The organism is Streptomyces sp. NPDC102467 (assembly GCF_044765445.1).
Lineage (GTDB): Bacteria > Actinomycetota > Actinomycetes > Streptomycetales > Streptomycetaceae > Streptomyces.
The window spans coordinates 276,971-323,966 of sequence record NZ_JBIWKA010000012.1 but is presented as its reverse complement, the minus strand read 5'-3'; the positions used below and the strand labels follow the sequence as shown (position 1 = coordinate 323,966).

The 46,996-nt window shown below is 70.3% G+C and carries 41 protein-coding genes and 2 pseudogenes (1 of these 43 only partly in view); 21 read left to right on the top strand and 22 right to left on the bottom strand.

The window, feature by feature from the left end; translation table 11 throughout:
• Together ACIREE_RS26410 and ACIREE_RS26405 are read left to right on the top strand one after the other, a co-directional pair.
• A partial coding sequence (locus ACIREE_RS26410) for a DNA-directed RNA polymerase subunit alpha C-terminal domain-containing protein (protein WP_404156912.1) occupies nt 1-579 on the top strand: 579 nt, incomplete at its 5' end.
• A gap of 678 nt (nt 580-1,257) precedes the next feature.
• Nucleotides 1,258-3,762 (top strand): GH92 family glycosyl hydrolase, encoded by a 2,505-nt coding sequence (locus ACIREE_RS26405; protein ID WP_404156909.1) that lies wholly within the window; start codon nt 1,258-1,260, stop codon nt 3,760-3,762.
• Nucleotides 3,763-3,917: 155 nt separating this feature from the next.
• On the opposite strand, the gene ACIREE_RS26400 is transcribed toward ACIREE_RS26405, so the two are convergent.
• Complete coding sequence (locus ACIREE_RS26400; protein ID WP_404156906.1) at nt 3,918-4,127, bottom strand: hypothetical protein; 210 nt, start codon at nt 4,125-4,127, stop codon at nt 3,918-3,920.
• Here ACIREE_RS26400 and ACIREE_RS26395 point away from each other — a divergent pair.
• Nucleotides 4,117-6,144, top strand: coding sequence for an MGH1-like glycoside hydrolase domain-containing protein (locus ACIREE_RS26395; protein ID WP_404156903.1), 2,028 nt, complete (start codon nt 4,117-4,119; stop codon nt 6,142-6,144). The genes ACIREE_RS26400 and ACIREE_RS26395 overlap by 11 nt on opposite strands.
• 169 nt (nt 6,145-6,313) lie before the next feature.
• On the top strand, nt 6,314-9,025 hold the full coding sequence (locus ACIREE_RS26390; RefSeq protein ID WP_404156900.1) for a family 78 glycoside hydrolase catalytic domain: 2,712 nt from the start codon (nt 6,314-6,316) through the stop codon (nt 9,023-9,025).
• 26 nt (nt 9,026-9,051) lie between these two features.
• On the opposite strand, the gene ACIREE_RS26385 is transcribed toward ACIREE_RS26390, so the two are convergent.
• Nucleotides 9,052-9,324, bottom strand: a complete 273-nt coding sequence (locus ACIREE_RS26385; RefSeq protein WP_404156897.1) for a hypothetical protein — start codon at nt 9,322-9,324, stop codon at nt 9,052-9,054.
• A gap of 149 nt (nt 9,325-9,473) precedes the next feature.
• Here ACIREE_RS26385 and ACIREE_RS26380 point away from each other — a divergent pair, with 149 nt between their 5' ends.
• Nucleotides 9,474-10,049, top strand: a complete 576-nt coding sequence (locus ACIREE_RS26380; protein ID WP_404156894.1) for a hypothetical protein — start codon at nt 9,474-9,476, stop codon at nt 10,047-10,049.
• A gap of 33 nt (nt 10,050-10,082) precedes the next feature.
• On the opposite strand, the gene ACIREE_RS26375 is transcribed toward ACIREE_RS26380, so the two are convergent.
• Nucleotides 10,083-11,996: a GAF domain-containing SpoIIE family protein phosphatase gene (locus ACIREE_RS26375; RefSeq protein ID WP_404156891.1), complete on the bottom strand. Its 1,914-nt coding sequence runs from the start codon at nt 11,994-11,996 to the stop codon at nt 10,083-10,085.
• Between the two features lie 113 nt (nt 11,997-12,109).
• The gene (locus ACIREE_RS26370) at nt 12,110-13,408 is read right to left on the bottom strand and encodes an MFS transporter (protein ID WP_404156888.1); all 1,299 of its coding nucleotides are present in this window, start codon (nt 13,406-13,408) and stop codon (nt 12,110-12,112) included.
• 118 nt (nt 13,409-13,526) lie between these two features.
• Here ACIREE_RS26370 and ACIREE_RS26365 point away from each other — a divergent pair, with 118 nt between their 5' ends.
• The gene (locus ACIREE_RS26365; RefSeq protein ID WP_404156884.1) at nt 13,527-13,982 is read left to right on the top strand and encodes a winged helix-turn-helix transcriptional regulator; all 456 of its coding nucleotides are present in this window, start codon (nt 13,527-13,529) and stop codon (nt 13,980-13,982) included.
• A gap of 86 nt (nt 13,983-14,068) precedes the next feature.
• Here the strand turns inward: ACIREE_RS26365 and ACIREE_RS26360 are convergent, their stop codons facing one another.
• The 3 genes from ACIREE_RS26360 to ACIREE_RS26350 form a co-directional block, all read right to left on the bottom strand.
• On the bottom strand, nt 14,069-14,263 hold the full coding sequence (locus tag ACIREE_RS26360) for a hypothetical protein (protein WP_404156881.1): 195 nt from the start codon (nt 14,261-14,263) through the stop codon (nt 14,069-14,071).
• Nucleotides 14,264-14,435: 172 nt separating this feature from the next.
• Nucleotides 14,436-15,482 (bottom strand): alpha/beta fold hydrolase, encoded by a 1,047-nt coding sequence (locus ACIREE_RS26355; RefSeq protein WP_404156877.1) that lies wholly within the window; start codon nt 15,480-15,482, stop codon nt 14,436-14,438.
• A 230-nt stretch (nt 15,483-15,712) separates the two neighbouring features.
• Nucleotides 15,713-17,155 carry an aldehyde dehydrogenase gene (locus tag ACIREE_RS26350; RefSeq protein WP_404156874.1) on the bottom strand — a complete coding sequence of 481 codons (1,443 nt, stop codon included), beginning with the start codon at nt 17,153-17,155 and terminating at the stop codon, nt 15,713-15,715.
• A gap of 324 nt (nt 17,156-17,479) precedes the next feature.
• Between ACIREE_RS26350 and ACIREE_RS26345 the strand changes: the two genes are divergently transcribed.
• A complete protein-coding gene (locus tag ACIREE_RS26345) occupies nt 17,480-18,550 on the top strand; it encodes an alpha/beta fold hydrolase (RefSeq protein WP_404156871.1) in 1,071 nt (356 codons plus the stop codon).
• Nucleotides 18,551-18,799: 249 nt separating this feature from the next.
• Nucleotides 18,800-19,288 (top strand): TetR/AcrR family transcriptional regulator, encoded by a 489-nt coding sequence (locus ACIREE_RS26340; protein ID WP_404156956.1) that lies wholly within the window; start codon nt 18,800-18,802, stop codon nt 19,286-19,288.
• Nucleotides 19,289-19,421: 133 nt separating this feature from the next.
• On the opposite strand, the gene ACIREE_RS26335 is transcribed toward ACIREE_RS26340, so the two are convergent.
• A complete protein-coding gene (locus ACIREE_RS26335; RefSeq protein WP_404156869.1) occupies nt 19,422-20,720 on the bottom strand; it encodes a CynX/NimT family MFS transporter in 1,299 nt (432 codons plus the stop codon).
• Between the two features lie 140 nt (nt 20,721-20,860).
• On the opposite strand from ACIREE_RS26335, the gene ACIREE_RS26330 reads away from it, so the two are divergent.
• A complete protein-coding gene (locus ACIREE_RS26330; protein ID WP_404156866.1) occupies nt 20,861-21,700 on the top strand; it encodes an AraC family transcriptional regulator in 840 nt (279 codons plus the stop codon).
• Nucleotides 21,701-21,714: 14 nt separating this feature from the next.
• Here the strand turns inward: ACIREE_RS26330 and ACIREE_RS26325 are convergent, their stop codons facing one another.
• Nucleotides 21,715-22,581 carry a helix-turn-helix transcriptional regulator gene (locus tag ACIREE_RS26325; RefSeq protein WP_404156863.1) on the bottom strand — a complete coding sequence of 289 codons (867 nt, stop codon included), beginning with the start codon at nt 22,579-22,581 and terminating at the stop codon, nt 21,715-21,717.
• 203 nt (nt 22,582-22,784) lie between these two features.
• Between ACIREE_RS26325 and ACIREE_RS26320 the strand changes: the two genes are divergently transcribed.
• From ACIREE_RS26320 to ACIREE_RS26310, 3 genes are all read left to right on the top strand, one after another.
• The gene (locus tag ACIREE_RS26320; protein ID WP_404156861.1) at nt 22,785-23,708 is read left to right on the top strand and encodes an SDR family NAD(P)-dependent oxidoreductase; all 924 of its coding nucleotides are present in this window, start codon (nt 22,785-22,787) and stop codon (nt 23,706-23,708) included.
• 82 nt (nt 23,709-23,790) lie between these two features.
• Nucleotides 23,791-24,324, top strand: a complete 534-nt coding sequence (locus tag ACIREE_RS26315) for an RNA polymerase sigma factor (RefSeq protein WP_404156859.1) — start codon at nt 23,791-23,793, stop codon at nt 24,322-24,324.
• Entirely contained in the window at nt 24,321-24,776 is a 456-nt protein-coding gene (locus ACIREE_RS26310; protein ID WP_404156857.1) for a hypothetical protein, read from the top strand. The genes ACIREE_RS26315 and ACIREE_RS26310 overlap by 4 nt, the downstream gene beginning before the upstream one ends.
• Nucleotides 24,777-24,779: 3 nt before the next feature.
• Here ACIREE_RS26310 and ACIREE_RS26305 read toward each other — a convergent pair whose 3' ends face one another.
• Together ACIREE_RS26305 and ACIREE_RS26300 are read right to left on the bottom strand one after the other, a co-directional pair.
• Complete coding sequence (locus ACIREE_RS26305; protein WP_404156856.1) at nt 24,780-25,670, bottom strand: alpha/beta fold hydrolase; 891 nt, start codon at nt 25,668-25,670, stop codon at nt 24,780-24,782.
• Nucleotides 25,671-25,790: 120 nt separating this feature from the next.
• On the bottom strand, nt 25,791-27,410 hold the full coding sequence (locus ACIREE_RS26300; RefSeq protein ID WP_404156854.1) for a tannase/feruloyl esterase family alpha/beta hydrolase: 1,620 nt from the start codon (nt 27,408-27,410) through the stop codon (nt 25,791-25,793).
• Nucleotides 27,411-27,864: 454 nt separating this feature from the next.
• Here ACIREE_RS26300 and ACIREE_RS26295 point away from each other — a divergent pair, with 454 nt between their 5' ends.
• The 3 genes from ACIREE_RS26295 to ACIREE_RS26285 all read left to right on the top strand — a co-directional run bounded on the left by ACIREE_RS26295 (nt 27,865) and on the right by ACIREE_RS26285 (nt 31,947).
• Complete coding sequence (locus ACIREE_RS26295; RefSeq protein ID WP_404156851.1) at nt 27,865-29,499, top strand: ABC-F family ATP-binding cassette domain-containing protein; 1,635 nt, start codon at nt 27,865-27,867, stop codon at nt 29,497-29,499.
• A gap of 220 nt (nt 29,500-29,719) precedes the next feature.
• The gene (locus ACIREE_RS26290; RefSeq protein WP_404156848.1) at nt 29,720-31,294 is read left to right on the top strand and encodes an MFS transporter; all 1,575 of its coding nucleotides are present in this window, start codon (nt 29,720-29,722) and stop codon (nt 31,292-31,294) included.
• Between the two features lie 89 nt (nt 31,295-31,383).
• Nucleotides 31,384-31,947, top strand: a complete 564-nt coding sequence (locus tag ACIREE_RS26285; RefSeq protein ID WP_404156845.1) for a CGNR zinc finger domain-containing protein — start codon at nt 31,384-31,386, stop codon at nt 31,945-31,947.
• Between the two features lie 217 nt (nt 31,948-32,164).
• Here the strand turns inward: ACIREE_RS26285 and ACIREE_RS26280 are convergent, their stop codons facing one another.
• The 8 genes from ACIREE_RS26280 to ACIREE_RS26245 all read right to left on the bottom strand — a co-directional run bounded on the left by ACIREE_RS26280 (nt 32,165) and on the right by ACIREE_RS26245 (nt 38,527).
• Nucleotides 32,165-32,773 carry a GPP34 family phosphoprotein gene (locus tag ACIREE_RS26280; protein WP_404156842.1) on the bottom strand — a complete coding sequence of 203 codons (609 nt, stop codon included), beginning with the start codon at nt 32,771-32,773 and terminating at the stop codon, nt 32,165-32,167.
• Nucleotides 32,774-32,960: 187 nt separating this feature from the next.
• Nucleotides 32,961-34,199, bottom strand: a complete 1,239-nt coding sequence (locus tag ACIREE_RS26275; RefSeq protein ID WP_404156839.1) for a cytochrome P450 — start codon at nt 34,197-34,199, stop codon at nt 32,961-32,963.
• 37 nt (nt 34,200-34,236) lie between these two features.
• Nucleotides 34,237-35,436 (bottom strand): NAD(P)/FAD-dependent oxidoreductase, encoded by a 1,200-nt coding sequence (locus tag ACIREE_RS26270; RefSeq protein ID WP_404156836.1) that lies wholly within the window; start codon nt 35,434-35,436, stop codon nt 34,237-34,239.
• Entirely contained in the window at nt 35,433-35,633 is a 201-nt protein-coding gene (locus tag ACIREE_RS26265; protein ID WP_404156833.1) for a ferredoxin, read from the bottom strand. Before ACIREE_RS26265 ends, ACIREE_RS26270 begins: the two co-directional genes overlap by 4 nt.
• Entirely contained in the window at nt 35,630-36,322 is a 693-nt protein-coding gene (locus ACIREE_RS26260; protein ID WP_404156830.1) for a TetR/AcrR family transcriptional regulator, read from the bottom strand. The genes ACIREE_RS26265 and ACIREE_RS26260 overlap by 4 nt, the downstream gene beginning before the upstream one ends.
• Nucleotides 36,316-37,533: a cytochrome P450 gene (locus ACIREE_RS26255; protein ID WP_404156827.1), complete on the bottom strand. Its 1,218-nt coding sequence runs from the start codon at nt 37,531-37,533 to the stop codon at nt 36,316-36,318. Before ACIREE_RS26255 ends, ACIREE_RS26260 begins: the two co-directional genes overlap by 7 nt.
• A gap of 165 nt (nt 37,534-37,698) precedes the next feature.
• A complete protein-coding gene (locus ACIREE_RS26250; protein ID WP_404156824.1) occupies nt 37,699-37,965 on the bottom strand; it encodes a hypothetical protein in 267 nt (88 codons plus the stop codon).
• A gap of 268 nt (nt 37,966-38,233) precedes the next feature.
• A complete protein-coding gene (locus ACIREE_RS26245) occupies nt 38,234-38,527 on the bottom strand; it encodes a chorismate-binding protein (protein WP_404156953.1) in 294 nt (97 codons plus the stop codon).
• Between the two features lie 8 nt (nt 38,528-38,535).
• Here ACIREE_RS26245 and ACIREE_RS26240 point away from each other — a divergent pair, with 8 nt between their 5' ends.
• Both ACIREE_RS26240 and ACIREE_RS26235 read left to right on the top strand, forming a co-directional pair.
• Entirely contained in the window at nt 38,536-38,661 is a 126-nt protein-coding gene (locus tag ACIREE_RS26240) for a hypothetical protein (protein WP_404156821.1), read from the top strand.
• Nucleotides 38,662-38,757: 96 nt separating this feature from the next.
• A pseudogene (locus ACIREE_RS26235) lies at nt 38,758-38,892 on the top strand (chorismate-binding protein); the annotation flags it as partial.
• Between the two features lie 602 nt (nt 38,893-39,494).
• Here ACIREE_RS26235 and ACIREE_RS26230 read toward each other — a convergent pair.
• Nucleotides 39,495-40,049 (bottom strand): EF-hand domain-containing protein, encoded by a 555-nt coding sequence (locus ACIREE_RS26230; RefSeq protein WP_404156818.1) that lies wholly within the window; start codon nt 40,047-40,049, stop codon nt 39,495-39,497.
• Between the two features lie 270 nt (nt 40,050-40,319).
• On the opposite strand from ACIREE_RS26230, the gene ACIREE_RS26225 reads away from it, so the two are divergent.
• The 4 genes and pseudogenes from ACIREE_RS26225 to ACIREE_RS26210 all read left to right on the top strand — a co-directional run bounded on the left by ACIREE_RS26225 (nt 40,320) and on the right by ACIREE_RS26210 (nt 44,975).
• On the top strand, nt 40,320-41,045 hold the full coding sequence (locus tag ACIREE_RS26225; protein WP_404156815.1) for a GntR family transcriptional regulator: 726 nt from the start codon (nt 40,320-40,322) through the stop codon (nt 41,043-41,045).
• A 28-nt stretch (nt 41,046-41,073) separates the two neighbouring features.
• Nucleotides 41,074-42,216, top strand: coding sequence for an N-methyl-L-tryptophan oxidase (gene solA / locus ACIREE_RS26220; RefSeq protein ID WP_404156812.1), 1,143 nt, complete (start codon nt 41,074-41,076; stop codon nt 42,214-42,216).
• 180 nt (nt 42,217-42,396) lie between these two features.
• A pseudogene (locus ACIREE_RS26215) lies at nt 42,397-43,776 on the top strand (sodium:solute symporter family protein).
• On the top strand, nt 43,773-44,975 hold the full coding sequence (locus ACIREE_RS26210) for an NAD(P)/FAD-dependent oxidoreductase (RefSeq protein ID WP_404156809.1): 1,203 nt from the start codon (nt 43,773-43,775) through the stop codon (nt 44,973-44,975). Before ACIREE_RS26215 ends, ACIREE_RS26210 begins: the two are co-directional and overlap by 4 nt.
• 37 nt (nt 44,976-45,012) lie before the next feature.
• On the opposite strand, the gene ACIREE_RS26205 is transcribed toward ACIREE_RS26210, so the two are convergent.
• Nucleotides 45,013-46,518: an arabinofuranosidase catalytic domain-containing protein gene (locus ACIREE_RS26205; protein ID WP_404156807.1), complete on the bottom strand. Its 1,506-nt coding sequence runs from the start codon at nt 46,516-46,518 to the stop codon at nt 45,013-45,015.
• Nucleotides 46,519-46,711: 193 nt separating this feature from the next.
• A protein-coding gene (gene cynR, locus ACIREE_RS26200) for a transcriptional regulator CynR (RefSeq protein WP_404156804.1) crosses the window boundary here: on the bottom strand, nt 46,712-46,996 show its end. It continues 633 nt past the right edge of the window; only the last 285 of its 918 coding nucleotides appear in the window; its start codon lies beyond the right edge, outside the window; it ends in the stop codon at nt 46,712-46,714.

The following is a 46,996-nucleotide window of genomic DNA, read 5'->3' as shown; positions in this document are numbered from 1 at the left end:
GCGGTGCAGAACAAGCAGGTCGGTCAGGAGATCGGGCGCATCCCGGTCGACTCGATCTACTCGCCGGTTCTCAAGGTCACGTACAAGGTCGAGGCCACGCGTGTCGAGCAGCGCACCGACTTCGACAAGCTGATCGTCGACGTCGAGACCAAGCAGGCCATGCGTCCCCGCGACGCCATGGCGTCTGCCGGTAAGACGCTGGTCGAGCTGTTCGGTCTCGCCCGCGAGCTGAACATCGACGCCGAAGGCATCGACATGGGCCCGTCCCCCACGGACGCCGCCCTGGCCGCCGATCTGGTACTGCCGATCGAGGACCTCGACCTCACCGTTCGGTCGTACAACTGCCTCAAGCGCGAGGGCATCCACTCCGTGGGTGAGCTCGTCGCCCGCTCCGAGGCCGACCTGCTCGACATCCGCAACTTCGGTGCGAAGTCGATCGACGAGATCAAGGTCAAGCTCGCCGGTATGGGTCTCGCGCTCAGGGACAGCCCGCCCGGATTCGACCCGACCACCGCCGCCGACACCTTCACGGCTGCCGACGACGCGGACGCCGGGTTCATCGAGACCGAGCAGTACTGAGCGCCGCAGCCGGGTCGCATGTAAGCCGGCCGCCCCATCCGGGGCGGGTGCGGTGCGACGCGGCTGCCACAGCCGTGATCGAGACGGACGCATGCATGGCGGGCGCCATTCTGGCGCGTGGCGCACCGTCATGTAGGGCGCTCTGTGCGCTCCACCTCCGTCTTCGACGGTGAACGGCAACCCGTGGGCCAGGCCTCGATCGGCCCACGGAGGCGAGTCCGAGTGACCGCCCCTGTCGCCGGCTGCAAGCTCCTTCGCCCTTCGCGGCTTCCCGGAGCTTGCAGCCCGCGACGACCTTCACGCGGTAACCAGCCGGAATGGTCCTCGGCCCGCCCCAGACGCGCTCGCGGCCCTCGCGGGTGAGCTTTCTGACGCGGCCCCGGCGCAGTCGGCGCACAGTCCTCGCCACCATCCGGCCCGGACCGGACAGAACCGGCGACGACCGTATTCGCGCCCTTCCGCGCACCCGGTCGATCTACCGCAGCAGCTGTCGTCATTGCGGTGTTTCATGACTCTGGCACTCCACAGATCCGGAAGCTGTCATCAACGGCCAATAATCTCCGCCCTCTTGACACCCCGAATCTTGATCGGAAACATCGCCCGCGTTCTTTGACATCGTTATCAAGCCCTCCCCCCAAGGCCTGTACAGCGCGTGCGACAGGCGTAAGAAGGCACCGCATGACGACGACAGCTCTCTCCAGCCTCACCGGGGCCCCACGCTCCCGGTGTCCGCGCCCCACCCGCCGCAGAGGCCTGCTGGCGGGCACCGTGGCGACCGTGCTCGCCGGCGGCCTGCTCACCACCATGGCGGCACCGGCGGGCGCCGCCCCCGCGCTCCGGGACGCGGCGGCCCCCGCCCTGGTGACCGACCCCGTGCGCGAGGTCGATCCCCTGGTGGGCACCAGCAACGCGGGCAACACCTTCCCCGGCGCGGTCCGCCCCTACGGCATGCTCTCGTGGAGCCCGCAGACCACCACCGGCACCCAGGCGAAGAACCCCGCGCCGGGCGGCTACCGCTACGACGCGACGCGGATCCGCGGCTTCTCGCTCACCCACCTCAGCGGCGTCGGCTGCTCCGGCGCGGCGGGCGACATCCCCGTCATGCCGCACGTGGGCGAGGTGACCGGCTCCCCGTCCGCGGACACGGGTGACGCCACGTACGCCTCCGACTTCAGCCACGCACAGGAGAAGGCCACCGCCGGGCGCTACCAGGTCGCCCTGGACAGCGGCGCGACCGCCGACCTGACCGCCACCACCCGCACGGGCACCGGCCGCTTCGGGTTCCCCGCGGACAAGACGGCCTCGATGCTCTTCCGCACATCGAACTCCGAGAGCGGCAGCACGGACGCGCACGTAAAGGTCGACGCCGCCCACCGCACCGTCACCGGCTCCGTCGAAGCGGGCAACTTCTGCGGCCCGCAGAGCGAGAACAACCGGCACCAGCTCTACACCCTGCACTTCACCGCGCACTTCGACACCTCCTTCGCCGCAACCGGTACCTGGCACGACAGCGACCTGAGCCCGGGCGGCACCGAGACCTCCGGCGGCACCGGCTACGACAAGAACGGCAACCCGCAGCCGGGCAAGGGGTCCGGCGCGTACGTGACGTTCGGCAAGGATGTGCGCCAGGTCCAGATGAAGGTCGGCATCTCCTACGTGAGCGCCGCGGGGGCCGAGGCGAACCTGCGCAAGGAGAACCCGGCGTCCGCCTCCTTCGACGACACCGCCTCGGAAGCGGCCGCCCAGTGGCGCACGGAGCTGCGCAAGGTCGGCATCGGCGGCGGCAGCGAGGCCCAGCGGCGCACCTTCTACACCGCGCTGTACCACTCCATGCTGGAGCCGACCGTCGCCAACGACGTGGACGGCCGGTACGCCGGCGCCGACGGACGCGCCCACCGGCTGGCCAAGGGCCAGAGCGCGCAGTACGGGACCTTCTCGGGCTGGGACCAGTACCGGGCCCAGGTCCAGCTGATGGCGTGGCTGTCGCCGAAGGCAGCGAGCGACTACGCGCAATCCCTCTACGCGTACGCCGGACAGCGCGGCGGCGAGTGGGACCGCTGGCTACTTCAACAGGGCAAGACCAGCGTGATGTCGGGCGACCCGTCGGCCGTGGCGCTCGCCGGGATGTACGCCTTCGGAGCCAGGGACTACGACGTGCACGGCGCGGTGGACTCCCTGGTCCGTGCGGCCACCGTGCCCACGGCGAACGACTCGTCCGACGCGGGCTGCCAGGTCGAGTGCGTGGGGCAGCGTCCTTCCCTCGACTTCTACCTCACTCACGGCTACGTCCCGTCCGACGACTGCCACTGCTGGGGTGGCGCCGCGGAGACGCTGGAGGACGCGGCCGCGGACTACGGTCTCTCGGAGCTGACCGGCGCGCTGGGCAAGCGTGACCAGCAGGCCGACTTCCTGCGCCGTTCCGGTGCCTGGAGCAAGGTGTTCGACCCGGACGCCACGCCGGAGGCCGGCTGGATGCGCGACCGCAACCGCGACGGCAGTTGGGCCGGGGACTCCTTCGACCCCGGCACGGGCGACGGGTTCGTCGAGGGCAGCAGCGCCCGGTACACGTGGATGGTCTACTCCGACGTGGCCGGGCTCGCTCAGGCGATGGGCGGCAAGGACAAGGCCGTGCAGCGCCTGGACTCCTTCTTCCGTACGTCCGACGGCGCGTTCGACTTCTCGGCGAAGGACGACACACGCTACGACCCGACGAACGAGCCGGACATCAACTCGCCCTATCTGTACAACTACTTGGGTCGGCCCGCCCGCACCCAGGAGACCGTCCGCGCCGAGCTGGACCAGCTGTGGACCGACACGCCCGGCGGCATCCCGGGCAACGACGACGCGGGGACCATGTCGGCCTGGTACGTCTTCTCCGCGCTCGGCGTGTACCCGCAGGTGCCGGCCCGGGCGGACCTGGTGCTCACGTCGCCGCTGTTCCCGCGGGCAGAGGTGCACGGAGGCCTCGGCCGCACGCTGCGCATCGAGGCTCCCGGAGCGGGCGCGTCCGCCCCGTACATCCAGGGCGTCCGCGTCGACGGTGCCGCCTCCGACCGCACGTGGATGCCCGGCTCGACGGTGCTGCGCGGCGGGACCCTGCGGTTCTCTCTCGGCGCGACGCCCGGCAAGGACTGGGGCACGGCCCCGCAGGACGCGCCGCCCTCGTTCCCGGCCGGCGGCTGACGGTCCGCCGGGTGAGGGGGGGCGCTGAACCCGCCCCCTCACCCGGCGGCGGGCGACGACCCGCGCACGCGCGATGGCAACAACCAGCACGTCCAGTTCGCTCGGCCCATGCCAAGACCTCACAGCCAGGGAGCGCGCATGTCCCAGCACACACCTCACGGCCCGAACCGCCGCACCGTCCTTGCCGCGGGCGCCGGCGCGGCCGCCGTCACCGCCATCGCGTCCACTCCGGCCTCTGCTGCGGCTTCCGCTTCGGCTTCGGTTGTCGCTTCGGCTTCGGCTTCGGCTTCCGCTTCCGCTTCGGCTTCCGCTTCCGCTTCGGCTTCCGCTTCAGCTTCGGCTTCGGCCGATCCAGTGGCGCACATATCCGCCGCGCCGGCAGGGCGCTGGGACCGGTTCAACCTGTCGCCCCGCAGCCGCACCGTCCACGCCGTCGCCGTCCACGCCACCACCGGCACCGTGGACTCCCCCGAGGCGCTCGTCCACGACCGCCGCCCCCGGGAGAGAGCTGCCCGCACCCGGCTCACCAGTCCCGGCGCCTCCGTCACCCTGGACTTCGGCCGCGAGGTCGGCGGATTCGTGACCCTCGGCCTCGCGTCGACGACCTCCGCGGACCAGATGGTCGGCCTCACCTACTCCGAGTTGTCCACCTACGTCAGCGCGACGGGCAGCGACGGCTCGAACGGCGGGTCCGACGACGAACCGCCCGTGCTCTACAGCGCGCCCCCTGGCGGCACCGTGAGCACGGAACAGAACACGCCCACCGGCGGCACCGACACCACGACTCCGCCACGCTCTCAACTGCGGGGCGGATTCCGCTACTTGACTCTCAGCAACGGGACGTCCGGCACGATCGACCTCACTGAGGTCACGGTGCACATCACGTTCGCACCTAATGTCACCGACCTGGCGGCCTACCCCAACTACTTCCATTGCGACGACGACCTGCTCAACCGCATCTGGTACGCCGGGGCCTACACGGTCCAGACCAACATCATCGCCAACGACCAGGGCCGCGTGTGGGGACCGCCCGCAGTGGGCTGGAACAACGCCGCCACCGTAGGTGAGGCCGGGGCCACCGTGCTGGTCGACGGAGCCAAGCGCGACCGCACCATCTGGCCCGGCGATCTCGGCATCTCCGTACTGACCGACTACGTGTCGCTCGGCGACCTCGAGACCGTGCGCAACTCCCTGCGCACCCTCTACAACCACCAGGCCGACTCCGGCGCGTTGCCCTACGCGGGCCCAGCCGTCAATTTCGTCGGCAACTCCGACACGTATCACCTGTGGACCCTCATCGGCACGGCCATCTACGCGCAGATCAGCGCCGACACCTCGTGGGTGGCCACCGTGTACGACGCCTATCGCAAGGCGCTCACGTACAGCGTCGCCAAGCTCGACGGCGGGCTGCTCGATGTGACGAGCAGCGCCGACTGGGCACGCGGCGATTCCGACGGCAAGAACATCCAGGCCAACGCGATCATGTATCGCGCCCTGGTGACCGGCAGCGCGCTGGCCCGGTCGCAGGGCGACACCGCCTCCGCGCAGGAGTGGTCGGCACATGCCGCGGCTCTCAAGTCGGCGGTCGAGTCCGGTGGTTACTGGGACGAGAACGCCGGGCTCTACCGCGACAAGCCCTCCGGCGCCGGTGCGTCCCTGTACCCGCAGGACGGCAACGCGCTGGCCGTCTGGTTCGGGCTTGTCGACTCCCCCGACCGCGCGGCCACCATCAGCGAACGCCTCGCCGCGCGCTGGACGCCGGTCGGCGCGCCCAGCCCGGAGAAGAGCGCCGGATCGGTGCATCCCTTCCCCGGGGGCATGGAGGTGCACGCGCATTTCGCGGCCGGCCGTGCCACCACCGCGCTCGACCTCATCCGCCGGGAGTGGGGCTACATGCTCGACAGCCCCGCGGGTACGGCCAGTACGTTCTGGGAGGGCTACCGCAGCGACGGCACGTCGGACTACACCGGCTCGTACATGAGCGCGGCCCACGGCTGGTCCACCGGCCCGACGTCCGCGCTGACCTATCGACTCCTGGGCATCTCACCGGCCGCGGACGGGGGTCCCGGTCACACCGTCGTCCCCCACCCCGCCGACCTCCGGTTCGCCGAAGGCCGTCTGGTGACGGCGGCCGGTGTCATCGCCGTGTCCTGGCAGCGCGGCCACCACGACGCGTTCGATCTGACGGTCAGCGCTCCGGAGGGTGCCGTGACCGGGATCGGCGTCCCCGTGCCCGACTCGGGTGACTGGACCGTGCGGGTCGACGGGCAGACGGTCTGGCGCCGGGGAGAGCGTGCGCGGGGAGTCCGCTTCGCCGACGGCCACGTCCGGCTCACGCCCTCCTCGCCCGGAACGCACCGGGTCACGGTCCGCCGCGACTGACGCTTCCGCCACGCTTCCGCGACGAAGACACGGTGCGCCGCCCCACCGCCTCGGGGGCGTCGCGCCCGTTCGCCGCCGACGCCCTCGCCACGAACGCAAGGCCCGCGCCCCCATACGCCACACGCCACGGGAACGCGCCCCCGCCCGTCACACCGCGAAAGGCCTCACCGTGCACCGACGCAGCAAGCCCTCCTCCCGTCTGCGCTCCCTCACCCTGGTGTGCGCCACCGCTCTGCTGACGACGACCCTTCTCACCGGCGCCCCTTCCGCCGCCGCCCAAGGCACCCTCACAATTCGCGGCACCACCGCCGACGGACGTACGGAACCGCTCTCCGTCGAGGCCGCGCACCCCTTGCTCAGCTGGAAGCTGGACGCCCACGAGCGCGACGCCCTGCAATCCGCGTATCAGATCCGCGTCGCCACGTCCCCGAGCGCGTTGGCCCACGGCCGCGCCGACGTCTGGGACAGCGGAAGACACCATTCGGCCGAGTCCGTCAGCGTGCCCTACCAGGGGCGACACCTCACGCCGGGCACGCGCTACTACTGGCAGGTCCGCGTCTGGGACGCGCACGGCCTGCCGTCCGCCTGGAGCTCCCCGTCGTACTGGGAGACCGCTCTGCAGAACAGCGATGACTGGAAGGGGGCACAGTGGATAGCCCCGTCCGACCCCAAGACCGGATCTCCGCTCCTGCGCAAGGACTTCACCTTGGGCAAGAAGGTGACGCGGGCCCGGGCCTACGTCGCGGGGCTCGGCTTCCACGAGCTCCGGCTCAACGGCGCCAAGGTCGGCGACCACGTACTCGCCCCCGCGAACACGCCCTACGACCGGCGCGTGCTGTTCGACACGTATGACGTGACACGAGCACTGCGGGAGGGCGACAACACGGTCGGCCTGTGGCTCGGCCATGGGTACGGTGACAACTTCAGCCCGTACGGCTTCCGATGGGAGGGCGGGCGACAGGCGGTGATGCTGCTCGACGTCACCTTCGCCGACGGCACCCGGCGCACGCTCACCACGGACTCCTCCTGGAAGTGGTCCGACAGCCCCATCACCGCGGACGACCTGTACGACGGCGAGTCCTATGACGCACGCGAGGAACAACAGGGCTGGGACCGGCCCTCGTTCGACGACGCGGGCTGGAAAACTGTGGCGCCGGCCGATCCGCCCCAAGGCGAACTGCACGCCAACACCATGCCGCCGGTCCGCGTGACCGACACGCTCGCACTGGTACGGATGACCGAACCCCGTCCGGGCACACGTGTCTACGACTTCGGACAGAACATCGCCGGCTGGCCGCGCCTGCGGGCCAAGGGCGCCGCGGGCACCCGGATCACCCTGCGCACGGCGGAGGAACTCGCCGCCGACGGCACCTTGGACACCGCCACCAACCGGGATGCCGCGGCGACCGACACCATCACCCTCGCGGGGACGGGCCACGACGAGACGTACGAGCCGCGCTTCACCTACCACGGCTTCCGCTATCTGGAAGTCACCGGCTTGCCGCGAGCGCCGGGCTCGGGGGACGTGGAGGCCCGCGTCGTCCACGCGGACGTGCCCTCGACCGGGTCGTTCGACTCCTCGAGCGACCTGCTCGACAGCATCTGGCGCAACAATCGCCGGAGCATCCTCAACAACTCCATGAGCACCCCCACCGACACCCCGGTTCGTGACGAACGCACCCCGCCCGCCATGGATGTCCAGGCCTACCGGGACGCCGCGACACGCGAGTTCGGCATGGACGGCTTCTACGCGAAGTACCTCCAGGACATGCCGCCGGGCACGGCGCTGCCCTCCGACGACGTGAAGGCGCAGTACCCGGACATGGCAGGGGGCCAGGTCTCCCTCGCCTGGACCTTGTACGAGCAGTACCAGGACCGCGACGCGCTCGCGGCCGCCTACCCGGACATGAAACGGTTCGTGGACCGCAACGCCACCGATGTGCCCGGGCTGATCTGGCCGGACGACAAGGGCTTCGGCGACTGGTGCCCGCCCGACCACGGACCGGAGGCCAACGACGGCATGGGCAGCCCCTCCGCCGGGGACTGCTTCAGCGAGGTGTCCCTGGTCAACACCGCTCTGTCGTACCAGCAGGCGCAAGCGGTGGCGAAGGCCGCGGCCGCTCTCGGACACCACGACGACGCCAAGCGATTCGACGCTCTTGCCGACCGCGTCAAGAACGCCTTCAACACCCGCTTCCTCAACGAAGCCGGTGACACGTACGGCAGCGGACGCCAGGTGACCAGCATCCTCCCGCTGGCCCTGGGGCTGGTTCCCGCCGACCGGGTCGACGCGGTCGGGGACCAACTCGTGCGCACCATCGTCGGACCCGACGACAGTCACCTGGACACCGGCATCTTCGGAACCCGCTACCTGGTCGACGCGCTGGCCCGCGTCGGCCGGACCGACCTGGCCATGACCATGCTCCAGCAGCGCACCTACCCCGGATTCGGGTTCCAGGTCGCTCACGGGGCCACGAGCACATGGGAGCAGTGGCTCTACAGCTCCTCGATGGAGACGCACGACCACGCCATGTTCGCCGGCGTCAACACGTCCTTGTACACCGTCCTCGCGGGTATCCGCCCCACTTCCCCCGGCTACCGGACCCTCTCCGTCGCCCCCGCGGTGCCCGCTTCGCTCGACCACGTGTCGGCGTCACAGGAGACAGTGCGCGGACGCGTCAGCAGCAGCTGGCACAAGAGCCACGGCACGCTCCGCCTCACGGTCACCATCCCGGCGAACAGCCGTGCCGTGGTCACCGTGCCGCGCCAGGACGAAGGGGAACGGGTACAGCCCCCGAGCCGGGCCCGGCAGTCGCACAGCGGCGCACACTCGGTCTCGTACCGCGTCGGCTCCGGGACGTGGACCTTCATCGTCGGCTGAACCCGCGATCGGTCAACGTATCGCCCTCACAGGTGGCGCGGCGGGGCATTGCGAATGGCGGAGCGCCGGGCCCACACCGCGCAGCCCAACAGGATCAGGCCGGCCAAGCCGTAGGCCCACGCATTCGCAGTTCCGGTCGCCCACCCGACGCCCCAGACCAGCGACCATACGGCGAGCAGGACACACAGCGCGGTCCACGCTTGGACCCACATACCTTGACGCGCCGCGAGCCGCTGCGACGTGCCACGCTCCATCTGACCCATCTCCGGCGCGGAGTTGTGCTCCTCATGAATGCTCATGCCACTCCGAATGCCCGCTACTTGGCGATAGAAGCCCGGGATACCGCTCTACGCTGTCCGCCATGGAGTGGCGAGGTGACCGCGCAAGCCTGGCGGCCGGGGTGCGGGCTGTTCTCGGGCGGGGCTGTCCTGGTTCAAGGACGACGCTGGTGGGGTCTCTTGCGGCGGGTGGCGAGGATGCCTACAGCGACATCGACGTCGAGTGGATCGTCCCCGACGCCCGGTTCACGGTGTGCCTGGCGCAGGTCGGAACGCTCCTGCACCAGGTGCAGCCGGTGGCAGAGGTACGCGTCGATCCGGACTTCCTTCATTCCGACCGCCGCCGCCTGTTGTTCGTCCGCTTCGAACAGGTATCGCTGTTCTGGCGACTGGACCTGTCGGTGCGCGCGCGGTCTGTCGCCGACGAGGTGGACTACGACCAGGGGAACCCTGCGGCACGAGCCCGCGAGGAAGAGTGGTCGCGGCCCGCCAGTGCCCTGGCCAACGCGGTCGGCGCCGTCAAAGCTGCGGCGAGACACCGCACCGGTGACGCCCAGGGGCTCGTGGACCGCGGTTTCGCCCGTATCGGCGAAGCCGATTCGGCCACCGGCGCATGGCCCGACGACATCGAGCGCCTGGTCCGGGCGGCAGCCCGTCGCGATCCGCAACTGGCCTCACTGGCCCGGCGAGTTGCCGCACTCGCCCACGAGCACCTCGACCATGACGGGCGGGGCGACCGGCGTTGACCGCGGCGATGTCCGACCCGTGGGCGCTGACGGTCAGTCGGCATCCGGGCGGTGAGCGAGGAGCGGCGGGATGCGCAGGGCCAGCAGGGCGATGTCGTCGTCCGGGGTGTGGCCCGCGATGGTGTCCGCCACCTGTTCCAGCACCGTCGGCAGGTCGCGCTCGCGCAAGCTCTGCAGCAGATGTGCGGTCTGCCGCATCGTGACGTCGATGTCGAGGCCAGGTCGTTCGACCAGGCCGTCCGTGAAAAGGAGCAGCATCGTCCCCGGCTCGAGGAGTCGGCGGTAACTTTCGCGTGGGAGCAGCGGCAACGCCGGGTGGATCATCGTCTGGTGGTCGGTGAGGTGCTCGACCCCACCGTCGGGGGTGACCAGAATCGGCGGCATGTGACCGGCGTTCGTCCAGGTCATCTCCCATGCCCCTGCTGTGCCGGACGGCCGCAGATGGGCGTGGACGAGTGTGCCGCTCGCGTCGACATTCAGCGCGAGGTTGGCTCGCTCGAGGGCGCTCAGTACCGTGGCGGGGCCGGTGTCGGCATGGTCGACGTCGGCCTGGCGCAGCATGCTGCGGGCCTGCCCCATCAAGGTCGCCGCGTGCATGTCGTGGCCGGTGATGTCGCCGATGCTGGCCACCACGGTCCCTAGCGGCGAGGTCGGCACGCTGCCGGTCGGAGTCACCGTGTGCGGGGCGGTGTTGTCGGGGAGTTGGTAGAGGTCGTACCAGTCGCCGCCGACCATGTCGTCGTCCGCCGCCGCCCGATACAGGGCCGCGCTCTCCAGTCCGGGGACGACGGGCAGGTCGGTGAGCATGGCCGTCTGCAACTGCCGTGCCGCGTCCGCCCGGTTGTCCACGAACGTCGCGCGTTCCACCGCGCGGGCGGTGTATCCGGCCAGCGACGCCAGGACCGCCTGGTCGATGATGTCGATCTCGTAGTCGATGTCCCAGCCCACCACCAGTACGCCCAGCGGGACGACCGTTCCGGGCAAGGGGACGCACACCACGGTCTCAAGACCCAGCTGCGTGAATGCCGCCACGGCTTCGGAACCGTACTGTGCGGCCAGTGCGTCCAGGCCGTGGACGGTGATGGTGCGGTTCTCGCGTGCGGCGCGGGCCGTCGGCCAGTTCGAGTCCAGTCGGTAGTACTCGTTGGCACGCTCCATGGCGGCGCCGTCCCCGTCGTCCGTCAGGCGCCGCATCCACTCGCCCTCGACCAGGATGAGTCCGACGTAGACCGGTTGCAGGTCATTGATCATGAGGTCGCTCACCCGGCGGCGTACCTCGTCGATCCCGGTGGTGTCCGCCAGCGCGTCCGCGGCACGCAGCAGCACCTGCGAACGGGCCAGAGTGCTTTCCGTCCGCTTGGCGAGGGCGTCGGCCTCCTGCCGCGCCTGCGCCTCGCCCCGCCGCGCCTGCTCTCGCTGACGTGACACGACGCGCAGCCTCAGTTCCGTGCTGCAGGCCGCCGCGAGATCCTCCAGGTCCCGCAACTCGTCCGCGCTCCAAGCACGGACGTCCGTGTCGATCGCGCACAGGGAGCCCAGCACGTGCCCGTCCGAGTCCGTCAGCGGCATGCCCGCGTACGCGACCACCCCCAGCTCTGTCAGCGCCGCGTTGGCGCAGGTCAGGTCGGACTCCCGCGCGTCGCTGAGTACGAGGGGCCGGGCCGAGGCCACCACGTGTCGACACAGGGCGTGGCTGAGCGGCGTCTGGCGTGCCGACGCCCACGGCTCGGCCAGCCCGAGCATGCCGGGGAAGATCTGCCGGTCGCTCTCGAGGAGCGACACCAGCGCGACCGGCACCCCCACCACCCTCGTCACCAGGCGCGCGAACCGGTCCATCCCCGCATCCGCCAGGGCCGTCAGCCCCGTGTCCCGCAACGCGGCCGCCCGCACCGCGTCCGCGTGCACAGACGTCGCCGGCTCCTCACCGGCAGCATCGGCACGGCCCATTCCGTCATCCCCTCAACACGCGCGCACAAGAGTCAGGAACCCTGACGCACCCACATTAAAGGTCTCGCACCCGCCGTACACGATCACAACTGGTGAGGAAGTCGGCGCGGGCCCTACCGGTCTGACGTGGCTGATTTCCGGGTGAGCGCCCACAGTACGAGTCCGAGGCAGCTGAACGTGGCACCCAGTGCGCATACGGCGCCCCAGCCGGCCGCCGTGTAGAGGGTGGTTGCGGCGATGGCGCCGGTGGCGCTGCCGATCGAGTAGAAGATCATGTACCCGCCGATCAGCCGGCTTCCCGCAGCCGGGTGCAGCGTGTAGATCAGGGTCTGGTTGGTGACATGGACCGCCTGCACGGCGAGGTCGAGAAGGATCACGCCCGCGGCCAGAGCCCACAGTGAGCTGCGGGTGAAGGCCAGGGGCAGCCAGGAGGCGGCGAGCAGGGCCAGGGCGATGCCGGTGGTCCGCCGGGAGTGTCCGCGGTCGTTGAGACGGCCCGCCACGGTCGCGGCCAGCGCGCCGGCGACGCCGACCAGTCCCAGCGCCCCGATCGCGGTGTGGGACAGGAAGTACGGGGCCTCGCTGAGGGGCAGCGCGACGCTGCTCCACAGGGTGCTGAACGCGGCGAAGACCAGCAGACCGAACAGGGCCCTGACCCGCAGCTGTGGCTCCCGTGCGAACAGGGAGATCGTGGAGCGCAGGAGCTGCCCGTAGCGCAGGGCTGTCGGCGCAGCGGCACCGTGGCGCGGCAGCACTCGGTACAAGATCAGGGCGAGTACGGCGGTGAGCGACGCCGACGCGACGTAGACGGAGCGCCAGCCCGCGAGGTCGGCCAGAAGGCCGGATGCTGTGCGGGCGAGCAGGATTCCGATGACCACGCCACTGGTGACCAGGCCGACGACCCGACCGCGTCCGGCGGCGGGGGCCAGCGACGCCGCGAAGGCCACCAACGTCTGCGTGACGACCGCGAGAAGCCCGGTCGCGGCCACACCCACGAGCAGGACCGCTGCCGTGGGGGCGATGGCGACCACGGTCAACGCGGCTACCAGAAGCAGGAGTTGGGCCACGATGAGTCGTCTGCGGTCCGCCACGTCGCCGAGTGGCACGAGGAAGAAGAGACCGAGGCCGTACCCGATATGCGTGAAGGTGACGACGCTGCCGACGAGTGCCGGGCTCATCGCGAGGTCGCGCCCCATGGTCACCAGGAGCGGCTGGGAGAAGTAGACGTTGGCCACCGAGGCCGCGCAGGCGACGGCGAACAGGATGACGACGCCCCGGGACAGGACGACCGTCGAACCTTCCCCGCTTCGGGCCTCCGTCTGTCCTGTCTCGACCTGCGGTGTCACAACGTGTGGTGTCACAGCCTGTCGTGGCACAGCCTGTCGTGGCACAGCCTCATCGTTGCCGGGCATCCGCACCCCTCCACGCTTCTGGTTTCATCTTGCTACCACTTGCGACGGCGACGGTAGCCGCCTTGGTAGCATGTTGCAACCATTTGCCAGAGCAGTTGTGAGAGCAGTGAGGGACGCCATGGTGACCAGGACCCGCTTCGACACCAGCGAATGCCCTGTCGCCCGGTCGGTGGACGCGATCGGCGACTGGTGGTCCCTGCTGATCGTGCGCGACGCCTTCGACGGCAGCCGGCGCTTCGGGGAGTTCCAGCGCAGCCTCGGCGTGGCGAAGAACATCCTGACCGCCCGACTGCGCACCCTCGTCGACGGCGGCGTCCTCGAATCCGCCCCGGCCTCGGACGGCAGCGCCTACCGCGAGTACGTACTGACCCCGAAAGGCGAGGCGCTGTTCCCCGTCATCGTGGCACTGCGGCAGTGGGGCGAACAGAACTCCTTCGCGCCCGGCGAACCCCATTCACAGCTGGTCGACCGGCGGCAGGGACACCCCCTCCGCGCACTGGAAGTACTGTCCGAGGACGGGCGGCGACTGAACCCCGCCGACACCGCCGTCCACAAGGTCTCCAGCCGGCGGTGAACTGAGCCGAGCTGCAGTTTCGGCGGCGCGCACCCGAGGGCGTCCAGTATCCGGGCGAGGAGTGGCGCCCACGTGGCGGACGGGAGCTAGAGCCCCAGGTCGAGCGCCAGGCAGGAGTAGTACTTCCACGACCCTTCGGGGTTGTACGCGCCCGCCTCCCCGCCGCCCCCTCCGGCATCCACCTCTTCGGTCATGTCCTCGAAGGGGATGCGCCCGGGAAGGCTGCCATAGCGCGCGTGCCGCGCTGCCGCGGTGGCATCGCCGGTGAGTTGGTCGTTCATGACTGTTCTCCACTTCGCCGAACGCGGTTGGTGCCCTCATCGCTTTCGAGCCGTCGAGCCGTCGAGCCGTCGAGCCGTCGACCACGACTATCAGCGTGCACCTGCTCGCGTCACCAGTCAAGGCGGTGATGCGACAGTGTCCAGACGGTGACCGGAGGCGTTCCGGGCGAAGTCATCGCATGGCGTCGACTTCGAGGATCGCGGCCGTGAACGCCCCGGGTTGCTCCTGAGGGAGGTTATGGCCGGCGCCCGAAACGACATGGTGCGTCCAGGGGCCGGAGAAGTGAGCGGCATACCCGCTGCCGTCGGTCGGCGGGGTGACACCGTCGGCCCGGCCGTCCAGGGTGACCGCGGGAACAGTGATCGTCGGCTGGGCCGACAGCCGCTGCTCCAGTTCGGCGTACCGGGGGTCGCCGGGGGCGGCGGCCAGGCGGTGCCGGTAGCTGTGGATCACCACGTCGACATAGTCGGGGTTGGTCCAGAGCGCCGCGGCCTGGGCGAACTCGGCCTCGGCGAACCGCCACTCGGGCGAGTTGCGGTGCCAGACGACGCGGGCCAGACCTTCCCTGTCACGCTGGAGCCCCTTCCGCCCGCGCTCGGTGAGGAAGTAGAAGAAGTACCAGGAACCCTCCTCGATCGCGGGAGCCATCGGTTCCTGGGCGGCGGCCAGATTCTGGATGAGGTAGCCGTTCACGGAGACCAGGCCAGTACAACGCTCGGGCCACAGCGCCGCGGCGACGTCGCCGGCCCTCCCACCCCAGTCGTAGCCGGCGAACAGGGCCCGGGGGACGCGCAAGGCGTCCATGAAGGCGATCAAATCCGAGCCGAGCGCCGCCTGTTGGCCGGAGCGGAAGACGTCCTCCCGCAAGAAGCGGGTCTGCCCGTGGCCACGCAAGTAGGGGATGTAGCAGCGGTATCCGCGCCGGGCGAGGGCGGGCGCGACCTCCGCGTAGGAGCCGACGGGACTGAAGGGCCATCCGTGCAGGAGGATCACCGGCTTGCCGTGCCCCGGGCCGACATCGTGATAGGCGAGGTCCAACACATCGGTACGGATCTGGCGCACCGGCCCCAGGCCGTTCTCGGTCGGCCCGGTCGTGGCCGCGGCCGTGGCGGCTGTCGTACCCGGTCGCGCCGACGCCTGGCCGACCCCGGCGGACCCGGCGACTTCCGTCACCGCTGCCGCCGTCATGACCTGAACCGGTCCCCGCCTGCTGATCATGCCAGTACCTCGCGTTCGATTCGAGGCGTACCTGATCTACACGCACGCCCATCGGTCATCGGTCATCACCGCTCTAACTGGTTATGAGCATCTAGACGCCAGACATCCAAGTCAAGGTTCAGCATCAGGATCAGCCGCAACATGCAAGACGAAGCAACCACGGCTCCGCTCCGCCCTCACACGTATGTGGACGGTTGCACGTTCACCGGCACCTGACCACGAAGGCGTACTCATACGGTGATGGTCTTGTACTCGGTGTAAGTGCCGAGGCCGACCGCGCCGTACTCGCGCCCGATGCCGCTGGCCTTGAAGCCGCCGAACGGTCCGTCGAAGGCGACGGAGGCGCCGTTGATCGTGACGGTACCGGTGCGCACACGGCGGGCGACCGCGAAGGCGTGGTCCTCGTCGGAGGACCAGATGCCGCCGGAGAGCCCGTACTCGGAGTCGTTGGCGATCCGGACGGCGTCGTCCTCGTCGTCGTAGGCGATGACGACCAGGACCGGGCCGAAGATCTCCTCCTGTGCGATGCGCATGGAGTTGTCGACGTCGGCGAACACGGTCGGCGTGACGTAGTTGCCCTTTTCCAGCCCCTCGGGGATCTGCGGGCCGCCGGTCACCAGACGAGCCCCCTCCTCGATGCCGAGCCGGATGTAGTCGCGCACGCGCTCCTGCTGCTCGGGGCGGATCATCGGGCCGATGAACGTGTCGGGGTCGCCCGGGTCACCGACTTTCAACGACTCCACCAGCTCCTTCAGTCCGGCCACGACCTCCTCGTATCGGCTGCGCGGAGCCAGGATCCTGGTCTGGGCGATGCACGACTCGCCATTGTTGAGCAGGGAGCCGAACTTCACGCCCGCGACGGCCTGCGCGATGTCGGCGTCGGGAAGGATGATGGCGGCGGATTTGCCGCCCAGTTCGAGGCTGACCCGCTTGAGCTGCTCGCCGGCGATCGAGGCGATGCGGCGGCCGGCCCCCGTCGAGCCGGTGAAGGCGATCTTGTCGACCTCCTTGTGCGACACCAGGTACTCACTGGTCTCTCGGTCCGCGGGCAGGACGCTGATCACGCCCTCGGGCAGACCCACCCGCTCCAGCAGTTCGGCCAGGAACCCCATGCTCAGCGAGTTCTCCGGAGACACCTTGAGAATCACGGAATTGCCGGCGACCAGGGCCGGGATGATCTTTGAAGTGGCCGAGGAGAACGGCGAGTTCCACGGAATCACCGCGGCCACGACGCCGACCGCCTCGCGGCGCACGACACTGCGCGCCGGGGACGCCGGGTCGGAGGGAGCAAGGGTCTCCTCCCAGCCGAATTCCTCCGCCGCCTTCAGGTAGGCGTTCGCCTGGCGGGTCAGACCGGGCTGTCCGGCGCGGGTGAACCATCCGGCCGAACCGTTCTCCAGGGAGATGAGGTGCGCGATGTTCTCCGCGTTCTCCTCGCGCAACGCGTTGAACCGCCGCAGGACCGCGATCCGCTCGGCCGGCGGGGTCAGACGCCATGTCCCCACCTCGAAAGATGCCCGTGCCGCGGCGACAGCGCGGTCCACGTCCGCCGACTTCGCCTGCGCGGCGCGGCCGACCACCGTCCGGTCGTGCGGCGAGGCGATGTCGAGCAACTCCGGACTGCTCGAATCGACCCAGGAGCCCCCGATGAAGAGACGGTCGTACGTCCTCATGTTCGTTCTCATTTCCTATGAATGCGGTTCAGCGGATTCGGTCCAGCTCGTTGAGGCACATCATCTAACCGCCTCACTACTGTAGCATTTACCTGCTTCAGCGCCCCACGTGTGAGCTGGACGGCGCGGCACACACCACGCACACCCGACACACCCTCGACCGACCCTCCCGTCCCATTGCGGCGAACCATCATTCGTCACCGCCTTGACGGGTGACGTGCCACATGCAAGGGTCATCGCACCGAGGCCGCGGTCCCCTTCGTGGTCGCTCGGCGAGCTTCGGGTACGGACAGGTCACCGGACACGCACGACGGAGGGTCTCAAATGATCAACAGGCGCACCTTCAGCAAGGCCGCGGGCCTCGGCACCGGAGCGGCGGCCGTCTCACTGTCCGGCCTGCACACGCAGGCGTCCGCCGCGACCGCCTCCGGCTGGTCGAGCGCCACCCCCGCCGTCCCCGCCATGCCCACCATCGCACCCGGTACGCACACCGGTTTCCCCGAGCTGAAGCACGTCAAGGCGGGCCTCCTCGACGTCGGTTACGCCGAACTCGGACCGGCCCACGGACCGGTCGTCATATGCCTGCACGGCTGGCCCTACGACATCCACAGCTACGTCGACGTCGCCCCGCTCCTCGCCGACCTGGGCTACCGCGTCATCGTTCCCTACCTGCGCGGGCACGGCAGCACCCGCTTCCTCTCGCGCCACACACCCCGCAACGCCGAGCAGTCCGCCATCGCCCTCGACATCGTCGCCCTGATGGACGAACTCAAGATCCACGAGGCGGTCTTCGCCGGTTTCGACTGGGGCTCACGCACCGCCGACATCATCGCCGCCCTGTGGCCCGAGCGCGTCAAGGCTCTCGTCTCCACCAGCGGCTACGTCATCACCGACGTCGCATCGCAGTTGGAGCCCGCCGCCCCGGCCGTCGAACACACCTGGTGGTACCAGTGGTACTTCGCCACCGAACGCGGCAAGAAGACCATGGAGAACCCCGACAAGCGCATCGAGCTGTGCCGCTACGTGTGGACGCTCGTCTCCCCCAACTGGGACTTCGACGACGCCACTTTCCAGCGCACCGCGGAGGCGTTCAAGAACCCTGACTACGCCGCCATCGTGCTGTACAACTACCGCTGGCGCATCGGCCTCATCGAGGGCGAACCCCGTTACGACCGCTACGAGAAGCAGCTCGCCGCCCAGCCTTCCATCGGCGTCCCCACCATCACCCTCGACGCGGCCCTCGACCCCTTCACCCCGCCCGGCGACGGCGCCGGCTACCGCGATCACTTCACCGGTCCGTACGAGCACCGCACCATCGCGGACGTCGGACACAACCTGCCGCAGGAAGCGCCCGCCACCTTCGCCCAAGCGGTCGTCGACGTCGACCACCTTTGAGCCTCACACCTATGTGAACGGTTACCGGCCCGAGCGGTGACGAAGGCAGCTTGGTCGGGCCCGAGGTCGCGCCCCGAAGTCGGCCCAGCCGCCTCACTTACATGTCACTCCAATGTGCCACGTAGCTTATTGAGATCTACTCCGCAATGACTCTAGGTGGCTCAGCCTCCACATCTCCGGATTAGACTCGACGGGGTGAGAGCCGACGCAGCACGCAACCTGGAAGCCGTTCTGACCACCGGAGCCCGCATGCTCGCCACCGACCCCGGCACCAGCATCGCGAGCATCGCCACCGAAGCGGGCGTCGACCGACGCACCGTCTACCGACGCTTCGCCTCCCGCGAGGACCTCCTCGCCGCCATCTACGAAGCCCGCCTCACCGCCATCGAACACGCCATCCACGACGCCCGGCTGACCGAAGCGCCCGTTGCCGTCGCCCTGCACCGGTACGCCGAGAACATCATCACGGTCAACCGCACCTGGCCCGTCGACCTCACCCACATGCTCACCGACGACGCGATCCGCCGGCGCCGGGACGCCTCCGTCCGGGAAGTCGACGTCTTCCTGCAACGGGCCACCGACGAAGGGCTCCTGCGCGGCGGGCGGCCGCCGGGGTGGGCGAGCGCGCTGCTCCCCCAGCTCATGCACCTGGTGTCCCGGCAACTGCCCGAGCTGAGTCCCGGGCAGGCCGCGGACATCGTCGTCGACACGTTCCTGCACGGGCTCGGCGCGTCCTGACGCCGCGGCGCCCTCGCACAACGACGTCCCGAGCGTAGGTGGTTGAGGCCTCGGCCGTTCAAGCGTCGGTAGTGCAGGCTTCGGGGGTTCAGGCTTCTGCGGTTCAGGCGTCGGTGGTTCAGGCGTCGGTGGTTCAGGCGTCGCGTCGGCGCGCAGATCGTTCCGAAGCGCGGTCGTGGCCATCCAGAACGTGCCGTTCACGGCTCGCCAGCGCGCCGGCCCACATCTGCAGGACGAGCAAGCCGATGAGCGCCATGAGCGGGACGGTCCAGCCGTGCGTCGCGGTGTGGAGCGCGCCCAGGCCGATGGGGCCGAGTCCGGCCAGGAGGTAGCCGAGCCCCTGCGCCATCATCGAGACGTGGCCGGTGTGCTGGGCATCGGGGGAACGCCAGACGATGTAGGTGAGGGACAGACTGAGGGAGGCCCCTTGGCCGAGTCCGAGCATCGTCATCCACACATACGCCGCCGACGCGGGGGCCGCGGCCAGACCGACGAAGGCGGCACCGGTCAACAGGACGGCGACCGCGACGGGAAGCCACGTCGGACGCGTCCGTTTGGCGATCGTGGGTGTCACGAGTGAGGCGGCGATGCCGAGGAAGGCCGAGTACGACAGCATCCAGCCGGCCGTGTGCGCGCCCATACCCGCGTCCTGGAAAAGGGTCGGAACCCAGGTCAGGGCCGCGTAGAAGCTCATGCTCTGCAGACCCATGAGGGCGGTCACGGCGATGGCGACCGGATCGCGCGTCAGGGCGCGGACGGAGGGCTCGCCGGCCTCGGACGGGACGTCGGCGACATCGTGGGTCCGGGGGTCACGGACGAGGGTGTGCCGCAACTGCGGGACGAGGAGCAGGAAGGCGATGAGGGCGGGGATCGCCCATATCGCCAGCGTGGGGCGCCAGCCGCCACCGACCACGGAGAGCAGCGGCACCGTGGCGCCCGCGGCGAGGGCGGCGCCGACGGAGAGCGCGGTCGCGTACAGGCCCATCATCAGGCCGACTTGGTGAGAGAAGTCCCGCTTGATCGCGGTAGGCATGATGACGTTGGCGATCGCGATCGACGCACCGATGACGACGGTGCCGATGAAGAGGCCGACCAGGCCGGGCGTCAGACGCAGGGCGATGCCGGCGGCGAGCGCGATCATCGTCGCTCCGAGGAGCCGATGCAGGCCCAGGCGGCGGCTCAGTGCCGGGGTGACGAAGGCGAAGGCGCCGAACGCCACGACAGGAATGGTGGTGAGGAGGCTGACGACGACCTCGGAGAGGCCGAGGTCCGCCCGGATGTCCGACAGCACCGGGCCGACCGAGGCGACACCGATGCGCAGGTTGAACGCGGCTGCGAGGAGGCCGACTGCCAACACGGCAATGCCGAGTCTGCCGCGGGTCGCTCTACCGGGCCGCTTGCGCAGCGTCGGTTCTTGGAGGAGGTCGGTCACGTCGGTCGTCCTTTCGATCCCCGATCACCCGGGGAGGTGTGTGGTGCGTAGAGCGAGGTCGTCGCCGACATGTGGCGCCGAACCACGGCCACAGTTCATCCGAGGGCCACCGAGGCGGCCAACTGATAATCTGCCGGAAGATGCCCAAAACCCGCCACGAGCCGATGCCGCTCGAACATGTCCTCCGCGAACACGTATTTCTGCTCGGGCACGACGAGCGCACTCCCGAGCACGAGCACACCCGCGGACATCTGGTGTACCCGGCCACTGGTGTGCTCTCGCTCGTGACGTCGACGGGGTCGTGGATCGCCCCGTCGAACCGGATCGTCTGGATTCCCGCAGGCTTCGAGCATCAGCATCGCGCTCACGGCCGGACCGACATGCGCATCGTCTTCATGGCGCCGAGCCTGGCCGCACTGTTGCCCGCCCATCCCGCGGTGCTCGTCATGACGCCGCTCGCGCGTGAGGCCACGTTGACCTTGACCGGCTCCGAGCGCCGTTCCGCGGGAGCACGCTCACGTCTGCGCCGGGTGATCATCGACGACATCACCACCGCGCCCGAACAACCGCTGCATCTTCCCGAGCCGCAGGACGACCGGCTCCGCGCCGTGGTCGCCCTTGTGGAGGAGGAGATGTCGAACCCCCTCACGCTCGGCCGACTCGGACATCAAGTCGGCGCCAGTGAACGCACTCTGAGCAGGCTCTTCCAGCAGGAGACCGGGATGAGCTTCCCTCAGTGGCGCACCCAGCTCCGGGTTCATCACGCACTTCTGCTGCTTGCGGGCGAGGTCTCGGTGATCAACACGGCGACCGCCTGCGGATGGGCGAATCCGAGCGCCTTCATCGACGCCTTCACCACACTTGTCGGGCAGACACCAGGCCAGTACCAGCGCTCCCTTCGGGACGACACCAGGACGACGGCGCGGCACGGAGAGGACCACCACGACGGTCGAGTGCGCTCGGGCCCTTCTGACGGATGAGGCCGGGGCCTGTGTCAGGGACGTGCGGTGGCGGTACGGCCGCCCGTGACGCGCAGCAGGTCGAGCTTTCCCTCGTCGCTGCTGCCGGACGCGGTCGTATAGGTGACCATGCGCAGGTCCACGCCCGGAACGATCAGGACGTCGCAGTCGAGCAGGATGTCGCCGATCTCCGGATGCCGGATCGTCTTGCGGTCAGAGGTGTGCTGAGCGCCGGCTGTCTGCGTGGCCCAGTGATGGGCGAAGGCGTCGGATCCTGCCCGCAGTTCCTGCACGAGACGGTCGAGCTGGGCGTCCGCGGGGTAGCGGGATGCGGCGTCCTTGAGGTCGGCGACGATCGACGCCTCGAAGGCGTCCTGTCCGCGCTCGGACTGAACGGGCAACAGCGAGGCATGAGCGGCGCCGTCGCCGAAGAGAGCCCGCGCCAGGTTGCGCTCGGCGGCCGGGAGTACGGAGGGGTCGCCGTGCAGTGCACTCCACATGGGGTTCCACCACACCAGGGCCCAGGCAGCGGTGAACACCCCGATCGGGACGTCGCCCAGGCGCGCGGCCAACCGCTGGATGCCCGGGGGCACATGGGTGCTGACCGTGCCGTCCTGCGGCGGCAGGAGCCCGGCGCTCCGGTACAGCTGGTCGCGCTCGTTCCGGGAGAGCTGAAGTGCCCGGGAGAGGGCGCCGACGACCTGGGCCGAGGGATGTTTCGCGCGTGACTGCTCCAGGCGCAGGACGTAGTCGACCGAGAGCCCGGCCAGGTGCGCGAGTTCCTCGCGGCGCAGCCCCGGGGCGCGTCGGCCGGCCGACGCGGTGAGGCCGGCGTCGGCCGGGTCGAGGCGGTCGCGCCAGGCGCGCACGAGTGCGCCGAAGGTGGAACGGGAGGCAGCCATGGGTCCATTCTCGCCGCTCGGCTCCCGGCGAGCCTGGGTACTGCCAGTCCTGGTGACGGGGACGGCACTGGTTGGCGGTGGCGCGCGCGGCGAACGTGGTCCTGCGCCCAGCCCGGGCGCACATCGGCTGACCAGTAGAGCGCACCGGTAGAGCTCACCGGTAGAGCCGACCAGCAGAGCTGACCTGGAAAGAGGGGCCTCCCATGCAGCACACCATCGTGATGACGGGCGCGAGCCGTGGCATCGGTCGCATCGCGGCAGAGCAGATCCTGCGCCGCTCGCCCGACGTGCACCTCCTTGTCGTCGCCCGCGGATCGTCCGGCGCACACCTGGCCGCAGAACTGGGCGCGGGCGGGTACGCGGTCTCGCATGTCCCGGCGGACCTCGGTTCGCTGGACAGCGTCCGGTCGGCTGCCGCCGAGATCCGCGAGCGGCGGGAGCGTGGTGATCTGCCGCCGCTGCGCGGTTTCGTGGGCAACGCGGGCATGCAGTACACGAACGCGCTGACCGAGGGGCCCGACGGGTTCGAGTCGACCTTCGCGATCAACGTGCTCGCCAACCACCTGTTCGTCCGCCTGCTCCAGGACCTGTTCGTGGCTCCCGCCCGGATCGTGATCACCGCAAGCGACACCCACTTCGGCGACTTCAAGCACAACATGGGCATGGTGCCGGGTCCGGCCTGGACGTCCCCGGACGTCCTGGCCCGTACGGGCGCCTTCCCCAGGCCGGGCACCGCGGCGGGCGGGCGTACCGCGTACTCCACGAGCAAGCTGGCCGCGATCTATCTGGTGCACGAGTACGCGCGCCGGCTGCCGGCCGGGATCGACGCCGTCGCCTACAACCCGGGGTTCGTCCCCGGCACCGGCCTCGCCCGGAACGCGGGGCCGGTCTCCCGGTTCGCGATGCGCCGCATCCTGCCGGTCATGACCCTCACCCCGTTCGCGACCGGCCGCGATGCCGCCGGGCGCTACCTGGCCGACATCGTCATCGGCACGACCGAGGCGCCGACCGGGTCCTACGTGGACCGCACCCGTGCGGCCCGGTCGTCCGAGGAGTCCTACGACGCCCAGCGCGAAGGCGAACTCTGGGACGCCGCCGAACGGTTCACCGCGGCGTTCGCCGCCTGAGTCGGGGGTCAGGCCTCCTTGCGCATACGTGCGCCGAGACCCCGGCCTGATCGCACACCGTCAACGGATATGGTGTGCGGCGATGGATGACGACGTGCGGCCCTGGGACGCGGCGGCGCCGCTCGTACGGGCCGCGCGGGGTGGCGACGCCCTCGCCATGGACGATCTGCTGAAGCTGGTGACCCCGTATGTCACCCGTCTTTGCACCCCGCTCGCCCCGGCCGACACCGCGGATGCCGTGCAGGAATCCCTCCTCGCGGTGTTCCGGGGGCTGCGTGGGCTGCGGGATCCGCAGGCGTTCTACGGCTGGGTGCGTACGGTCACCGTGCGGGAGGCTGTCCGGGTGGCGCGGCGCACCTCGGGCGAGACGCCCGCCGACCCTCAGGAGATCACCCGGCTGCGGGACCTGCTGCCCGGCGCCGGTACCGAACTGAGCACAGAAGTAAGGGACTTGCTTGCCCGGCTGCCCGTCCGGCACCGCACCGTACTGGTACTGCGGGAACTGGAAGGCCTGGACGAGCAGACGACGGCCGAGCTGCTCGGTGTACCCGAGGGCACGGTGAAGTCCCGGCTGAACAGGGCCCGTTCCTCCTTCCGGAAGGCGTGGACACGGTGAACGGATCCGATACGGTCGCCCGGCTGCGCGTACTGGCCGCCGGGCTGCGCGCCCCCCTGTACGCCGAGGCATGGATCGCCCTGCCCTTCGACCGGGTGTGGGCCGTCATCGCCGACCTGGAAGGCGAACTGCCCCATCTGATCTCCTTCGTCCGGGAGTTCGAGGTCCCGCCCGGCGACAGCGAGCGCAAGGCGGCGCGGGCCGTGGACGTACTCGGCCTGCGCGGGCCGTTCGATGTGCGGCTGAGCCCCGGGTGGTGCCTGATGCAGTCCCGGCTGGTGACGATGGGAATGGCCGCCGTGCCGGACGGCACCGGGACGCGGCTCGCCGTCTGCGGCGCGGCGCGCCCCGCCGCCCTCGGCCCCGTGCAGCGTGTGTACCGCCGCCTGCTCGGGAAGCGCCGCACCCGGGACTTCTTCCGCGAGGTGGAGCGGCGCGCCGCCCTGCGGTGACCCTCAGCCGGCCTCGGCGATGAGCCTCCGCAGTGCCTCGGCGACCAACTCCGGCCGCTCCTCGTGGAGATGGTGCCCCGCGCCCGGCACCACCCGTACGGTCAGATCGTCCGCGTCGGGAGCGCCGCCGCGCAGCAGGGCGGGTGGGATCACCGGGTCGTGTTCGCCGCCCATGACCAGCGTCGGGACGGTCAGCCGCCGTCGGCGGTGGGTCCCCCGGAAGCTCGCGGGGATGTCCCGCACGACGTACTGCCAGAACATCGCCTGCCCGGCATGGGCCGAGTGCTGTGCCGCCTCGGTGAACTCGGCGAGATCCGCGTCCCGCCACATCGCCGGATCGGCGACCACGCGTCGCAGCAGACTTCGGGTGAAGGCCGGCCAGTGGCGCAGGACCAGCCGTCCGAGCACCGGGTACTCGATGAAGGCGGTGAACCACATCCGCCACAGGTTCGGCAGGACGTCGCGGTGGCGCGTCCACGGGTGCGTCATGTTCAGAGCCAGGAAGGCGCGGAACCGCTCGGGGGCCCGCTGGCACAGCCGGAAACCCACTCCTGCACCCCAGTTGTGCGCGACCAGGGTCACCCGGTCGAGGCCGAGCGCGTCGAGGAGCGCGAGTACGTCGTCGCCGAGCCCGTCCGTGTCGTAACCGCGCTCGGTCTGCTGCGACCAGCCGAAGCCGCGCAGATCGACGCAGATCAGCCGGTGGCCGTCGGTGAGAAACGGGACGAGCGCGCGCCACGCGTACCAGTGCTGCGGGAAACCGTGCAGCAGGAGGACGGGCTCGCCGCTGCCGGACTCGGCGATGTGCAACCGGGCCCCGCGGACCGTCACCCACCGGTGCTCGACCCCTTCCAGTGGGGGCATCGGACGGTCGCTGTCGATCATTTTGAACATGAGGAATCCCTTCGCCGGGCACGCAAGGTCGCGTTCACCCCGCCAGGAGGCACACGATCCGGCGAAGGTTCCCTCGTGTTTATCCGGGTGTGCGTAGGCGTCCGCCGCGCGGCGGACCGGTCAGCGTCGGGGCGGGGAGACGCAACGGAAGCCGACGGCGTCGGCCGGGGCACCGTGGCCCGTGTGGCGGGAGACCCGCGGGTAGCTGCACAGGTCACGGGCGACGCTCTGCCCGGAGGAGTTGATCAGAGTGGCGGACAGCGTCTCGGGGGCCTTGCCGTGCTCGACCCAGGTCCTCAGCGCACCGAGGTCGTCGGTCGTGCCATCGCCCTTGTTGAGACCGCAGTGGACCGTGCCCGGGGCGAGGAAGAGACGGTAGAAGTCGTCGACCCGCTCGGCGCCGCCCATCGTCCGCTGGACCTGCTCGCGGTAGTCGACGGTGCCCTGGCCGGGGATGTACTGGTCTGCCAGACCGTGCCAGCTCAGGAGCTTGCCGCCGGAGTCACGGTAGGCGGACAGATCGGGGTCGTCGGTGCCGATGATCCTGTCGTACTCGGCTTCGGACTGCCTGAACAACTGGGTGAACCGGCGGTAGGTGAGGGTCGAGACGTCGAACGACGGCTGCTTCTTCAGCCACGTCGCGACCCAGTACTGGGGCACGGCGAACGGATCGCCCTTGACGTCGCCGTTCTCGTCGGGGTCGGTGATGTGGGCCAGACCCGACAGATCGGCTCCGACCGGGACGCCGGACCACAGCTTCTTTCCCGACGTGGCGTGCGGGCCGTCCCAGATCTTGCGGACCACGCCCGCGTCGGCCGCCGAGAGGGTCAGCTCCCTGCCTTCGCACACCACCTTGGTGCCGATCAGCCGGCGCGGGTCGAAGTCGCACCGGGACGGATCGTCGACCAGCCCGTCGGTGGCACCGTCGAGCGAGTCGCAGGCCTTGACGGCTGCGTCGGTGAAGGCCTTGAACTCGCAGGAGGACGGGAACGTCCGCTCGTTGTTCATGACCACCTGTGGCCACAGAGTGGCGACCTCGAACTCGTCCCAGTTGATGGCGGGCGCGTTGGCGAGGATGCCGTCGTAGTCGTCGGGGTAGCGCTGGGCCTCCATGTAGCCCTGACGCCCGCCGGTGGAGCAGCCGTTGAAGTAGGAGTAGGCGGCACTCCTGCCGTAGACGTCGTCGACGACCTGCTTGCCGACGACCGACGCCTCGTGCTGGGAGCGGGAGGCGAAGTTCTTCAGCAGGGCGGTGTTGACCCGGCCCTTGCTGTTCAGCGCCCAGCCGACGTCGACGACATCGCCGACCCCGGCGTCGGTGGTGGTCGCGGCGTAGCCGTTCTTGACCGCGGCGGCGAGACCGGTGCCGTTGTCCCCGGCCGCGTAGGCGCTGCCACCGAGCGCCTGTAAGCGGCCGTTCCAGCCGTGCACGGGCAGCCAGGTCCGCACTTCGGCGTGATCGTCGGCGCCCGGGTGGGTGACGGTGACTGTCACCTCGCAGTAGGCGGGGACATCGGTGACCGTACCGCCGAGGCCTCCGCTCCCGTGGACGGTGCCGCCCCCCTGGCTGACCGCCGTCACGGATTCCACCTCGGTACCGGCAGGGGCCTGCACGGACGCCGTGGCGCACGAGAACGTCGGGTGGCCGGAGCTTCTCTGTGGCGCCGCTGACGCGGTCGGCAGATACACCGCCGCGGCCAGTGGCGCACCGGCCGCGAGGACAGTCAGAAGTCGGTTCATGGGATACCCGTTTCAGGTGGAAGGTGTGTGCCCAGGTGTGATGACACATGTGTGTCGAAAGCGCGGCGCATGGCACAACGCGGTACATGGCAAGGCGGGGCCAGGCAGCGGCATGGGTGTGCTCTCCGCAGTTCGATCCAGACTCTATCACCTGTTAAGGCGGTGACGATGAGAGTTCTCGGCCTGGCTTCACTCAGGCCGCGCGGCGCTCGGACCAAACCCAGAAAGGCAGCGCACGACACCTGTTACGCTGCGGGCGACCTGAAGTACGTGTACGCAGTCGAGGAGTGGCAGACGTGGCGGGTGACGACGACATCTCCGGGTGAAACCCGGATCTGATCGGCCACCGGGCGGCGCGCAGAGGCGCAGCCGACGGGGCCAGTTCGTCGCACCCCTTTTCCCACACTGCCCAGGGCAGAGGTCTGTCTGCCCTCAACCCTTCGAGGTCGCCCCCATGTCCGATGCCGCTGTCATCTGCTCGAACCTCTCCTTCACCTGGCCCGACGACACCCCCGTCTTCCAGGACCTGTCCTTCACCATGGCCGCCGGACGCACGGGCCTGGTCGCCCCCAACGGCTCCGGCAAGAGCACGCTGCTCAAACTGATCGCCGGGGAACTCAGGCCCGCCACCGGCTCGGTCTCGGTCGACGGGACGCTGGGCTACCTCCCGCAGAGCCTCCCCTTGACCAGCGATCTCACGGTCGCCGAGGTGCTCGGCGTCGCCGCGGTGATCCGCGCGCTGGACGCCGTCGAGTCCGGGGATGTGAGCGAGGAGCACTTCACCACCATCGGCGACGACTGGGACATCGAGGAGCGCACCCGCGCCCAGCTCGACCGTCTCGGCCTGGCCGGCCTCGCCCTCGACCGGAGCCTGAACACGCTCAGTGGCGGCCAGGTCGTCTCCCTCGGGCTCGCCGCTCAGTTGCTCAAGCGCCCCGACGTGCTCCTGCTCGACGAGCCGACCAACAACCTCGACCTGGAGGCCCGGCACAAGCTCTACGACGTACTGACGGACTTCAACGGCTGCCTGCTCCTGGTCAGCCACGACCGCGCACTGCTCGACCGCATGGAACGTATCGCCGAACTCGGCAGCGACGAACTGCGCCTCTACGGCGGCGACTTCAGCGAATACGAGGAGGCCGTGCGCGGCGAGCAGGAGGTCGCGGAGAAGAACATCCGCAACGCCGAGCAGGAACTCAAGCGGGAGAAGCGCGAGCTGCAGCAGGCCCGCGAGCGTGCCGAGCGCCGCCAGAGCAACGCCGCCCGCAACCTCAAGAGCGCAGGTCTGCCGCGCATCTTCGCCGGCAACATGAAGCGCGGCGCGCAGGAGTCCGCGGGCCGGTCCGGCCAGATGCACGCGGCCCGGGTCGGCGAGGCCAAGAGCCGCCTCGACGAAGCGGGACGCGCCCTGCGCGAGGAGCAGCGCCTCACGCTCGAACTGCCCGACACCCAGGTGCCCGCCGGACGCAACCTCTTCCTGGGCGAGGGGATGCAGGTCCACCACGCCGGCCGGCCCGTGTTCGCCGACGGCGGCGTCGACCTGTCCGTACGCGGCCCCGAGCGGATCGCGCTGACCGGGCCCAACGGCGGCGGAAAGACCACCCTGATGCGGCTGATCACCGGCGATCTCGCGCCGGACAGCGGGTTGATCAAACGTAACGACGGCCGGATCGCCTACCTCTCGCAGCGCCTGGACCTGCTCGACCTCGACCGCACCGTGGCGGAGAACTTCGCCGCGTTCGCCCCCGCCCGGCCCGAAGCGGAGCGCATGAACCTGCTCGCCCGCTTCCTCTTCCGGGGCCCCCGGGCACACCTGCCGGCCGGGGTGCTCTCCGGCGGCGAACGGCTGCGCGCGACCCTGGCCTGCGTACTGTGCGCCGAACCGGCCCCCCATCTGCTCCTGCTCGACGAGCCGACCAACAACCTCGACCTGGTCAGTGCGGGCCAGCTCGAGAGTGCGCTCGACTCCTACCAGGGCGCTTTCATGGTCGTCAGCCACGACGAGCGGTTCCTCGCCGCCATCGGGGTGAACCGCTGGCTGCGTCTCGCCGACGGAAGCCTCCAGGAGACCGGAGCGCCAACGGCGTGACCGCAAACGTGACCTTCGTCACCGCTTCTAGTCACGTCTCCCCTGCGTGCAAGTAACGATCACCGGGCAAGCGGGGCTGGCTGAAGGTGTTGACCTTCCCGTTCGGGCGATGATGCGCCTCCGCCCAAGGAGGCACATCATCGATCGTGAGATCGATGGTGCATACCGGGAACACCGGGTGCGGCCCGTCCGGCGGGAGCCAGAGGAAGGAAGACCGTCCGTGAGCGCGGAGACGACGCAGGCGGCAAGTGAGAGTGAGCCGGAATGGAACCCGGAGGCGGTGCGCCGCCACCGAGGCCTGTTCCGGGTGATCGAGCGACGGCGCAACCCCAAGCTGCGGCGCAGTGACATCACGGTGACGGCGGAGCCGACGGTGCGGCGGGCGGTGAAAGCCGCGATGCTCGGCAACGCCATGGAGTGGTTCGACTTCGGCATCTACTCCTACATGGCCGTCACCCTGGGCAAGGTGTTCTTCCCGTCGGGCAACCCGACGGCGCAGACCCTCGCCTCGTTCGGTGCCTTCGCCGCGGCCTTCCTGCTGCGGCCGATCGGCGGATTCGTCTTCGGACCGCTCGGCGACCGCATCGGCCGTAAGAAGGTCCTGTCCCTCACCATGATCATGATGGCGTTCGGCACCTTCGGCATCGGCCTGGTGCCCTCGTACGCGGCCATCGGCATCTGGGCGCCGGTTCTGCTGCTGCTCTTCCGCGTCATCCAGGGCTTCTCGACCGGCGGTGAGTACGGCGGCGCCGCCACTTTCATCGCCGAGTACGCACCCGACAAGAAGCGCGGCTTCTTCGGCAGTTACCTGGAGTTCGGCACGCTCGCCGGATACGTGGGCGCGGCCGGCCTCGTCACCATCCTCACGACCGTCCTGGACGACGGCGCCATGACCTCCTGGGGCTGGCGCGTGCCGTTCCTCGTCGCCGGTCCGCTCGGCCTGATCGGCCTGTACATGCGGCTCAAGCTGGAGGACACCCCGGCCTATCAGGAGCTGGAGCGCGAGCACAGCGGCACCGAGCGCCCGAAGTTCCGCTTCGGCCCGTTCTTCCGCGACCACTGGCGTGCCCTGCTGCTGTGCATGATCCTCGTCGCCGCCTACGACATCGCCGACTACGGCCTGCTGTCGTACATGCCGACGTACCTCACCGACGAGCTGAAGTACGGCTCCACCGCCGGGCTCGTCGCTCTCGTCATCGTCATGATCGTGCTGATGTGCCTGGTTCACCCGCTCGGCAGCCTCTCCGACCGGATCGGCCGCAAGCCCGTGCTGCTCACCGGCATGGCCGGCTTCGTCGTACTGACCGTGCCTGCGTTCCTGCTGCTGCGCACGGGCGGACACGTGGCGATCTACGCCGGTCTGCTGCTGCTCGGCCTGTGCCTGCTGACGTTCCTCGCGACGATGTCCGCCGTGCTGCCGTCGCTCTTCCCGACGGAGGTGCGCTACTCGGCTCTCGCGATCTCCTTCAACGTCGCCGGCTCCCTCTTCGGCGGCACCACGCCACTGGTGATGCAGGGCCTGACCAGCGCAACCGGCAACAACCTGATGCCGGCGTTCTACATCATGCTGGCGGCCGTGGTCGGGGCGGTCGCGGTCCTGCTCATCAAGGAGACCGCGCAGCAGCCGCTGGAGGGCTCCCCGCCCGCCGTCGCCACCGCGGAGGAGGCCGCGGCCCTGGTCGCCGCGCAGTACACCCGTGGACCGCTCTCCCAGTTCCCGGCCGATGTCCCCGACGCCCTGGCCTCCGAGGACCGCACCGCCCCGGAACCGGCCGCCGGAGCCACGGCCGCCTGAGCGGGAGGGGAAGCGACCGGGGTGAGCGGCACCGCTCGAAGCGGTGACGATCCTTGCATCGCCCGACAGTCACCTGTCAAGATGGTGATGTGAACCTCGACCATGTATTCGTATGCGGACACCCGGCCCTCGACTTCGCGGCCACCCTCCGTGCGCGGCGCTCGACCCGGTTCGAGATGTTCGTGACGCCGGAGCGGCTGAACGCCTGGTACCTCGAGTCGGGGGTGGTGGACGCGATCACGCCCGGCGAAGAGGAGGACGTCCGGGAGGCGACCGGTGTGCGCGAGGCCCTCTACCGGCTCGTCACCAACCGCCGTCTCCAGGAGGAGTTCGACCGCGAGGCGCTCGCCGTCCTCAACGGGGCCGCGCGCAAGACGCCCGTGACGCCGCAGCTCACCGCGGCCGGGCGGCACAGCGAGGCAACTCCCGGACAAGCCCTGGCGACCGTCGCCCGGCAGGCCGTCGAATTGCTCAGCGGACCGGACGTCCCCCTCCTGAAGGAGTGCGGCAACCCGGAGTGCACACGGGTCTACATCGACCGCTCCCGGGGCATGCGGCGCCAGTGGTGCGGCATGGAGTCCTGCGGCAACAAGCTCAAGGCCGCCGCCTACCGTGCGCGAAAGAAGACCGCGCCCGCCGTGTCCGTGCGATGACAGGCCCCGGCCGACCGCACGGGCAGCGCATCCGAGACGTTGCGGAACCGTGTCGGCCGGTCGCGGTGGTCGTATGAAGATGTACCGAAGGCGCTGCGGAGAGCTGGCCCAGGGCGGCCCGCACGTCTGCGCAAGCGTGCGGCTGCCGCCCTTCTCACTCGTGAAGCCCGGCCGTCGGCAGAACGCCGGCTGATACATCCCCGCGCCCAGCGGGCGGTCACACAAAGCCTCGCCACACGTTGTCGAACGCGGCGTCCTCGATGCCGCGGCGCAGCCGTTCGGCCTCCAACTGCGTCACCGCGTCGCCGACGGCGGCGACCACAGGTGTGACCGCGTCCCCGTCGAGGCTGTCGCCGGTCTCCGACGGCTCGTCCGCGATCTTCGCGGCGACGATCAGAGCGGTGAGAACGGGTTCGCCGGACGCCCTGCGTTCCTCGGCGCGGCTGTGCTCCGGAGAGTCGGCCGGTGCGCTCGACGCGGACCGCAGCCGGAGCCCGCGGCCCCGGGGGCGGGCGATGAGCCCCGCTCTCTCCAGATCGTCGAGGTAGGCCGCGGCGAGTTCCAGGCCGCGCCGCCACAGCCAGTCCTCGACCGTCTCGTACGGCTCCTGCCGGACGAGCGAGGCGAACGCCTGGTCCAGGAACCGATCGCCTGTCGCTGTCTGCGGGCCGGGGACCATGCGGTCGCCGTCCAGAGTCAGCGCGCCTCTCTCGAGGAGGTCGATCGCCTCCGCGCCCGCCAGCGCGAGCGACAGAACGCCCCGCTCCACACGCTGGTCACGCGGCATGCCCAGGGCGACGAGCGCGAGGTCTCGTGCGGTGGTCATCGGCAGCACTCCTTCCCGATCACAAGGCCATCGTAGGTGCGGAGGCTGTCAGTCGTCAGGCGTCCGGCCGGGCGCCGAGGGTGATGACGGACGCGGCGCGCGGATCGCCTTGGGCCGCGCATCCGCCGACCGGCTGCCCGTTCCGTACCCGGTGCCGGACGGCGGACGACACGTGTGCCACCGCGCGCTACCAGGTCACCGGCAGCGCGTGCAGCCCGTAGATGATGGCGTCGTACTTGAAGGGGATCGCGTCGAGGTCGTCCACGGCGCGGAGGGTGGGGATGCGGCGCAGCAGCGTCGGGTAGATGACCTGGAGTTCCATCCGGGCCAGGGGCTGGCCGACGCAGTGGTGGCTGCCGGCGCCGAAAGCCTGGTGGTGACGGGCGTTGCGGGTGAGGTCGAGGCGGTCGGGGTCGGGGAAGACGGCGGGGTCGCGGTTGGCGAGTTCACCGAGCAGGATGACGCCGTCGCCTTCCCGGATGGTCTGCCCCGCGATCTCGATGTCCTCCAGGGCGGTGCGGCGGCGGCCGAGGTGGACGATGGAGAGGTAGCGCAGGAGCTCTTCGACGGCGTCGCGGATGACGGCGGGGTCGTCGGTGTCGCGGATCAGGGCGAGTTGCTCGGGGTGCTGCAGGAGCAGGAGCGTGCCCAGGCTGATCATGTTCGCCGTGGTCTCGTGTCCGCCGAGGAGCAGGAGCACGCCCATCGTGGCGGCCTGGCGGCGGGTGAGTCCGCCGTTCTCGATCTGCGTACAGAGGCTGGAGAGGAGATCGTCGCCGGGTTCGGTGAGCTTGCGGCCGACGAGTTCGTCGAGGTACGTGGCGAGGTTGCCGTGGGCCGTCTGCCGTTCCTGGGGAGAGGCGACGGCGGAGACGATGGTCTTGCTGTTGACCTGGAAGAACTCGTGGTCCTCGTAGGGCACTCCGAGCATCTCGGAGATGACCAGGGACGGGATCGGCAGGGCGAGATCCCGGACGAGGTCCGCGGGTGCGGGGCCGGCCAGCATGGCGTCGATGAAGTCGTCGGCCATCTGCTGCACACGGGGGCGCATCGCCTCGACGCGTTTGATGGTGAAGGCGCCGCTGACCATGCGGCGCAGCCGGGCGTGCTCGGGGTCGTCCATGCCGACGAAGCTCAGGTCGGTGCTGCCGGCGTGGGCGTGCGACGGGTCCACGGGGCTCGGGAATCCCGGCCGGGTGAACTCCACGCTCAGCCGCGCGTCGGAGAGCAGCGCTTTCTGTTCGGCGTGCCCGGTCACGGCCCAGGGAGTGCTGTCGCCCCAGGAGCGGACCCGGGTGAGCGGGCCGTACCCGGACAGCGCCCGCAGGTCGGGAGACGGGGCGAAGGGGCATTCCGGGGAACGCGGCGCAGGGAAGTCCGGCAGGTCGAGGGCGCGTGCTTCGGATGTGGTGGGGGTGTCGGTCACGGTCTCTCCGGTGGGGCGGGGTCGGCTGGGGTTTCGGTCAGCGCGGGGCGGCGGCCGGTTCGGACCGGACGTAGTGGTCGAGGACGTGCCGGCGGTGCTGGCGGGCCTGTTTGGGCATGTTCCAGCCGAGGACGGCGACGGGCCGGCCCTCGTCGTCGAGGTACTGCGCGACGAACCGGCCCTGCTCCGTGCCGCCTTCGGCGATCTGCACGGTGGCGGTCGGCGTGGGCAGCCCGTAGACCTGGATCTTGACGCCGAGTTGGTCGGTCCAGAAGTAGGGCACGGGGGTGTAGGGGCGGTCCTCGCCCAGGATGTTCGCCGCGACCAGCATGGCCTGCTCGGTGGCGTTCGTTCGGTTCTCCAGGCGCAGTGACCGGCCGAGGCCCGCGTGGTGGAAGCGCGCCACGTCTCCTGCGGCGTAGATACCGTCGGCCGCGCGGCAGTGGGAGTCGCACACCACGCCGTCCGCCAGGTCGAGCCCGCTGTCGGCCAGCCAGTCGGTGGCGGGGGTGCCGCCGACCGCCGAGACGACGAGATCGGCGGGGAGGGTTTCGCCGTCTGCCGCTCGGACACCACGCACCCGCCCGCCGGTCGTCTCCACGCCTTCCACCATGGTGTCCGGGCGCAGTCGCACCCCGTGCTCGGTGTGCAGCGTGGCGAGCCTTCGGCCGATGTCGTGGCCCAACTGGGTCTGCATCAGCGCCGGTTGAGGTCCGGCGAGGGTCACGTCGGTGCCCATCAGGCGGGCCGTGGCGGCGATCTCGGCTCCGAGCACTCCGTCGCCGACGACCACGACGCGCTCTGCCTCCAGCAGTTCCCTGCGCAGTTGGGCAGCGTCGTCGAGGGTGCGCAGTACGTGCACGCCCGCTGTACCCGACAGTCCGGGCAGTTTGCGCGCGTGCAGTCCGGTGGCCAGGACGACGGCTTCCGCGGTCAGTTCCGTTCCGCTCGCGGTGCGTACGGTGCGCGTGGCGACGTCGAGGGCCACCGCGCGGTCACCGAGGACGAACTCGGCGTCCAGGGCGTCCAGCACCTCGCGGGTGCGCAGGTGTGTGCGCTCGGCCTCCCATGTCCCGGCCAGCACCTGCTTGGACAGGGGCGGGCGGTCGTACGGCGCTCCGGCCTCCGCGCCGAGCAGCGTGATCCGCTCGCGGTAGCCCTTGCGGCGCAGGCTCTCCACAACGGCGAGGCCCGCGGCGCTGGCCCCTACGACGAGCACGTCCGAGGGCGTGTTCACGCGTTCTCGTGAAGGTCGATGGCGGCGGCCGGGCAGACGGCGGCGGACTCGCGGACCGCCTCGTGCCGGTCGGCTGCGGGCGCGGCGTCGAGCAGGACGACGATGCCGTCCTCGTCACGCTGGTCGAAAACCTCAGGTGCGATCAGCACGCACTGGCCGGCGCCGCAGCACTTGTCCTCGTCCACAGTGATCTTCATGCGGTCTCCTCATGGTTCGGTTCGTGCTGGTCTGTTGAGCGGGGGGTGGTGGGTGCGGCGAGCAGGCCCACCAAGGCGTCCTCCAGCGCGTCCGCGGTGCGTTCCCAGGACGTGCCGGGCTCGGCCGTGGCTTCGGCCAGCGCCCGTTCCCGCTCCGCGCAGGTGTGGGTGATCAGCTGCCGGGCCATCTCGGCGCGCGCGGGCCGGATCTCGGGGGGCACCGTGTCGTGCAGGCACCGGCCGAGTCCCTGAAGGGTGCGGCGCAGGCTGTCGCGCGTGAGGGACTCGTCCGCCACCAGCGTGCGCAGCAGCGGGTCCGTCATCACCTGTACGGCGAAGCGGGCATACCAGGAAGGGACGCCGAGAGCCGCATTGTGTTCGGTCACCGGGCGCAGCAGGCAGCGCACCCAGTCCCGCAGATCGGTGCTGTCGCCGGCGGCTTCCACGTAGCGCGTGCGGATGATGTCGACGTGCTCGCTGTGCCGGGTCATGATGCTTCGTACGAGCGTCGCCTTGCTGCCGAAGTGATAGCTGACGGCGGTGGTGTTGCCCTGGCCGGCTGCCTCGCCGATCTGCCGGTTGGAGACGTTCGACAGCCCGTGCTCGGCGTAGAGGCGCTCGGCCGCGGTCATGATGGCCTCGCGTGTGTCGGCGCCGCGACCACTGCGAGGCTCGGTTCTGGTCACCATGTGACCGGCACTTCGCGCAGGGGGCTGGTGAGCATGCCTTCTTGGCGTTGCAGGGCGTCGGCGTCCACGGCGAGCCTGAGCTGCGGAAGACGGCGCAGCAACACCCCGAGCACGGCCTGCAGTTCGGTACGGGCCAGGGGCTGGCCCAGGCATGAGTGCGGTCCGGCGCCGAACGCGAGGTGCGGGTTGGGGCTGCGCCCCAGGTCCATCACGTCGGGGGCCTCCCAGGCCTGTTCGTCCCGGTTGGCCGCCGCCATGCTGCACACCACCGTCGTGCCGCTCGGGACGGTGCCGCCGGAGAGCTCGATGTCCTCGTGGGCGTAGCGCAGCATCCCGAAACCGCTGCCGTTCGGGTCGAAGCGCAGCACCTCCTCCACCGCGGAGCGGATCAGGGATGGGTCCTCGACCAGGCGCTCCCAGCGGCCGCGGTCGGAGAGCAGGTGCGCCGTCATCATCGCGATGAATCCGGCGGTGGTCTCGTGGCCTGCCAGCAGCAGGGCCTGGCCGGTGGCGATCAGGCCTGCCTCGGACATCGGCTCGCCCTCGGCGTCCTCCGCGTTCATGAGGCGGCTGAGCAGATCGTCCCCTGGCGCTTCGTGCTTGTCGGCGACGAGGTCCGCCATGTAGGCGGCGAAGGCACGGTGTGCCGCGTCGGTCTCCTCCCGGCTGTACTTCGTCATGTTGAGGAAGGTGTCGGACCACTCCTTGAAGCGTTCCCGGTCGCTCTCGGGCACCCCGAGCATCGTGCAGATGACGTACACCGGCAGCGGGAAGGCGAGGTGGCTGATCACGTCCGCGGGGCCGCCGTGCTCCATCATGGCGTCGACGAGCTGATCGGCCATCTCCTCCATCCGCGGTTTCAGCGCGGCCATCCGCTTCGCGGTGAACCACTTGCCCACCATCCGGCGCCAGCGCTCGTGTCCCTCGTCGTTCAGGGCCTTTGCCGTCGGGCTGCTGAAGATGCCCTCGGCGTCACCGGCCGTGATGCGTGCGGCGTCGGGCCTGGCCAGGCCCTCGCGGGTGAGCCGCGGGTCGGCCAGGACGGTGCGTACGTCCTCGTAGCGGGTCAGCAGCACCGCCGCGTCGCCGCTCGGGAACGTCACGCCCGCGACCGGGCACGTGCTCCGGAGTTCGGCCCATTCCGCGGGCGGCTCCAGGGCCGTCGGAGAGACGACCGGGTACTCCAGCGGCTGCTTCCGGACTTCGTTCATGTCGGCCTCCTTGTGTTCGGCTGCCTTTCCGATCACTAGACGCCGCCCCTTCCGTTTAAGTCAACCAACTGACTTAAACGGAAGGGAGACCTGACTGAAAACACACGGGACCGCTCCTCGCTGGAGGGACGGTTCAGGCGCCGAGGGTCGCGCCGCCGTCGACGGTCAGGGTGTGCAGGGTGATGTGGGTGGCCTGGTCGGAAAGGAGGGCCCTGTCGGCCCCAGGTAGAGCCAGTTGCCGCGGCCGGGCACGCCGTGGGTGTCCAGGCAGGCCGACAGCCGGCGTGCCGATCGCCGCCAGAAGCCCAGCTCGACGATCCGCTTGGGGGCGCCCGTGGTGCCGCCGCTCTCGAAGACCAGTGGCGGTCCTTCCGCGGCAAGCCCGGCCGGGACGAGGTCCTCGACCGGGACGGTCCGCCAGTCGGCGCTCACGTCCGGAAAGCGTGTCAGGTCCGCGGCGATGCGGATGTCGTGCAGCGGGTCGAAGGGCAGGGTGGCGGCGCAGCCAGTACGGGGAACCGGTGCCGGGCTCGAAGTGCCAGGCGACGGCGGCCCGCACCATCTCGTCCGCCGGGGGCAGCGCGTCGGGCGGCGCGGTGAGGGTGTCTCGCGCGGCGCGCGTGGCGGCTCGGGTTCGGGACACGTGGGCGCCTGCCCTTCTCGGTGGGAGACGTGGCGGGAGTGCCGTCGCGCCTCGCCGTCACAGTCCGACGTCGGTCTCCAGAGCACGGAGCATGGTGCGGAACTTCGCGGACGTCTCGGCGAGTTCGGCGGCCGGTCGTGAGCCGGGGACGATACCGGCGCCGGCGAACAGCCGTACCGCGTGGTGCTGGACCTCGGCGCAGCGGATGGCGAGCGCCCATTCACCGTCGCCGTCGGCGTCGCACCATCCGACGGCTCCGGCGTAGTAACCGCGGAGATCTCCCTCGACCTCCGTGATCACCTTCCGCGCGACCCCGGCGGGCTTTCCGCAGACCGCCGGGGTCGGATGCAGTGAGTGCCATGGCCAGGGTGAGCGAGGACGTGGCGGGGTCGTCGAGTTGCCCGGTCACCTGGGTCGACAGGTGCCACATCGTGGCGGTGCGGGCCGGCGACGGGCTCGTGGGGACGGTGAGTGTGCCGCAGTAGGGCCGCAGCGCGGCTTCGACGGCCTCGACGACCACGGCGTGTTCGTACCGCTCCTTGACCGATGCGCTCGACCTTCCCGGCGCCGGCCCGTACCCCCGCACGCTGGTGGGCTCCAGCCCCGAACTGCTGGTGTCCCGCAGAGGCCGCACCGTGGTCGCCAACCCACTGGCCGGGTCGGCGGCGCGCGCCGCCGACGAAGGCCAGGACCGTGAGCGCGCCCGCGAACTGCTCGCGAAGACGTAGGCATGCGGGTCGGCGGTCAGCAGGTTGCGCAGCACGCCGCACCTCGACCGGCGCTTCGGCGGTCAGCAGGGCCGCTCGTGCGAGTACCACCTTGTCGAGGCCGCCCGCCGCCATCCGGGACAGCACTCTGCGTACGGCGCGCAGGTACTCCTCCGGCGGGGGCTCGGCGACCACTTTGAAGTGCCGGACCGCCGGTGGAGGTGTGGCGCGGGTCAACGGTGTGGCCGGGCACCAGGTCGCCGTGGCCGGCAGGTGGAGGGGGCAGGGTGTGTCGGGCCGGAACGGTAGCGCGCCGACCACCAGCGACTGCCCGGCCCCGGTGTTCTCCCGCACCGCGGTCGCCACCCGTCCGGCGATGCCGGCCGCGTCCCGGGTCCCTTCCTCGGCGTCGACGCGCACACGTGTCCCGGTGGCCGACAGGGTGTGCCGCCCGGTGGAGAAGAAGAAGGCCCCGTCCCCGGCCTCGTACCGCTCCAGTTGGGCAGCCGTGTCCGGCGCGGCCTTCGTTCGCGTGTGGTGTCGGGCAGCCATGCCGCCTCCATGGTCCTCACGCGGGCGGGCCCGTGGGAGGACCACGGGCCCGTCTTCTGTCAGATGGGGCCCAGCAGCATGTTCCCCGGCGCTGTGGGGTCGTCGTTGAAGTAGAAGTCGCGCACGGACTTCAGGATCTCCTCGCGGGTGAGGTAGCCGTCGCCGTCCTCGTCCAGCCGGCTGAACGCCTCCTGGCTGTCCTTCTCCGGGACGTTCATCAGGGCCCGGTACCAGCGCACGTGCTCCTGCTGATCCACCTTCCCGTCCTTGTCGGAGTCGACCACGTTGATGAGGGCCTGGATGAACGGCCGGTACATCTTGTCGAAGGCCTCGGGACTGGTGATGACCTTCGTGCGGAAGGCGTTCTTGTACTCGTCCTCGGTGATCCGTCCGTCGTGGTCGGTGTCGGCGATCTCGGCCAACACCTCCCACAGCCGGGTGAGTTGCTCGTTCAGCTGGCGCTGCTGGGGAGAGTTGGGCTTGTGCCCGAACTCCTTGCCCATGCGCTGAGCGGCAAGGTCGAAGTCCGCCTTCTCGATGACGCCGTTCTGGTCCGTGTCGTACGTACGGAAGCGGCGGCTGAGCTTTTTGTCGAGGAAATTGGGGCCTGGCACGATTGGTTCCCCCTCAAGGCTTGTGGGGCTCTTTTCGCCGAGAACGTAGCAACGGCCGCGCTACGGAGGCACGGCGATTTCGGGACGGAATCACCACACCGCGGACACCACGGGGCAACTCGGCCAGCTCCTGGCGCCCGCCTCCTCGCGTGCCAACTTGACGCCCCGCCCGCTCCCGGGACATCACGGCGCCCGAGAATGGCCCGGCACGCGCGATCACCTCGTTCCGCACTATTGACCGGTCAATTGACGAATGGTTGGATCAAATCAATGGACGCGCCCAAGTACCAGCAGATCCGGGCCGAGATCGAGGCCCGGATCACCTCGGGCGAACTGCAGCCCGGCTCCCGGGTCCCGACGGAGGCCGAGCTGCGCGAGGAGTACGGGGTCAGTCGCGCCACCGCGCAGCGCACCCTGCACGAACTCGCCCAGGCAGGCCTGGTGGTCCGCTACCGGCGACGGGGAACCTTCGTCGCCGAGGGCGCCCGCCAGGAGAATCTGCTGCGCTTCACCGACGTGCGGCAGACGGGACCCGAAGTGCCGGGCCCCCACACCGTCCACTCCGCCCGGGTCGTTCCGGCGGGCGATGCCGATGTCGTCCTGCCGGGACTTCCCGACACCGAACCCGTCAACGAGCTGCGGCGCGTCAAATACAACGAGCAGGGCGAACCGCTCGCCGTGGAACTCACCGCCGTGCCCTTCACCCTCGCCCCGCACCTGCTGGGTGAGGACCTCGAACACCTCACTGTCCTGCACTACTTCCACCGCACCGGCGTCCCGGTCAGCACCTCGCGGATGTATATCGAGCCGCTGCTCCTGGACGAGGCGACCGCCGCCCTGCTGGAAACCCCGCCGGGTGTGGCCGTCCTGCGGCTGCGGCGGCTGACGCGGCTGGCCGACGGCGGCCTCGCGGAGGCCATGTGGCACATCATGCGCCCGGGCCTCACCGAGTTCTTCGTCGAGCAGTCCGTCCTGGAGGTGCCGGGCAACCGCTGAACACCGCCTTCACATCGGAAGGAATCCCATGCCCGCTCCCCCACTGCGCGTTGCCGTCGTCGGCACCGGTGTCATCGGCGCCATGACCGCCTGGCACCTCGCCGCGCGCGGCGCCGAGGTGCTCGCCTTCGACGCGTACGGACCCGGCCACGACCGTGGCGCATCGGCCGGTGGGTCACGGATCTTCCGCACCGCCTACAAGGAAGGTGCCTCCTACGTCCCCCTGCTGCGCCGCTCCTACGAGCTGCGGCGCCGCCTGGAGACCGAGTCCGACCGCAGCCTCCTCACACTCTGCGGAGGCCTCACCCTCGGACCGCCCGACCACCCGGACCTGCGCGCCGTCCGGCGCAGCGCCGCCGAACACGGCCTGGACATCGAGGTGTTGGACGCCGCCGAGGCCGGCCGCCGGTTCCCTCAGCACCGCCTTGACGACGACGAGATCGCCGTCCTCGACCGACAGGCCGGCGTGCTGCGCCCCGAACCCGCCGTGCAGGCCGCACTCGCCCGCGCGCAGACGCTGGGCGCTCAGCTCCTGCCGTACCACCAGGTGACCGGCCTCGACGAACGCCCCGGCGGCGGCTGGCGCATCCGTACACCGCGGGCGACGTACGACGCCGACCACGTGGTCCTCAGCCCCGGCCCCTGGACCGGTTCCTTCGAGCGGCTCGCGGGTCTGCCGCTGCGGGGCCGGCGCATCACGGCCGCCTGGTTCGCCGCCCGGGACGTCGCGGCGCACCGGCCGGACAGGCTGCCGATCGCCATCCGGCGCCACCGGGACGCGGGCTTCTCCTGTTTCCCCGTACTGGACGGCGCGGCCGTCAAGATCGTGCCGCACCATCTGACCTGGCCCGACACGGAAGATCCGGAGAATCTCCCGCGCGGCGCGGATGCCGAGTTCGCGCAGGCCGCCTCTGCCGCCGTTGCCCGGCTGCTGCCCGGTCTCGTCCCGCACCCGGTGCGGATCGGTGTCTACGCCGAGGCGTTCAGCGCCGACGACCACGCCCTGCTGGGCCCCCTGCCCGGGGCCCGCGACGCCACACTCCTGGCCGGCTTCTCCGGGCACGGCTTCAAACTCGCCCCCGTTTTCGGGGAGATCGCCGCCTCGCTGGTCACGGTGGGGAAGTCCGCCTACGACACCGCCTTCCTCGACCCGGCGCGCTTCACCGCCTGACACCCCACACCACACCACACCACGCACCCGCTCCCACACCCCCACAGCACGGCACCCGCATGCCTCCCGGCCCCTCCCGCCCCCCGAGGAGCGTGACCCTTGCCGCACCACTCCACCGCGCAGATCGCCGCCATCGTCGTCGCGGCCCTGCTCATCATCGCCGCCGGAGCCTGTCTGTCGGTGTACTTCGGCCGCCGGGCCAAGAACTCCGCCGACTGGCTCTCCGCCCCCGAGTCCCTCCCCCTCGTAGTCGTCGTCATCACCCAGTTCGCGACCGCCGCGGGCGGCGGGGTGCTGATCGCCCACGTCGGCATCGCGTACACCTCCGGCTGGTCGGTCTTCGCCTACGAACTCTGCGTCGTGCTCGGCTTCTTCGGTCTCGCCCTGACGGCGCGCTGGCTGCGCGACCAGGGCTTCAGCACCGTTCCTGACGTCGTCACGCGACTGTTCGGACACAGCCGTACGGTCGTCGCGCTCGCCGGAGTGAGCGCCCTGGTCGTACCGTTCGGCTGGCTGGCCACCCAATTCGTCGCCTTTTCGCAGCTGTTCGGCCAGCTGACGGGAGTGTCACCGAGCCTGCTGATCCTCTTCATAGCCGCCGGTTCCCTGCTGTTCGTCCTGCCCGGCGGACTGACCTCGGTGGCCTGGACGGACTTCGTCTTCGGCATCTTCAAGATCGTGATGTCGCTGGTGGTCGCCGCCTGAGCCGTCCACCTCGCGGGCGGCTGGAGCGGCATCACCTCCCACGTGCCCGAACGGCTGTGGCAGCCCAGCGGCCTGTTCGCCGCCGGGAGCGACCAGATCTGGCTCTGGGTGGCCGCGATCCTGCCCGGCACTCTCACCAACCAGCTCTACTACCAGCGCATCTTCGCCACGAAGAACGTCTCCGACGCCCGGCGCGGCATCATCCTCAGCGGGCTGACCATCCTCGTCGGCGGCGTGTACGCGGCGGCCATCGGGCTCTCCGTCCGCGCCCAGCATCCCGGTCTCGCCAACCCCGAGGAAGCGGCCGGCTGGCTGATCACCCGACTGCCGCCGCTGCTGCTCGTCACCTATGGGGCGTTCCTGGTGGCCACCATCGTCTCGACGTCCGGCAGCGCCCTGCAGTCCGTCGTCACCAGCCTGGTGCGCGACCTCTACGGCAGCGTCGCCGGACGGCAACGCACCGACCGGCGCATGGTGGCGCTCTCCCGCATGTGCACCGTCGCCGTCACCGCGATCGCCGCCGTCCTCGCCATCTCCTTCCCGACGGCGCTCACTTGGCTGGTCGCCACCTACGCCTACTCGGCCTCGGCGCTCGCCGCCCCGCTCTTCCTCGGCTACGCGCTGCGCCGCCGGTTCCGGCTGACGCCCGCCGCCGCCCTCGCCTCGATGGCCGCGGGCCTCGCGGGCTGCGGCGCGGCCCAACTCCTCGACACCCTGGTGCCGTACGCGGTGTACGGCATCGTCGCCTCCGCCGTCGTCCTCCTCGGGTGCGCCTTCGCGTCCGGCCGCCCGGCCGCCGCCCTGCCCTCCCCTACGTCCCCCGTCCCCGCCCCTGAAGGAGGCATCTCGGCATGACAGCACCCGCTGCCCCCGCACAGCCCCGCATCGCCGTCATCGGCGGCGGTGTGCTCGGTGCCGCCACGGCCCGCGCGCTCGCCGTACGCGGCGCGTCGGTCACCCTTTACGAACGCACCGCGCTCGCCGCCGGGACCACCGGCACCTCCTTCGCCTGGGTCAACTCCCATGCCAAGAAGCCGCTTTCGTACCACGACCTGAACGCCGCCGGTCTCGCCGAACACCACGCCCTGGGGAAGGCGGGCGCTTCAGCGCCGGACTGGTTCTTCCCTTCCGGCAACCTCGAATGGGCCGCCGACGAAGCGGGCGAGGGGCGGCTCGCCGCGGCGTTCGCCGAATTGGAGGACCGCCGCTACCCCTGCTGCTGGCTGGAGCCCGACCGGGCACGCGCACTCGTACCGGACCTGCGCATCCCCCAACAGGTGCGGCGCATCGCGTACTTCCCCGAGGAGGGCTACGTCCTGCCGCTCCCACTGCTCGCCCGCCTGTGGGGCGAGGCCCGCGACCACGGCGCCGAGCTGCGCTGCCCGGCCGAGGTGACGGGTATCGAGGAGCGCGCCTGCGACGTTCGTCTGGAACTCGCGGACGGAACCCGGGAGAGCGCCGACCTGGTCGTCACCGCCACCGGACGGTGGAGCGCCCGCACCGCTGCCATGGCCGGCGTCTCCCTGCCCATGGCGGACACGACCGAGCCCGGCTCCGCCGCGGTCGGGCTCCTCGGCTACACCACCCCGACCGCGACCCGGCTCGACGCGGTCCTCACCACGCCCCGCCTCAACGTCCGCCCGGACGGCGGCGGACGTCTCGTCGTGCAGGGCCTCGATCTGGACGTGGACGCCGACCCCGCCGCCCCGCCGCCGGTGGACGGCCGGCACGCCGCTCAGCTCCTCGACCGGCTCGCCGCCCTGCTGCACGGCACCCAGGGAGCCGGACTCGAGTCGCTCCGGGTGGGCCGGCGCGCGCTCCCCGCCGACGGCCTCACGGTCGCGGGCCGACTGCGCCCGGACGGCCGCGTCTACGCGCTGGCCACGCACAGCGGCATCACTCTGGGGCCGCTGCTGGGACGGCTGGCGGCCCAGGAACTGCTGACCGGCGAACGCGACCCTCTGCTGGGCGAATTCGGCCCGGGCCGCCTCACGGGCGCCGCCCCGGACTCCTTCGGAAAGCTGGAGCGTCCGCGCTTCGCGGGTCAGCAGTGACGTAGACACCTGGGCTCGCCCGCTACAAGGACCGTGCTCAGTTCAGCTGGAACTTCTGGGCGTCGGCGCCGTTGCAGTCCCAGATCTGGAGCCGGGTTCCGTTGGCCGTGGCTCCGCTCGGCGAGTCCAGGCACCGGCCCGACTGCGGGTTGAGCAGGGAGCCGTCCGACTGGGTCACCCACTTCTGGCCGCCGACCCCGTTGCAGTCCCAGAGCTCGACCTTGGCGCCGCCGGCCGTGCCGTTGTGTTCGATGTCCAGGCAGCGGCCCAGGGTGCGCAGCGTGCCGTCGGCGAGGTGGGCCCAGTGCTGGTCCTCGGCGTACTTCTGGCAGTCCCACAGCTGTACCGGCGCGAGGTTCACGCCGGTGTCGTCGGCTGCGACGTCGACGCACTTGCCGCCGGGGCCGGTGAACTTGCGCTGGTCGCCATTGGGTTCGTCCGTCTGGCCGGAGTAACCGACGGACGTGATGTTCGCCTGGACCGCGTTCTCCGCGGCATCGGTCGGGTAGCCGGACACCATCACGCCCTCGAAGAACGTTCCGCGGTTCCAGTTGCTGTTGTCACCGCCGGTGCCCAGGATGATGCCGCCTTCCTGCTGCATCGGCATGTACCCGCCCCGGTTGGGCAGCGCTCCGTCCCACCAGGTCGACAGGGCGCCCGACTGCGCGTTGCCGCCCTTGAGGGCGTACTTGGTCTGCCCGTTGTTCTTCAACACGGCCGTCAGGTAAGGGGTGTTGTTGCCGCGGTTGGCGGTGTTGGAGCCGTTGGCCCCCTGGAACATGCCGTTCTCCAGGTCGGCCTCCACCCATGGCCCCGATCCCGTGCAGGGGGCGAAGTAGCAGGTGGTGGCGATGGACACGGCGTCCATGTGACCGTTGCCCGTGTCGGCGGGGGTGCGCTCGGCGTTGCCGTAGTCGAAGCAGCAGGCGGACCCGACGTGCGTGCCGCTGGCGACCATGTAGGCGCCTTCGGCCTGACCGTTGACCGCTGTACCCGAGGCCTGGCCGTTAGAGCGGTAGCCGACGCCGGGCGAGACCCAGATGCCGTAGACCTTGTGCCCGCCGGCCGTCACCGAGATCTCGCTCGCGTCGGCGCCGCGGTCGGCTCCCATTCCGGCGGTGCCGGCGGGCCCCGGGTAGAGGTCGTTGTGGCGTGAGGTCTGGTCGTAGATCTTGCTCATCGAGCAGGTGGTGTTCTGGCAGAAGGTGTCCTGCGTGCCGGCGTTGGCGTAGCCGCCCACAGCCAGAAGCCCGATGTCCTTGGTCGCGCCGTCGGAGGCTCGCTTCACCTGGTAGAGCGGGCCGTTGTAGGTGGAGATGAGAGCTCGGGTGGTGCTGTGCGCGGCGACGCAGGGGGTGCCCGCGCCGGCGTAGATGTCGCACGGCAAGGACGCGGCGGCGTGGGAAAGGCCCGGCATGTTGAGGAGCGCGCCGAAGACCAGGGCGAGGGTGGCGATGACGGAGAGTGCGGCCCGGCGCGGGTCGGCGAGCAGGCCGAGCGCGGGGATGCCGGCTCTTCGGGCGGGATGGGGCGATCTGCGCATGATGTGCTCCCAGGGGGGTGAAGGTGGAGCCTCAACTCAGGGGCATAGCAAGCGAGTTGCTGTTGGTGCCAGAGCCGGAACGTAGACGCCCTGTTCGTTTACGTCAATGTTTGTTGCTTTACTGCGCCACTCCTTGAAGGAATATTTGGGGTTCCGGTGCCAGAGCTGCCGGAACTGCCAGAGCCGCCAGAATTCAGGGAGTCGGCAGTCCCCGCTCGGCCACGTGCGTACGCAGCAGAGCGGCGAAGGCCGACTGCGCCGCCGAGCGGTAGCCCCCGTCCCGGGTCAGCAGGGCCGCCGTGCGATGCGGCAGCGGCGGCTCCAGGGGCACCGGCGTCAGCTCCGGCCGGTCCAAGGTCACCGCGCTGGGCAGCACGGTGGCCAGCGGGCCGCCCCGTACGATCCCGATGAGCGCCAGGACCGAATCCGCCTCGACCGCGACCCGCGGCGCCACGCCCTGCTCCGCGAAGTACGCGTC

What these genes read in the sequence shown, in the direction of transcription:
- ACIREE_RS26405 (WP_404156909.1), top strand. Translation starts at nt 1,258, where the DNA reads ATGACGACGACAGCTCTCTCCAGCCTCACCGGGGCCCCACGCTCCCGG.
- ACIREE_RS26400 (WP_404156906.1), bottom strand. Translation starts at nt 4,127, where the DNA reads ATGTGCGCCACTGGATCGGCCGAAGCCGAAGCTGAAGCGGAAGCCGAA.
- ACIREE_RS26385 (WP_404156897.1), bottom strand. Translation starts at nt 9,324, where the DNA reads ATGAGCATTCATGAGGAGCACAACTCCGCGCCGGAGATGGGTCAGATG.
- ACIREE_RS26375 (WP_404156891.1), bottom strand. Translation starts at nt 11,996, where the DNA reads ATGGGCCGTGCCGATGCTGCCGGTGAGGAGCCGGCGACGTCTGTGCAC.
- ACIREE_RS26370 (WP_404156888.1), bottom strand. Translation starts at nt 13,408, where the DNA reads ATGCCCGGCAACGATGAGGCTGTGCCACGACAGGCTGTGCCACGACAG.
- ACIREE_RS26365 (WP_404156884.1), top strand. Translation starts at nt 13,527, where the DNA reads ATGGTGACCAGGACCCGCTTCGACACCAGCGAATGCCCTGTCGCCCGG.
- ACIREE_RS26360 (WP_404156881.1), bottom strand. Translation starts at nt 14,263, where the DNA reads ATGAACGACCAACTCACCGGCGATGCCACCGCGGCAGCGCGGCACGCG.
- ACIREE_RS26355 (WP_404156877.1), bottom strand. Translation starts at nt 15,482, where the DNA reads ATGATCAGCAGGCGGGGACCGGTTCAGGTCATGACGGCGGCAGCGGTG.
- ACIREE_RS26350 (WP_404156874.1), bottom strand. Translation starts at nt 17,155, where the DNA reads ATGAGGACGTACGACCGTCTCTTCATCGGGGGCTCCTGGGTCGATTCG.
- ACIREE_RS26345 (WP_404156871.1), top strand. Translation starts at nt 17,480, where the DNA reads ATGATCAACAGGCGCACCTTCAGCAAGGCCGCGGGCCTCGGCACCGGA.
- ACIREE_RS26340 (WP_404156956.1), top strand. Translation starts at nt 18,800, where the DNA reads ATGCTCGCCACCGACCCCGGCACCAGCATCGCGAGCATCGCCACCGAA.
- ACIREE_RS26330 (WP_404156866.1), top strand. Translation starts at nt 20,861, where the DNA reads ATGCCCAAAACCCGCCACGAGCCGATGCCGCTCGAACATGTCCTCCGC.
- ACIREE_RS26325 (WP_404156863.1), bottom strand. Translation starts at nt 22,581, where the DNA reads ATGGCTGCCTCCCGTTCCACCTTCGGCGCACTCGTGCGCGCCTGGCGC.
- ACIREE_RS26320 (WP_404156861.1), top strand. Translation starts at nt 22,785, where the DNA reads ATGCAGCACACCATCGTGATGACGGGCGCGAGCCGTGGCATCGGTCGC.
- ACIREE_RS26315 (WP_404156859.1), top strand. Translation starts at nt 23,791, where the DNA reads ATGGATGACGACGTGCGGCCCTGGGACGCGGCGGCGCCGCTCGTACGG.
- ACIREE_RS26305 (WP_404156856.1), bottom strand. Translation starts at nt 25,670, where the DNA reads ATGTTCAAAATGATCGACAGCGACCGTCCGATGCCCCCACTGGAAGGG.
- ACIREE_RS26300 (WP_404156854.1), bottom strand. Translation starts at nt 27,410, where the DNA reads ATGAACCGACTTCTGACTGTCCTCGCGGCCGGTGCGCCACTGGCCGCG.
- ACIREE_RS26295 (WP_404156851.1), top strand. Translation starts at nt 27,865, where the DNA reads ATGTCCGATGCCGCTGTCATCTGCTCGAACCTCTCCTTCACCTGGCCC.
- ACIREE_RS26280 (WP_404156842.1), bottom strand. Translation starts at nt 32,773, where the DNA reads ATGACCACCGCACGAGACCTCGCGCTCGTCGCCCTGGGCATGCCGCGT.
- ACIREE_RS26265 (WP_404156833.1), bottom strand. Translation starts at nt 35,633, where the DNA reads ATGAAGATCACTGTGGACGAGGACAAGTGCTGCGGCGCCGGCCAGTGC.
- ACIREE_RS26260 (WP_404156830.1), bottom strand. Translation starts at nt 36,322, where the DNA reads ATGGTGACCAGAACCGAGCCTCGCAGTGGTCGCGGCGCCGACACACGC.
- ACIREE_RS26255 (WP_404156827.1), bottom strand. Translation starts at nt 37,533, where the DNA reads ATGAACGAAGTCCGGAAGCAGCCGCTGGAGTACCCGGTCGTCTCTCCG.
- ACIREE_RS26240 (WP_404156821.1), top strand. Translation starts at nt 38,536, where the DNA reads ATGGCCAGGGTGAGCGAGGACGTGGCGGGGTCGTCGAGTTGCCCGGTC.
- ACIREE_RS26225 (WP_404156815.1), top strand. Translation starts at nt 40,320, where the DNA reads ATGGACGCGCCCAAGTACCAGCAGATCCGGGCCGAGATCGAGGCCCGG.
- solA (WP_404156812.1), top strand. Translation starts at nt 41,074, where the DNA reads ATGCCCGCTCCCCCACTGCGCGTTGCCGTCGTCGGCACCGGTGTCATC.
- ACIREE_RS26210 (WP_404156809.1), top strand. Translation starts at nt 43,773, where the DNA reads ATGACAGCACCCGCTGCCCCCGCACAGCCCCGCATCGCCGTCATCGGC.
- ACIREE_RS26205 (WP_404156807.1), bottom strand. Translation starts at nt 46,518, where the DNA reads ATGCGCAGATCGCCCCATCCCGCCCGAAGAGCCGGCATCCCCGCGCTC.